Below are 57,671 nucleotides of genomic sequence, written 5' to 3'. Positions count from 1 at the left end.
AAAGCTGATAATCTTAAAGGTATTAGAACGCGATCGCATTAGTTAGGCTATATATCAGCAGGCAATCCTAATAGTGCAGACAGAGGAATATTTGACGCAATCAAATTATTTCAATCAACTATTGCTGGTCGCAGTACTATTAATGGTTAAAAAATTTATAGTTTCTGTCCTGCATAAATCGAGCGCACTTCGCCATTACGTCGAATGACTGCTTCGCCATTACTGACATCTACTAGTGTCCAACCGCTGGAGCCGATACTTTCACCCATATTGATACGGCGAGTCACACCATCAATTTTAAACAAAGCGGCAGATTTGTTGCCCAACTCTAGCAATCCCTCTAAGGTATTACTTGGAGCTACTGCGATCGCAGTTGCCGGATATACTTGTTCCTGGGTAATAGTTGGTTCTGACTCTGGTGCGAGTGCAGCACGCAATGGAACTACTGGTAATGCAGGCAGAGGTTTGGGTGTTTGCCGCACGGTAATGGGTGCAGTTTTTGCTGCCATCGGTTTGAGTTCGGCTCGTACAGCCGCAGCTAACATATTGACAGTTACAGGCTTGGCAGCTTGTTGCACTGTATTCAGGGCAGTTTTGACAACATTAGGTTGAGATACCCGTAACGCACTGGCAACTTGTGGTAAAAGTGTGGGAGTCCCCGGAATGGCTGGAAGAGCGTAGCGCATTGGTGAGGGCGCTTGATAAACGGGGACGTAGATGCGCTCAACAACGCTTCCAGAACGGTTGGGGGCTGGTGGTGTATTATTAGCTAAAAGTGGAAGTGCTGGTAGATTACCAGTTCTTTGCTCACGACCAAGGGCTATTTGGTTAGTATTTGCCTGACTGGAGAATCCTGGATTGAAAGATTTTTGATTGCTCTTTGCTCCTTGCTTATCTATAACAGCCAACGCTTGGAGCATATAGTCAACTAATTCTGCCTCTATTTCCGTTTTTACGGGCAACCGTGACTGCGATTGCGGCAATAGAAGCGCTGACTCAGGCAATTTGTTATTTAAAAGATATACGACTCCAGACTGCACCAAGTAGATCGTGCTAGCGATCGCCACGCCTAAAGTTGTTCCTACAATCAGCAGTTTGCCCAAAACCGAACTAGTTTTTTGACGCTTTCTACTAACTGATTTAACAGTAGAGGTGTCAAATACAACGGTACTCAATTGCTTGTGGTTATTTTGAGCAACTGACTGTACTCCTTGGTTCAGGGTGTTTGGTAAGATAATCTGTGGTATCGTAACTGTTTGCAGAGGCACGTATTCTGGAGGCGATTGGCGTTGACCTTGGGCGGAAACTCCAGCAACAGAGTGGCTCGACTTGTTCTGACTACTGTGTTTAACAGTTTGAGAAGGTAGATTACCACTAGCATCCAGAATGTAGTCGATATCGGCAAAGAGTTCATCCATTAGGCCATCAGCATAGTTTTCTATCGACCAAGGCTCGTTGGTGATTAAGTCTTCTGATGGTTCTGGTACTATGAGACGGGTGCTGGCTTCTTGTAACATAGACGTTCTGGGTTGTTGCTTGGACGAGGAAACGCCACCCCTACTGGCTTGAAAGTGCTGAGTGCTGAGTGCTGAGTGCTGAGTAAAAATACCAGTTCCCAGTTTACAGTCCCCAGTCCCTCTTTCATACTTGGTGGTGAAACTTATTTCATTGAGACTGCCTGGAAATTAGGATTATCAGAGGAGGCAGCAGGTAGAGGCAGTTCTTACTAAAAGAAATAAGTATGAATAAAAACTTTAGCCTTGAGTGATTACCCTGATTCAAAAGAAGAATTGTATTGAGACGTGCAGGCAAGATACAAAGAGTGGAGCCGCTTTGCCTCCGGTCTTGCTCCAATCCTATGCAGTTGTGCTGCGTGGGTTACTCCTGCCTCCTGCCTCCTGAATAATGAAACATCCAATCCCCTATCTTATTGAGATAAGTTGATTGAGTGTTGGTATTAAACTCAACTTCCATCTGGGGATTGTTGATGATGCCAGTACTAATAGTTATGTCATCTATCATACCAATCTCTCTCCCTACTACTATACTCAGTCTTTATCAAGCTTGTGTTAAGCTAACGCTGGAAAGTCTGACTGGCTCTTGGTTCTACGCAATTCTAGATATAATAATAAGGCGTTAATATCGGCTGGGTTTACACCACCTATACGTGCAGCTTGACCAAGGGTGAGTGGTTTTATATGAGTCAGCTTTTCCCGTGCCTCTTTAGAAAGAGTATCAATTGTTGTGTAGTCTAAATCCCCAGGTAACTGGCGGTGAGCTTGGCGGGCAATTTGGTCAATTTGATTTTGTTGCCTAGCGAGATAGCCAGAATACTTGATGTCAATTTCTGCACCTTCTTTCTCGGCCCGGTTGAGGTTGGGGTTTCCCAGTCCGAACCTGTCGAGGTCAACGTAATGTAATCCTGGACGCCGCAACAAGTCGTTGAGGGTAATCGAACCTTTAATTGCTTGTTGGGTATCAGATGCGATCGCTATTCCAATTTCATCATGTTCTTTAACTCGTGTGGCTTGCAATCTTTGTTTTTCTGTGGTGATATTACCCTGTTTTTGAGTAAACATATCCCAGCGGCGATCGTCAATTAAACCAATCTCCCTTCCCAAGGGTGTCAGGCGTTGGTCGGCATTGTCAGAACGCAATAGCAATCGGTACTCTGACCTGCTGGTGAGCATCCGGTAAGGTTCTCGTAGGTCTTTTGTACACAGGTCATCAACTAGCGTCCCAATGTAACTTTGCTCGCGGGGAAAGACAATCATTTCTTGAGAGCGAACAAATCGAGCAGCGTTAATTCCTGCCACCAGCCCTTGAGCAGCAGCTTCTTCATAACCTGTGGTGCCGTTAATCTGCCCAGCACAAAACAGTCCGGCAATCTTTTTGGTCATCAGTGTGGGGTAACACTGAGTTGCTGGTAAGTAGTCATATTCCACTGCATAAGCGGGACGCAGCATCACACATTTTTCCAAACCGGGGAGAGTCCGCAACATTTGCAGTTGCAAATTTTCTGGCAACCCTGTAGAAAATCCTTGGATATACAGTTCGGGTATATCTCTTCCTTCCGGTTCAATAAAGATTTGGTGGCTTTCTTTATCGGCAAAGCGGACAATCTTATCTTCAATACTGGGACAATAACGCGGCCCTTTCGCTTCCACCCAACCGCCATAAACTGGCGACAGGTGCAAATTTTCCTGAATTAGGCGATGGGTTTCGGGAGTTGTGCGGGTGATGTAGCAAGGCATCTGTTCCCGTTCTACCCACACATCTGGGTCAAAGCTAAACCAGCGCACATCTTCATCTCCTGGCTGGATGAGCATTCTACTGTAATCTACCGATCGCTTATCTACCCGTGCTGGAGTTCCAGTTTTAAGTCTGCCGGTTTCAAATCCCAAGCGATTTAGGGTTTGTGTCAATCCTTCAGCCGCAAATTCCCCAGCCCGCCCGGCTGGCATTGATTTGTTACCAACCCAAATTTTGCCTCCCAGGAAGGTGCCAGTTGTCAAGATGACTGCTTTACATTGGAACCCTACACCAAAATAAGTTTCAACACCAATGACTTCATCATTAGCGCCCAACACCAAATCTGTTGCCATACTTTCGCGGATTGTCAAGTTTTCTTGGTTCTCAACAATATTTTTCATCACCGCTGCATATTCGCGCTTATCAGTCTGGGCGCGTAATGCCCAAACAGCAGGCCCCCGTGAAGAGTTGAGGATACGTTTTTGCAAGTAGGTGCGGTCTGCTACTTTACCAATTTCCCCGCCGAGTGCGTCTACCTCATGGGTCAATTGGGATTTCGCCGGACCACCCACTGCTGGGTTACAAGGTTGCCAAGCGATTTTATCCAAATTGAGCGTCAATAACAGGGTACGACAACCGAGGCGTGCAGAGGCAAGAGCTGCTTCGCAACCGGAGTGACCTGCACCGACGACTATGACATCAAAAGCGTCTTGGAATTCAACGGAATTGTGCATGGTCATACTTACAGGATCGGCAAGCTTAGAGTTCTTTATCAATTTTAGCTGTTCCAGTGGTTTCATGGATGTAACTTTCTGATAAAAAAGTTATCAAACTTACTAGTACTTAATTCAAGCCAAGGTTCTATTTTTTTAAATTTATTAGTAATTGAAAAATATTATTTTTCAATTTGTGACAAAATTCCGGTTTGTCAATTGCAGCTATTGTTCATATCGTTATTCCACACAAATGAATTTATAGCTGGGATGTAGTAGATGTTTTCTTTAACTTGGATGAAACTATAGATCAACGCTGATAAATAATCTGTAGTTTTAATTTATCAATAATAGAAATTTTCCAAAAATTTATTAATTTTATAATTACCAAGCAATTAGTTAAAAATGAAACTCACCCTCAGAAATCAAAAAAACATTACTAGGTTTATTAGAAAGACAAGTTTCATCACTATAGTGATATTGATGATTTTCGTATTAGTAGCTAGCAATGAGATTACCCACCACAAAGTTGCTATAACTGCTCAACCATTACAAGAATGCTTGATTAATAATTCATTACCTTGTATAGATACCTCTAAAAATACAACATCAGAACCATTTATTCCCGATCCCAAATTAAATCCTCAACAGCGCTTTTTATCTGCGATCGCTAGAAAATTATCTACAATTCCCCAGCCTGGTACTTATGAATATACTTTGCTACGAAGCTATGGTGCAGTATTCGTAAATCCAGATATTGGGATTAAATTGCCACAAAAAAATATCTTTGTTAATGAACAAGAAACCAAAGAGTTTCAAGCTACTTTAACAATGGGTCATATTAATGGTACTAACGACTGTTATTTACAAAAATCGGCGGCTGATGCTTTAAATAAAGCGCGAGTCCAGCAACAAATTCCGCTAAAATCTGGTTATGGTTCTGGTGATTGTACTCGCACTTTCAACACGAATTTAAGATTTTGGCACAAGTATGCTAACAATCGAGTTTTAGCAAATGTTCAACAAGGTAAAGAAACAAAAATTCTCGGTTTAGTTGCACCCCCCGGAACTTCACAACATCTCTGGGGATTAGCCATTGATTTACGCGTAGGTAGTAAAGAGCAGAGAAAAGCTCTTAATCAAAATGGTTGGTTTCAAACTGTAGAAAACGATGTCCCACATTGGACTTATGTTGGTTTATCTGAAGAGAACTTACCTCTGTTTGGTTTTAAAAAACAAGCTATTCGAGGCATTACTTATTGGATTACGCCGCTTTAATTGTTAAATAGAATAAAAGCTTGGAAAGAATAGCCTAAAAAATCGAACTTAAATTTAATTTTTGAGAACGTACTGAAACTTAAAATCCGTTTTTTTAAGGTTTTATCTGAAGTGTTATTCAGAAATAAGACAGGATTAATATATGTATAATCAGAAATTTAATTATGCCAAAATAAGCTGTTAAGCACGAGAAACCTTCAGCAACTTTTGGAAATTAGTAAGTAAGTGTATTTATACTATAACTTTAATTAATAAAAACTAATAATAATTTCTAAGTAAAATATCTCCTGAATAAATTTAAAAATAAAAATCCAGTTAGTCTCTACAAAAACTATAGGTAGTTTAGCCAATAAAACTTTTTTTTAGCCATCTTTATTTTTTCGCTTCTTCAACTCTTGCAAAAGTACTTTTTACAAGAGTTGAAGAAAGAGGATTTTATTAACGACTGTTATTCATTAACAATCGTAAAGCCTTCATAATCAATAGCTCCACTTGCAGCACTTGGTAAATTAACGTTACCAACTAAGGTGGCGGTTGCAAAGCCAGCCCCATTAGTACCCGTGGCACTGCCTAAACCTAGACCTGATGCAGCAAGTTCATCTTGGTAGCCTGTGATTTGATAGACGGCACCAGTTTCCAGGAAAGCGAACAATCCTTGAGATCCGCTGTTAGTAAACGCCAATCCAGAATCTGCGTTAACATTCAGAGCTTGCCCTGATGAATTTCTCACAGTAATCGGCGCAGATAGCTCACCAGTGAGCAAATCAACTTTGTAAAGCTGCGCTCCATCTCCATCAGCAGTGCTGAAATCACTAGCAAGAGCGCGAGTTCTACCAGGATTGAGATTGTCGATAGCTAATCCATCGGCAAATTTTCCAGGGTTGGTAGCTTGAGTTCCTTGTCTTTGTGCAGCAGTAGTTGCTGGCCCAAAGCCGTCTACAAGGCTAATAGTTCCAGGATTAGCTGTAGTAACTTTATAAAGAGAGCTACCTCCATTACTGCTATTATTTCCTGAAATGTTGTACAGAACAATTGGTTGACCAGCTACTGAATAGTCACGTCCAAAGTCAGCACCTGAGTCAAACCCAAAACGACGTAGGTCAGATGGTGTAGGTGTAGGTGAGGCACTAGCTGGAGCAAAAGGCTGATCTACATTATTTATCCGAATAACAGAACCAGCTGTTGTAGAACCAGAGGCACGTGCTTCGTTAATTGCACTTGCCCTTCCGGTAGTGGGGTTAGTTCCCAAACCTTCTAGGTCTGCGTTCGGAATATTCCCAGCATTGATTTCGCCTACTTTTTGGGGAGTAGCATTGAAGGAGCTTATGGGAAAGCGGTAAACTGCGAATTGTTCTCCACCTTGGTTAGGGTTGATATCCGCATCTCCAATCGTATAGCCGTAAAGAGCCATGAGAATTTTATCCTTATTCAAACTGTAAAACTTTTGGGAACACTCCAAATATGCAAATTGCTATCTGACTAAAAGCTTGTACGACACAAACAAAGCTAACTTTGCTAGGGTGAGATTTAAGATTAGTTTGCGTTATCTTACTTTGCTTATATAGCCGAGAAGTTTGCAAAACTGAAATACTACTAAACTTTTGACTGTAAACAGGCTAGGAAAACTTAACTCAAGATTCTTGGAATTACTATTTGCTCAAGTTGTGAAATTAGGATATGTGAGAACTTGATGTCGAATGTAGAAATCTCAAAACTACATTTAGCTACACTTTCACACATTTTTTTGGAAGCCATTATTTCAAAACTTGATTACAATGAATCGAGAGTTAAGTATCTTTCATTTGCCCGCTAAAGGTCAAAAAATCAGTCTGTAATCTGTATTTGGAGTTATCTTAGCAAGAGTATATTTGAATAATGTTAAGAATATTTCTCCTAATCATTAAGGTTGAATAGCATCTTGGTTAAGGTTTAGTTTTTGCTAAGTTTTTTCACTGTATTATATGGTCTTTATATTTTTTCAAAAAAGGAAAATAATTAACTACCTTAATCTAGAACTGCTACCGACCTATGAGGTAGCATAGAATAATTGCTTTAATAGCTATTAAACAATTTTTGTTCGCAGGCGATCGCTTTTAAAAGCCTCATTGTAAAATACCTAAAGCGAAAATAATTAAATAAGAGTTTAAGAGCAAAAAAGTTTCATATTTTAACTTTTCCATTTGACCCAATATTCCATAAAATTAATATTTTTTTGAGAAGGACTAAATCAGAGTTTCGCTCAAGCGTAAATGCACAGCATAAAGCCGGAGACACTTCCGTGACTCCGGGCTTTTTTTTATATATTGCAACCTATATGCAATAAAATCGCTCCTCTAGTTTTAGCAAAATATTAATTAGAAACTGGATTTATTATTACTTCACTTCACTGGGTTCAAATTTAGTTACCTTACCTTTCTTAATGGCAACAATCACATCGTAATGCGAACGATAAGCGAATGTGAAACAACTCTCAAGGAAAGATTAGGCTAGTCTAACAGCAGTAGCTATTTTATCAGGAGCGTTAGCCCCTGGCTTAATTTTCCAGGCACTGGCACTCACAGGGGTGAACAATGTCATCTTGGTGGGACGCTTGGAACCGCTTCTAACTTTGGCTCTATCAGTCTGGTTATTGAGAGAACGAGTAAATATTTGGGAATTTTTTGGTGCGATCGCAGCTTTTGTTGGCGTTATCCTAACTATTATCCTTCAACCTCCAACAGAAACCATGATGAATATAGGAGGTTTCGGTTTAGGCATAGGGGAATTTTTGGCCGTCATAGTCTAGGAATTACGATTTACGAATTCCGCCTTGCAGTAGTAGTATGTCAAAATAAAAATACTCGATACAACAAGGTGAGCGATCGCTCCCAAAGCTAGATTAAAGGATTGACCTGAGCAATGGCAGACCCAACCAATCACAATCAAGCGGGAGAAGTAGCTCCCAGCACTGTTGACAAGCAAGCTCCCAGTGTGGCTGAAGAACACGCTCCTAGTACAGACTCACCCGAAGCCACAGATATTCCTACTGCCAACGCGCCAGATCCTAAAGCCGCAAACCCCGAAGATAATCCAAATGCTGCTAAACCAGCTGCTGCATCACCCAAGGGAGAAAAACCCGCCGCAGCTAAAGCTGCCAAAAAGGAAAAAGCCCCATCTGTTGAAGACAAGCCATTCGTAGAGTTCATTGAGCAAGACTACTTGCCAGCTTTACAAAAAGCGATCGCTCAAAAAGGTGTGCAAGATTTAGAGGTGTCTTTTGCCAAGCAGAAGATGCCAATCACTGGCTTTGAATCCGCTGAAGAATGCTGGCAAATTACCGGCAGTTGGTCAGAAATTGGTAAGCGACAGTTTAACTTGTATTTCCCCGATGAAGATATTCAAGGAAAAAAGGGATTTTCTTGTAATGAAGGCAAAAAACCTAGCACTCTTGAGTCATTCTTAATCGATGAGCGCAAAATTACCCTCGATTTGTTGGTATATGGCTTAGTTCAGCGCTTGGACGGTCAAAAGTGGTTAGGTAGAAATTAGTCATTGGTCATTGGTCATTGGTTTTTGACAAATGACAAAGGACAAATGACTAATAATTAAAGCTCGTGGAAATGGTAGGTAACGGCTCCAGTATTGGGGTCGTTATCAATTTTTACATAACCTGATTTGTACATCTCTTTGAGAGTAGCTTCCACTTCAGCAAAGCTAGCTCCCGTGAACTTTACGCCTTGAGTGACAGTTAAAACACCACCCTTGCTTTCCGCCGCTTCAATCAGTTTCACCATGAGTTGGTTGCCTGTTGGTCGGTGGACTTGAGAAGCAACCACTGCTTGATTCAACGGCACACCAAAGGGAGATACACCCGCTTTTAATCTCAAGTTGTGTTCGTATTCGTCAACTATGTTGGGGATAAAGAACAAATCCACAAACTGCCCTATACCAAACACACCACCAGTCAACAGCCATAACAAACCAGTTCCGATCTTGCCATTATAGAAACGCTGCAATCCTCCTACCCCGATAAATCCGACTGCACACAAGATATAAGAGACAAGAAGTCGGTCTTTATGCTGCTGATTGTTTTCAAGATTCATCTTGTTTTCAACCTTTTGGATTTACTTTTGTTGTTTAAGATGGTTTTTTCGGACTGTTTTTTATACTAAGTGCTAATAGCTAGATTCACATCTTGCACCAGTTGCTTTCTAACAATTTTTGTAATAGACACTGCTGTTCTGATTTGAAGTTGTGGGCATTGTCTAATCTATAATTATTGAGAAAGATGCAAAAAATAACTAAAGTACTTAGATTTTCCAGTAATTATGCTACTCATGGATTGTTAGTTTTAAGCTGCCCAACGTATTAATAGAACCCCATGAATTTATTGTAGTAACAACCACAGAAAATTACTGAGATACTAATGCTTTGAGAATCAAGAGGTGAGTGCTACTCCACTTGAACGAGATCATGCTGCTTGCTGAACTATATTTATTTGACTACCAATCCGCGATTTTTGATTCCGCAAATATTGAATGATTGTTGCAACTCTTAATGTTTTGCTTAGAAATTTCTCACCCGCACCTTGGTAGACTGAACTTTATACAATTGGATTATTGTGGGCTGTTACGGTTTGCCAGAGCATTTCTGGTAAGACAGCCCGGTCGTCTCCCAAAGGGAGAGGATAGCGCCAACGGGGTTTCCACGCCAGTTGCTTCAAGTCGGCACAGCCGCCCAACGCACTGGCTCCCCATAAGGAACTGCCGCTACCGTAGCGGTAAAGACGTAGGAACGTCACCCGAAAGGTCTACTTAAGATAATAAAGACGAAAGAGAAATCAAGACATGGTAGATTCCCTCAAAAAACCAGGCTTTGAAGAAATCCGGCCAGGGATTAAAGTCCCGGCAAAAGAAACCCTGTTAACACCTCGGTTTTATACTACCGATTTTGATGAAATGGCCCGGATGGATATCTCCGTCAATGAAGACGAGTTACAAGCCATTCTCGAAGAGTTCCGCACTGACTACAACCGCCACCACTTTGTTCGGGATGCCGAGTTTGAACAATCCTGGGATCATATTGACGGGGAAACTCGCAAGTTGTTCGTTGAATTTCTAGAACGTTCCTGTACGGCAGAGTTTTCCGGCTTTTTGCTGTATAAAGAACTTGGTCGTCGCTTGAAAGGCAAAAACCCCGTCTTAGCTGAGTGTTTTAACCTGATGTCACGGGATGAAGCGCGTCACGCTGGCTTTTTGAACAAAGCTTTGTCGGACTTTAATCTGTCCCTAGATTTAGGGTTTTTGACTAAGAGTCGCAGCTATACCTTCTTTAAACCGAAATTCATCTTCTACGCTACTTATCTTTCTGAGAAGATCGGTTATTGGCGCTACATCACCATTTATCGCCATTTAGAAGCACATCCTGAAGACCGGGTTTATCCAATCTTCCGGTTCTTTGAAAACTGGTGTCAGGATGAAAACCGTCACGGCGATTTCTTTGATGCGGTCATGAAATCCCAGCCGCAAATGTTGAATGATTGGAAAGCACGGCTGTGGAGTCGGTTCTTCCTGTTGTCGGTATTTGCGACCATGTATCTCAATGACATCCAACGCAAGGACTTTTATGCCACCCTGGGATTGGATGCGCGAGAATACGATATCCATGTAATTAAGAAGACCAACGAAAACGCAGGTCGGGTATTCCCACTGATGCTGGATGTCGAGAATCCAGAGTTTTATGAACGGTTGGATGTTTGTATAAGCAATAATGAGAAGTTGGGTGCGATCGCTAACTCCAGCACTCCCAAATTCCTGCAATTCTTCCAAAAACTGCCGCTTTACATCTCCAACGGCTGGCAGTTATTGCGGCTGTACCTGATGAAACCAATTGATACTGTTTCTGCTCAAGGGGCAGTTCGTTAATTTATAAAAGGTTTGTGAAAACTTTGGTGGTTCTGCTGGTTGCAGAGCCACTTTTTTTGTCCTTTTTCAAAGCCAATGATTAGTGCGATCGCTAATTTACTGGTAGGCAAAAATCGGAGATAGTTGGTTAAAGGTAGTTTTGTAGTAAATACCTTGAGTTAAGCTGATTTTTCCATTCTGATTAAGTCTGGAGTCAATGTTTGATGCTTGGCTGCTTCTGCCTCGTAACATCTGAGAATCAGTGATGTCAGTTTATCTAAATCACTGACAGAGGAAATAATTACTTTTGATGCGGCATCCCCCAGAGAAGCCGATACTTCCTGCACTTCAAAGTTTGAAGCTAGCGACTTTACTTCATCTACACTTAGTCGAGTAATAAAACTTTTTTTCTGCGAAGACAGATATAGTCTCAGAAACCACCAAGTACTTTTGCCAAGATTAATGCCAAAATAAGACGTAGTATCTCTGTATTTGAGTTCAAAACTGTAGCTCTTTGAAGTTTGCGTAATCGCTTTAATTTTTTCAAAAGCTGCTATTTCTTCAGCAGTTGTTAATATTCTGGAGTCTTGAGGGTTTTGGGGTTGTTCCTCTTCTTCAATTTCTGATTCTACTTCAACTTTGACAGGTTGAGACATTTCTCTGCTAAGTGAGCTTGTCATTAAGTCTAGTAAACTTCCCTGAATTGACTTTTTAATAATTGGGCTGAATTTCTTAACAACTTTATTATTAATATTACCTGAGAATTCATACTTGGAGTCAGAAGCACGAAGTTCAGATACTAAAAAATGAATAAATTTTTCAGAAGGAGAGCGCAGAAGATTTCCTACAAGCTGAGTCATGCCTTTTACATATACCATTTCCTCTGCATGGTGAGTAATAGCTGCCACATCAAAAGTGTCACGGTGGAATACTTTAAGGTTCTCAATATCTTTAGCATCATATTCAAGGATGTTAAAAATGAAAAATGGCTCCTTGTCCATGATATTTTGGTGACGTAAGTCAGTAAAAAAACGGTATTCAATACCATTAGTGACGACAGCTACTTTTGCTGTCAAAAGTACATTAAAATATTTTCTTAATTGCCCATCGTGTGCATCAGCTTTTTGTCCACGAGCTTTTGCCTCTACGAGCATGACTATATTATTGTTAATAGCTAAAGCGTAATCTACTTTTTCAAACTGCCCTGCTTTTCTAGTAGCAAAATCCGCTACGTATTCGGGAATTACTTCACTAGGGTCATAGACATCGTACCCAACAGCACTCAAGAAAGGAACAATTAGTGCCATCTTAGCAGCTTCTTCACCAACAACTTGGTCAGCTCGCTTACGCACTTGTTCAGACACCTTAGCAATATCTTCAGCGAATCCCATCTTGTTTGCTCCTGGTAGATTAGTAAGTATTGATAGGTCTTTTTTGTAAAATAAGGGTGATTGTAAGGTGACGTAGTACATTTGAATTGAAAGTGTTAGTGCGATCGCCTTTCTTATCACTCCTATAAAAGTATTCCCAAATAAGTACCAGCCTGTAACACTCATGACTTGTTCACAGGTGCAATGGCATCGGTAATGAATAAAAATAAATCAGAATGATTTTTTATGAAGCTTCAGCCTCTGCGAGACGCGCAATGGGCAGACCAAAGTATTGCTGAGTCAATGAATTTTACTTTTTACTCAGCAATATTTTGCTGAGAAAGGTTTTCGTGAGTTTTTACGGATATAACAGAAGCCGACATTAGGATACACTGGCTTTTGAATACACCGGAAGTTCATCAGCGACTTAGTTTGTCGCTTCTGGTGACTTCCTTCCTAGTATCCTATTGCTTTTGGCTGTATGAAACTTACTCCAATCTACGGTAAGTCTCTCTGAAGAAGGTTTTTAGCATCTAAAACGACTGCCACTGTTTTGAGGCTATAGCCTTAGAATATTTACAAGCTTTACTTACGAATTAGCTCTCTCTAGATAAAAGTACCATTTTTGCTGTGTAAGCTGACATTCTACCTGTTTCATCTAGATTTGTGTAGCTTATTAACAAATCAACGGATTCATTAATATTAAGCCTGCTTTACTATTTAGTTTCTTAGCCCGACCTATTAGACAGCTAGAGTGTTCATTTCACTTTGTTCAATAGCTTTTAGCCCTTATCGCTCCCATGCTGACCCATCACCGCAAGCCCGTGTGCTTATCACTTATTTCCACTGACCTACCGATCTGGTCTGTTGTCGAAACTGCCGCGACATTGTATCAAAAAGATACCAATCGATTCCATTTATTGATGACCGCACCGCCTTTAATTAGCTGCGAAGTAGAGAGTGTCATAAGTCCAGAAGACACACTTCCCCAAAGTAAGAGCAAAGCTTATGCCCCTAACAGTCCTAGAATTTTATGGCTGGAGATTTCCCCTTATCGAGTCATCATGACTATGCAAGGTAACGCTCAAGTGAGTTACCGCCACTTTTGGGAACAGGGCGTTTATGGCATTAGTCGCTATTGGTTGCCAACTGAGTCATTGCAACCTAACGATCCGATTCGTTTACGAAATTTTACTCGTAGCTTAACTCTCAGCGGACATCCTTTGCCAGAAAATTTGCGGCTGGAATATGAATTGTGGGCGGAAAAAGTCCAATTAGGATGCTACATACTGAATTTGGAAATTAAACATTGATAGGTGTGGGGAGTGAAGAAGATAACAGGGTACAGCTTACAGGGTATAGATTATTCCCTATCACCTATCACCTGTCACCTGTCACCTCTCCCCTAATCTCGATGCCTAATCTTTCTTAACCAAAATAACTGGGTTGGTTTCCTGGTTTCCATTTAATATTGCAACCAACACTCGGCTTTTGCTCACTTGTAACAGGTTTACCCGCTAGCACTGCTTCAATAGCTGCGCGTAAATCTGCACCTGTTACAGGTTTACCGTTACTGGGGCGGCTATCATCTAATTGTCCCCGGTACACAAGTTGGCGTTGGTCATCAAATATAAAAAAATCTGGTGTGCAAGCTGCTGTATAAGCCTTCGCCGTTTCTTGGCTCTCGTCGTAGCATAAGGTGAAATTAAACCCTTGTTCTGTAACAAATGCTTGTAACGACTCTGGTGCATCATCTGGGTAATTTTTTGCATCGTTAGCACTAATAGCAACGATCGCTAAATCACTTGTAAAATAATCTCTTCCTAACTGCACTAATTCGTTTTGGACGTGTTTTACAAACGGGCAATGCCGACAAATAAACATTACCAACAGTGCTTTTTTATCTGCAAAGGTAGAAAGTGAAGTTGCTTTTCCAGATACTACTTCCGGTAGATTAAAATCTGGCGCTTTAGTGCCTAGCGGCAACATAGTTGAAGCAGTTAAAGCCATAGTTCACCCAATATTTTGACGCTGATAATTAACGGTTTTTGTTATCAGTATATTTTCACTCTAGCACTAAGTTTTCCATAAAATAAGAGACGGTAAATTTACCGTCTCTGATGATTTTTTGAGAGTTATGTTAAATAAATTAGTTTTTACAGACTTGCCAAAACACCAACAATACCGTGTCCTGTGAATACTTCTAATGCTATCAGAGAGACAAAACCAATCATTGCTAAACGACCGTTGAGCATTTCTGCATAAGGAGTAAAACCAGTGCGATCGCCTTGCTCATCTATATATACTTTTGGCTCGATCGCAAAGTTGTTCAGTTTGCCTTGGTCGTCAATTATAGCAGTGCTTGTACGCATGGGTTTTTCCCTGTCTTCTGTTTATGTTAATAACTGTAACAAAGTTATTAACATTTGTAAAGTATCTTCATCTAATTGAGTAGAAGTCCAAGGCAGAGAAGAGATATGATGATGAATCGAGTTCAAAGCCATGTCTAAGTACTCTGTCTAAGCAATCCCAGTCACCAATCCATTCCCCAACAGCTAATGCATCGATTTCGAGTAGAGGTTATTGCCAAAACACCAAACCCGCAGCAGGTGATTTATGCCGCGATGCACCAGGACTATACCGATGGGTTCGTGTTTGATGAGCGCGACTCCTGGCCCTCGGAATCACAAAGCGGCGAAGTTATTGTTAAGCGGCTTTTAGCGGGTGAGAGGGGACACTATGGGCCTTTAGAGCATCCCCAGATTGTTTTTAATTGTGGCTACTTTCCCCACAGTGTGATGCAGCAGGCGCGGACTCATCGCGTTTCTGTATCATTTGATGTACAATCTTTTAGGTATACAGGCAACCAATTTATTGACGTAGTAGAAGGTAAGAAAGACATAGAAGATGTTTTTTATCTACGTCCCGTTGGTTATTACACTGATAGGCAAGGTAAAAAGTATCACTATTCACTAGAGCAACGAGCAGCAGATTTGGAGTGGTGTTTAGAAGCAGCTAAACGATATAAAGCTGATTTTGAAGCGGGAATGTCTGAAGAACACGCTAGAGGTAAAGTGCCTTTTGACTATCGCCAGCATTTTGTAGTTAGTTTCAATTTAAGGTCTTTCTTACATTTTTGTGACCTGAGAAATAAGAAAGATGCTCAACTGGAAATTCAAAAGTTGTGTGAAATGATGTGGCCTCATTTTGAAGATTGGGCACCTGCGATCGCACAATGGTATGAAAAGCAGCGTCTAGGTAAAGCCAGGTTAGCACCTTAGATAATGGCTGAAAGTTGACATAATTTGCGGTAGGATAAGGCGAAGCGATTATCCTCGGAGTTATTGGGTTTGATTTCGGGCGATCGCATCTATTTTTTTTGATGAACAAAGCTGTCGATATTAGCACTAAAAAATTAATCAGCCTTGCACCAAATAATTAGGCAAAATGGGTAACAGGAATTCCCGACATTGTTACAGGCGAAATCTTAAATACAGAATTCCAATGGATTAGCCGACAAAGCGATGTTGTAATTCAGGCTGAAAGTCCCCAATACGGAAAATTTCTCATCCTCAATGAGTTAGTAATTACGCCACACATCAGAAATGCCGCGTCGGATGCGTGCTTATGCGGCTCTTGCGGAAGAGAAATATAAACTACAAACCTACCCTGTACTGATTAACATTCTCAAAATCACTAACAGTGAAATACCTACAAGCTTTGCATCAAATTTTATCGGTTTAAGAGCAATTCAAGATTACCGCGTAATCAATCTCTGGGAAGTTGATGTAAATATTGCTTTTGAGACGCCGTTACCGTCGCTGCTTCCCTTTGTACCAATTCTAAAAGGCGGAGAAAACGAGTCTACAATTAGGGAAGCATTGCGAATGCTACGTGCTGATGAGCAATTAAATCAACTTGAGACAGTTCTGGCATTTTTTGCAACCTTTGTATTAGAAAGTACTTTAGTTCAGGAAATCATGAGGTGGGATATGACAGTCTTAAGAGAGTCACCTTGGTATCAAGAAATTTTACGTGAGGGGCAAGCACGAGGAGAAGCAGAAGGAGAAGCACGAGGAGAAGCAAGAGGAGAAGCAAGAGGAGAAGTACGTGGAATAATCTCTAGTATCGAAACAAGTTTAGAGGCGAAATTTGGCAGCAATGGTTTGGAGTTGATGTCGCAAATTTCGCAAATTTCTGACTTAGGGCAATTGAAAGAGATTTTACGCAAGATTGTTGTAGCAAATACAATTCAAGAGTTACGGAATGTTTTGTAGGATAAAGCAAGCGATCGCACCAACTCCTGCCTGAGAGCTAGAATATGATGAAAGTTTAGACTATAAAATTTTCGAGTTATTACACTTAAAATTTTAATGAATGTCTGCAAGAGATATTTTCCATAATTTAGTTAGATTGGCTTTGCAAAAAGATGGCTGGACAATTACACACGATCCACTGTCTATTGATTTAGCAGATGGACAATTGCAAATTGATCTGGGTGCAGAACGGTTAATCGCTGCCCAAAAACAAGACGAAAGAATTGCTGTAGAAATCAAGAGTTTTGTTGCTCCTTCTGCAATTTACGAATTTCATACAGCTTTAGGACAATGTTTAAATTATCGAGTTGCACTAAAACTAAAAGAACCAGAGCGAGTTCTCTATTTAGCAGTTCCGCTAGCAACTTATGAAGATTTTTTCTCACGGCAATTGCCACAACTGAGTATTCATGAATATCAATTGAAACTGCTAGTATTTGACCCGGAAAATGAGGTAATTGTACAATGGATAAACTAGCAAAGTATAGACAAATCATCCAGCAAGTTTTGACAATTCATGCTCAGATTAAACCTGCCTATGGTGAAATCGAACGACAAACTATTTTTGATGTGCAACAAAATCATTATCAAGTTGTGAATACGGGGTGGGAAAATCGTCGTCGAGTTTATGGCTGTTTAATTCATCTAGATATTCGAGATGGTAAGATTTGGATTCAGTATGATGGGACTGAGATTGGCGTGGCTAATGAATTAATAGAGTATGGTATTCCTAAGCAAGATATAGTGCTGGCTTATCAGCCTCCTTATATGCGAAAGCTGACAGAATTTGCAGTGGGATAAAGCAAGCGATCGCACTTTGATTTTTGGGTATGATTTAGAGCGATCGCACAATAGTTAGCAAAGCAGGATCTAAGTAAGGCAAGATTAGTTTCTTGTCATTTAGACTTTAGCTAGAGTTACAATCTCTAGCTGATCCTGATATTTCCCCTGTCTTGCTTCATAACTAATAGCGCAGGGTTCGCCTTCTAAAAATAGCAATTGCACCACTCCTTCATGAGCGTAAATGCGACAGTCTGCGCTAGAAGAATTGGAAAATTCTAAAGTTAAATGACCTCGCCATGCAGCCTCAGCAGGCGTTAGGTTTGCTATTATGCCACAACGTGCATACGTAGATTTTCCAATACAAATTACAGTAATATTCTCAGGAACCTCTAGTTTTTCTAGAGCAACCCCAAGTCCATAGGAATGAGCAGGTAAAATAAAATAACTGCCATTAGCATCGGTATGCAGTGCTGTTGGCTCCAGATTTTGAGGATTAAAGTTTTTGGGATCGACCACAGTTCCGGGAATGTGACGAAAAATGCGGAACTCGGCCGAAGAAAGGCGTATATCGTAGCCATAAGAAGATAAACCGTAGCTAATTACATGTTTAACTGCTACCGATCCATCTTTTTGCACTTTTCGGATTAAACTTGGCTCAAAGGGTGAAATTAAACCCTGTTGAGCCATTTCAGTAATCCAGATATCGTTTTTAATCACAACTTCACAGCTAATTCAAACGGAATTACTAGGATATCCTGAATTGAGTCTTTTGTTTAAGGTCGATAACTCCGACGGATTTCTGTAATTTGATCTGCTACATCTAAGAGGGATTTTGGCATCTCTGGCCCTGTGAGAATAATATCGACGTGGGGAGGGCGTTTTGCCAAAAACGCTAAAACTTCTGTTTCAGGAATTAAACCAAAGTTAATCGCTAAACTTAACTCATCTAACACCACGAGAGAATACTTACTCGCACACACAACTTGTTGTGTATACTGCCACAGCTTTTGTAAGGCTTGATTTTCTGTATCGTCTAAATGTGGTGTATCGATACAACGAGGCAAATCACACCGAATCCAATCTAAATTTTGTCCTAATTGTATAGGTCGATCTTGTCCTTGGCGGATACCTCCTTTGAGAAACTGTACTATTAATACTGGGGTTCCTTGTCCAGCTATTCTCAGTGATTGAGCCATCACGCTCGTAAAAAAGTTACGATGTGAGCTAGTGAAAACTTGTACTAGACCTTCAACTGGATATGGTAGAGTTAGGGTTGAATTGATACTTTGAGTTTCTAGCTGGGCAACCATAAAGTTAAGTTCAAAAAAATACAATAAGTAAAGGGTTATTACTGGCAGTAAAACTGACAAATTTGCCTGTATAATCAATCTGTTTTTCACAGGTATGGTGGATTTGGCAAATTGCATTCTTAGTCAACACTAGGTTTGTATTGAAGTCAAGAGTTCTGCTTGATTTACAGCAGATTTCAGGTAAATGAAGTACATAGACAAAACCCGAAAGCCTGTAGAGACTTTGCATATAACGTCTCTAGATGTAGTTTATAAAACCGCTAACTGCTGTAAGTTTTCGTCTTTCCTCTGTAATGAGTTGTAAAAATGAAAACATAAAATCTCTAGTTCCAATTATTTAAAAAAGCTAGGCACAACGCCTAAAAATCGCTAAATATTAAATTTGTCGGTTGTTTGGGCAAAACAGACTTAGCTAGTAGTGAATTTGACAGGATGAGGAGTAAATCGTTGTGAGATTGGTGATTCTGGGAGGTTCAGGATCGGGGAAAAGCACTCAAGCACAGAGGCTTTGCAGATACTTTGATATTCCTCTGATTTCCACAGGTGAGATTTTACGAGAAGCAATATCTGGCAATCAGCCCCTGCCGGAATTTCGATGGTTGGAAGCCGATCCCCGGACTTCTCTTTCGGTTTACGCTAGCTTGAGTGAACTAGGCTACCACGCACGACCCTACATGCAAAAAGGGGAGTTAGTTCCAGACGAAATGATCATTGAATTGATCCGAATTCGCCTCAGACAACCAGATATTAACTGCGATTGGGTGTTAGAAGGCTATCCCCGTACTGCCTTCCAAGCTGAAGAATTAGATTTTTTATTGGATGATTTAGGGCAAAAGTTAGATTGGGCAATTTATCTCCAAGTCCCGGAAGCAGTTATGGTTAGTCGATCCTTGGGGCGATCGCTACCAGATGACCAACCAGAAATCGTACAGCGCCGTGTAGAATTATTCTACGATCGCACTATTCCCATCCTAGAATATTACGACCGTCGTCGCTGCTTGTTGACCATCAACGGCGACCAATCACCAGAAATGGTACAGCAAAATATTTTGACTCTGCTTTCAGTTCCTTGAAGAGTGCTGAGTGCTGAGTGAGGAGTGCTGAGTGAGGAGTTAGGAAGAATTCTTTCCAATGCCCAATGCCCAATAACACTAAAGTAATCTTAAGGCAGTATTGTAAAACTTGAGGCAATTCCAATGGCTTGGCAGCGTCCTGACGGTCGGATTTCTTACGAACTACGTCCGATTAGCTTTCACCCCAGTTTCACCCGCTTTGCCCCCGGTTCTGTTCTTGCAAGATGCGGTGATACGCAAGTACTTTGTACTGTTAGTGTTAATAAGGGAGTTCCAAAGTTTCTTGAAGGATCTGGTAAAGGCTGGCTAACCGCTGAGTATCGAATGTTACCATCAGCTACTCAAAAACGCCAAGAAAGGGAATTATTGAAATTATCTGGACGGACGCAAGAAATTCAACGTCTAATTGGACGTAGCTTACGTGCAGCAGTGGATTTTGAGGCACTGGGAGAACGCACGCTGACTGTGGATGCTGATGTGTTGCAAGCAGATGCCGGAACTCGAACAACAGCCATTACAGGCTCGTTTGTGGCGTTGGCTCATGCAGTCTCTAAATTATTGCAAGAGGGCGTATTGGAGCGATCGCCTTTGTGTGGACAGGTAGCAGCAGTTTCCGTAGGATTACTGGAGGGAGAGCCATTTTTGGATTTAGACTATATTGAAGATGTGGCTGCAACGGTAGATTTTAATGTGGTGATGAATCACCATCTGGGAATCATTGAAGTCCAGGGAACAGCCGAAGAAGGCAGCTTTAGCCGCACTCAGCTAGATCAACTGCTAGATGTCGCCCAAAAAGGAATTCAGGAATTGTTAATTGCCCAACGTGAAGCGATCCCTAACTGGGAAACGTTGTTTGTGATTAATTAGTTTTATTAATTTTTAATAAGAATTAATAAATGTATCCTTTATGGCGTTAATCAACAAAGTATCAAGTAACTGGATGTAAATAAAAATAATCATGACAGTAGTTAGTACGACTGACTACTGAAAACTTACCCTTGAAGGTGATAAGGATATCTATGTTTTTCCAGTCTACTTAATCCACTATGTTAAATGTTTCAAAAGTTAAAAAGGGGGATTGTAATAAGTTCGGTATTGTATTGCCAGAAGCCAGCAATATGATGATGAAGCCATGAATAAAACCGTTGAAGTTCTACCGGATCAACCGACGCTGGTTGCACGAGCGCTAGAATTAATTCTGTCCAAGTTAGAAACTGCGATTGAGCAGCGTGGGCGGTTTACCATCGCCTTGTCTGGTGGCAGTACACCTAAACCGTTATACGAAGCAATTGCTACTCAAAAACTACCTTGGGATAAAATTCATATATTCTGGGGAGATGAGCGTTACGTACCACCAGATCACCCCGATAGCAATGAACTGATGACGCGTCGTGCGTGGCTAGATCGCGTTGACATCCCAGCGGCTAACATTCACCCCGTACCAACTTTAGAAGCCAATCCAGAACTGGCTGCTGCCAAGTATGAACAACATCTCAAAGAATTTTTCCATTCTTCTGGGATCGAGTTTCCCCCCTTGGATGTAGTATTACTAGGAATGGGTGATGATGCACATACCGCATCTTTGTTTCCCCATACAGAGGCTCTTAAAGTACGCGATCGCCTTATAACTGTGGGTAACAAAGACGGAAACCCCAGGATAAGTTTCACATATCCCTTCATCAACTCTGCTCGTAGCGTGATTTTTCTGGTTGCTGGTGCTAATAAACGACCAGCTTTAGCTCAAGTCTTTGCACCTGTAGCTGATGACTTCACTTACCCATCCCGCTTAATTAAGCCCCAAGGAGAACTTTGGTGGCTGCTGGATGCGGCAGCAGGTTTGGAACTTCAACATTGAAGAATGGGGAATTGGGAGTGCTGAGTGCTGAGTGCTGAGTGCTGAGTGCTGAGTTAGGAGTTAGGAGTTAGGAGTTAGGAGTTAGGAGTTACTATTATTTCCCCTGCCCCTCTGCTCCCCTGCCCCTCTGCTCCTCTGCTCCCCTACCCCTCTGCTTCCCCTGCTCTCCTTTCCCGCATAAGAGTGTCCAATTCATTGTTCCATTAGCAGTAATTGCTAGAATCTAAAGCTAGGGCCGCCCTCTGCTTGCCAGTCCTAACTATATTTATGATGATCTTGAACAAAGGCTAAATATCGATGATCGTCTGCCCTAATTGCAATCATCCCAACCCTGACGGCGCTGTTCAGTGTGAAGCTTGTTATACACCGTTACCTGCGACTACTAATTGTCCCAGTTGTGGGGCAACTGTGCAGGCAGATGCTGCATTCTGTGGTCAGTGTGGCTATAACCTTCACTCCGCAGGAGTTCCACACGTTCATCCCGCAGTAGCTACAACAGTCACTCCCAATATTCCCGTGGAAGTACCAGCGTTAGTTCCACCCGATCCACTATTAGAACTTTTACAACCAGATGCCTTGGGAATGAGCGGTTCTACCAACTCCCGTCCTCCCGAATCATCTTTACCACCAACAGAGGTGGAAGTTCCGCCAGAACCAGCGCCACAGTTACCTGTTACAGTCAGTAGTCCCCCAGAGGCAGCGTCAACCGTTGTAGCTCAACCCGTAGTCTCTGGACAAAGTAGTATTCCGACTCCACCACCTGTGGAGCCAGCACCAGCCTCTGAAGCCGAAGTATCCCCGCCAGCAGCACCAGCACCAACTGCAACTGCTGCCAGAACGCAATTGCAGCAGGTTACAGCGCGGTTACTCCACGTTCAAAGCGATCGCTTAATTGAATTGCCGCAAAATTTCTCTGTGATTCATATCGGCAAGCCCAATGACCGGATTCCTCCAGATATAGATGTTTCAGGATTTCCCAATTCCGAAATTGTCTCGCGGATTCATGCAGATATTCGCGTCGAGGGGGATGCCCATTATGTAGAGGATGTGGGAAGTTCTAATGGCACTTACATCAATAATTTGCCACTTTTACCAGGGAACCGTCATCGCTTGCGACCAGGCGATCGCATCAGCTTGGGTAAAGGAGACTTGATGACATTCCTCTTTCAACTTGCTTAACTGATTCTTGCTAAATTGTAACATCAGTCTAAGTATTTTCTGCCCATCCTCCGGCATCCATTTTGGAGGAGAAACAAATGAACTGCATCAGATAAGCGACGGGTAACTATGTTGTTATTGATAGCACTATAGTTGACAGCCGTCGCTTCGATGTGCAAATTATTACATTGTCCAGCAATTCCATTACCTTAATAATTACACTAGGATGGATGGAAATACACTGCCAATGAGTGATCTATGAGGGAACCAAGTAAAAATTTTGAAACCTTGCTCGCTAAAGAAGCCCCGCCAGTTGTTGAACGTATGGGGCTAACCTGGCTAGTTGCAGCAGCGATCGCAACTGCTTTATTGTGGCAAGTACCAGGAGGGGATTATATCTTATACCCATTTACAATTCTGGCAACTTGGTTTCATGAAATGGGTCATGGCTTAATGGCACTGCTATTAGGGGGACAGTTTCAGAGGTTGCAGATTTTTAGCAATGGTTCCGGTGTCGCAACTTATGGCATCCGGTCGTCATTGGGGCCAATTGGCCCAGCAATAATCGCCGCAGCTGGGCCAATGGGGCCACCTCTTGCCGGTGCAGCTTTGATTCTAGCTTCCCGCAGTTTTACAGCAGCAACCCTCTGTTTAAAAATTTTAGGAAGTTTTTTGCTGTTGTCCACATTAATTTGGGTGCGTTCCTGGTTTGGATTGGTGGCAATTCCTTTACTAGGTTTAATAATCTTGGGTATTGCTCTGAGAGCACCTCGCTGGGCGCAAGGGTTTGTCATTCAATTTTTGGGTGTACAAGCTTGTGTAAGTACGTATCATCAACTTGATTATCTATTTAGTAGTTCTGCTGGTTCCCTGGGAATTTCTGATACAGCGCAAATGCAGCGATATTTGCTTTTACCTTACTGGTTTTGGGGCGGGTTAATGGCGATCGCATCTCTGGTGATTTTAATCCAAAGTCTCCGCGTTGCTTATCGTTCTGAGTAATCAGTAAGAGTGAGTAAGAGGCAGCATCAAAGCGATTTCAGAACTAAAGTAAAAATTTATCAGTATAATAGCCTGGATATTGTTAAAAAATTCGCCGCTAATAACTTTTACCTTCGCGGTTCGATACCCTAAACATGTCCACCCAACCCATAATTCAAAGCATATACACCGATGGTGCTTGCACCGGCAATCCTGGCCCTGGCGGTTGGGGTGTTGTCGTTTACTTCAGCGACGGCTCAATCCACGAAATGGGCGATGCATCCCCTCATACCACTAATAATAAAATGGAGATGCAAGCTGCGATCGCCGCCCTTCAATTTCTGCAAACATCTCAACAAGCCCAACCCATCACCCTTCATACCGATAGCGAATACTTGATTAACTGCGTTACCAAATGGGTGAAAGGCTGGAAAAATAAAGGCTGGAAAAAGTCAGATGGTAAACCCGTTCAAAACCAAGACCTTTTAGAAATCTTAGATGAACTCAATACCCAACAAGTAAAATGGCAATACGTTCGGGGACATTCTGGTAACATAGGTAACGAACGTTGTGATGCGATCGCTCGCACTTATGCTAGTGGCAAAACCCCTGCTCTACAACAATTATCTTCCACAGAATTTTATAAATCTTTACCTTCCACAAATGAAATAAATGTAGCAAAAGTAGCTGATTATGAAAAAAACTCTAGAATAACTAACCAAAATCCGCAAAAAATCAGTACTTCTGCACCAGAAATAACCGTTATGGAACCATCAACCGGGCCAACTGCGGCCGTAACCGATGAAAAACCGCCAGAAATGAGGGTTTCGCAACTCCGCAGCTTGGTCGAAACTCTGCGTATAGCTGACGAAATTTCTGAAAAAGGCTACTTAATCACCAGTTCTGAGTTAGCAGACTTGATGGATGTCCACGCCAGCGCTGTCACCAGTCGTGGAGATCAATGGCGCTGGCGAAACTGGATAGTGTCACGGGTACGCCGTGAAGGAAATCAAATTCTTTGGGAATTGGAACGCGGGGATCAAGTAGGAGGGGAAGAGGAGTAGGGAGTGCTGAGTGCTGAGTGCTGAGTGCTGAGTGCTGAGTGCTGAGTGCTGTTAGTGATAGCGGGGCGTTTAGCCCGTGCTGAGTTTTGAATTTTTAACTCCTCACTCTAAACTCTTCACTGCTCACTCCCTACTCTCTACTCAGCACTCACAACTCACAACTCAGTACTATACTTGCGTCCTCGCCACTCGCGCGGGGTACGGAATGCAGATAAAAAGATTCGCAGCACAGCTAAGGGATCAGCCAAAGGGGAAAGCCAGAATAACCAGCTGCCTTTAGCGTTTGTGCGATCGTAAGAAGGTGCGATCGCTATTAGCATCGCAAAGCGAATCACCAACAGGAATAAATTCAGCCCCAGCAGCAAGAGTGGGGGAGTGGACGAATATGAGAGTGTGGGAGTAATCAACAAAAAAGTCAGGACGATTAAAAAGGGTAGACCTTGAACAGATGTGAGTAGCCATAAATCTCCCCACAACTGAGAGCGAGAAGTTGCATCTTTAAGATCGAGACTCCGCCCCCATTCTTTCCACGTCTCCATCGCCCCTTCATACATACGTACCTTTAATACCTTGGCACCATCTAAAAAGCCGACTTTATAACCTTGGATAGCAATATTGCGTGCCAAGGTGACATCATCACAAAAAGAATTACTCGCACTGCTATAACCACCCACAGCAGCTAAAACGGAGCGACGACACAAAAAACATTGGCCATTTGCCATTACCCGTTCTGGTTGCTCTGTATTGATCCCCGCCGGGTCAAATCGATAAAGCAAAGTCATCAACAAAGCAGGTTGTAGCCAGCACTCCCCAGGATATTTGAGGATGAATTGGGGTGAAAGAGAAACCAAATCATAGCCTTGTGCTTCGGCTGTCTTCACTAAACCAGCAACTAAACCAGGATGCGGTTGGATATCAGCATCCAGCCCCAAGAACCATTGACTTGCCTCGGAGCTATATAGAAAACCGTTATGCAAGGCCCAAGGACGCCCCACCCAACCAGAGGGTAAGGGATCATCTGTCATCACGCGAAAGCGCGGATCTTTCTGTTGTGAGGCTTTTACTAAGTCGGGGGTGCCATCACTGGATTTACTGTCTACAACCATAATTTCCCGAACTTCATAGCTTTGCTGACTTAAACCAGCCAACAGAGGGCTAATGCGAAGTGCTTCGTTCAGTGTAGGAACAACTATGCTAACCTTACCCAAAAGTTCAGGTGTTGGCTGTTGTGGTTCTATTGGAGGATGGCGTCTTGGCCCTTTTAACAGGCGTGAAAACAGAATCGCTGTTGCTGGTACTTGGATAAGTAGCAACAAAAGAGAGATAGCGTTTTCTGCTATCAAAGCGTTGTCATTAGTCATTAGTCATTGGGTATGGGGCATTGGGCATTGGGTATGGGATTGGATATAGAAGCAGAGGGGAAAGACTTACTGCAACTTCTCCTCTGCTCCTCTGCTCCCCTGCTCCCTCTGCCTCCCCACTCCCGACTCCCTAATTTCTAGGCTTATTTCAAGGCAACCTCAACCTTTGCTACTGATACTTCTTTGGTTGCTGGCTCAACAGTAACTTGAGCCGGTGTGGTTGAACTCCTTGACCACAGCACCACAGCCGGAACCACACCTAGCAATAAGCCGAGTAATACAGGGATAGAGAATCCAGCTGCCAAGCTGAGTCCGGCGGCGAATGCAAAGTTAGTTAAATAAACGACTAATGGCAGATTGAGTTGCGATCGCTCTAATTTAATTGAGGCATTTCTCCACAATAATCCTGCCACACTCATAAACAGAGCGCTAGTACCAAACCAACCTACATAGTTTTGGTAAGGTGTTCCAAAGAAAGCTCCTGGTTGTTCCCAATACCAGAAGGGCAGAGAAGTTTGACTCATAGCCGGTTCAAGGGCAAAGTCCCAGCAAGTGAAGAGTAAAGCACCAACGGCGATCGCAGCAATATGGCGACCCCAACTGGGTTTTTGAGCCACTTGCAAACCAGTTCTCGCAATTAAATAAGACGACAGCCCAACATAAAACCAAGATAAAGGAATTGTGAAAGGCACTAGCCCTCCAATCTTATAACCCAAGCCACTCAAGTAGCTATAATCACCAAATGGAAACCCTGTACTAGTTCCCAGTAGTTCACTTCCCAAAGAGATAAACATTGCTGGTAGCATAAATGCTAGCCAAGTTCCTAATCCCAACGTCCGGTAGGCATAAATAGAGACAGCTACTGTCCCTAAGATGATATCAACTACACCACCGCCAGCCATACTTAACTGTACGGCAGTTTCTCCTACCTGCGATAAGTTGAAAATTATTCCGGCATTAGGTACTACCAGTAGCATCCCTACGAGTCCAAAGGCTTTTGACGCGATATGACCAATGAGGCATACGCGTTCAGCAATAATAAGTTGTTTCATGATAATTCCTTAACAAGATGTGACACGCGGCTACTCGGCTGCTAACAGTTTACAAATCTTTAACTACTTTGTACCGCAATTCTCGACAAACTTGTTTGGCTTTCTTGTAAACAGCATAAAAGTCTATTGATTGAAGTTATAAAATATGATGCTAAACTTACTAGTTTAAGCCATATATTCAAAATATACATAATTTTATCTCTAAAAACTTCTGGTTTTTTGTCTCACTGATACCCGTATCGGAAAAACTCCTTTGATACTGGGATATCCTTAAGGAAGGATAATTATCATAAACTGAGCAAGTCCTCAAGCAAAATAAAGTCTTGAGTTACTACACTTAATTTATGCGATAAGACCTTAACCCTGTACTAGAAATATAAACCCATGTCAATTTTGAAAAGAGTTCCTTGGGTGTCCCTGGCGCTAGTACTGCTGAGTTACAGTACTTTGGGCTGGGTAATATCAGAAACACGTGCTCCTATATTTGTGTGGGTGGCAACTGTAATTGCTATCTTGTTTTTAATCATAACGTTGACCGCTCCTTGGCCGAAGATGACATATTATTACAGTCTTTTTCTGCAATCAAATACCAGGTCTTTCGGCGTTGCCGTCTTAGCAGCTTTCTTATTCTTTATTATGATTGCCTGGTTTCGGGTATTTCTTGATACTTTACTCATCATTTCAGCGACTATATTAGTCAGGATAGATTTTCAAAGAGCGGGTCTTAGGGAAGGGTTAGCTTTTTCGACTGCCTCTATCTTTTCATTGGGAGGTTTAGCTTTGGGTGCGCTAATCTACAAGTTCATATATTCTCAAATTCCGCTGACGTGATGAAGTATACCCGAAAAAGGAAGCGATGCCTGAGTTGGGTTGGTTCAATACTTACTTGGGTTCAAAATGCAGGCTGTTCAAACAGAAGTAGAGATAGGAAAAAATCCATAATAAAAATAGATACCCAACTAGTAACAACTGCTTTTGTTGCCGATTCTCCTACTTCCTTTGCTCCCCCTCTCGTAGTTAAACCCCAACTACAGCCAATGACAGCAACCAGCACTCCAAAAATAAACCCTTTGAGCAAAATAATAAACAAATCTGACGGTTCTAAAAAATTTCTAACTGATTCTAAAAATGTTTCGGGAATAATTTGGTAGAACTTTGATGCGGCAAAAACTCCGCCAATGATGCCTGTAACTAAAGCCAAAATCGTCATCAAAGGCACCATCAAACAACAAGCAATTACTCTAGGAAGTACTAGATAATCAATTGGATCGGTTTTGAGCATATAAAGTGCATCAATTTGCTCGGTAACTCTCATTGCACCTATTTCTGCTGCAAAAGCAGAACCTACTTGTCCCGCCATAATACTAGCGGTCAAAATTGGAGCTAATTCTCTACAAAAAGCTAAGGCAAAAGCACCTCCTACTGCATCAACAGCCCCAAATCGCACTAATTCTCTCGCTGTTTGAATAGTAAAAATCATTCCTGCAAAACCGCTGACAAGGAGAACTGGAGAGATAGAACCTGGTCCAGCGGTAACAAGATGTTGCAAAATCTTGCGATAGTAGGTTTTCCCTTGGAGTAAATGTAGCCACACTTGACCAAAGAGCAGTATTGCTGCAAAACAGCGTGTAATCCCAGATTGCTCAAATTTTGTTTTTGGTTGCAATTTTATCGTCCTTACGACTGACTTTTTTTGCACATTTGTTGTTATGTCAATTTTCCAAAATCAGACTACAGATACAAATGGTGGGAACCCAGCCAGATGTAATCTGACTTTCTCAATTAACGTGAGTTCGATGAACCTCTCCCTCCCAGCCTCCCTCTGGGAAACGGAAAGGGAGGAGCAACGAAAAATTCAGCTTTTTGCTCCCCTCTCCGACACGGAGAGGGGTTGGGGGAGAGGTCAAATAAGACTTGTCGAACTCACGTTCAATTAACTCATGCATTGTATGCTATGGGGTTGCAATCTCTCGTCCGTCAAACTAGGAAAAGTAATTGAATCAACTCAAAGGGTTGAAAAATCTAATAATATTTCCAAATAATGTTAAACAATTTTTTATGAGCAGGATTAAATACATAATATTTTTGTTGCTATTAATACTACCTTTCTCCGTGGTACATCCGGCTTTTGCATCTGTATGCCGCAATTACGCTGTTTACGACGGTCTACGCCACCAGATTTGCATTCTCAGTATCAGCCGAAGTGCCAAAAATTATTGGGAATACAAAGCAATTGTTAGCGTAGATGGCATAAAAAGACCTACAGAGGTTTACAATTGTCGCGAACGAGTCAAGCTTCAACAAACTGGGACTGTTTTGCCTTTTGAGCAAAAAGGCCCTGGTGAGATGATATGCAGCTTTTTTAATTCTTCTCGGCGATAAACACGCGCCAGATAATGAAGACGGTAAAACCTAGATAGGTGAATACTGTTAGCCATTCTTGCCAGCTACCAAATGCATTGTTCATCAGCCAAAAGCCGGAAAATTAATATTTATCAATCCTACACGCTGATGCTACCAGTAGTAGATTGCTGTATTTTAGGAGATCAAAGAAGACTAGTCAAAAATTCTTAGCTAATTTTCCGGAATGGGTAACAATGGCGTGGTAGTAAATATCAGAACATCGATATTATACTGAACCTCTATAACTAACCTTCGGGGAATATATCCCCATTGTTTTCCCTCAAAAACCCGGTCATAAAGACCGGGTTTTTGGTGTTTATACCAAGTTCCAGGCGAGCAAGTCAGGGACAGAGGGCTGGCTACGCCAACGCAGCACTTCTTTAAACTGGTTGCGTATCAAATAAAACTATTGCCCAGAAACTTTTAAGAGATTTTATTGGTCTGATTCTCCAAATTCTGTAAAAATTAACCAATGTCATCTTCTGCTCAAGGTATTCCCGGATTACCCGATTTGACGCATCCAGTTGAGCTTGTTCAATTTGGAACCCAAGCGCTCAAAGCTTCACTGTTATTAGTATTTTTGGTGGTAGCTTTGGGAGTTGCGATCGCACTTATCAGTTTTTCTCTGCGTCGCAGCCAGCCGGAACAATTTATATTCATTGGCGAATGGGCTGTTCGTTATTCCCAACTGTTGCGGGGATTACAGCATTTAACTCTAGTATTAGTTCTGTTAGTTCCGGGATTTTTTCTCTGTTCGACTTTGAGCAATCGATATCACCATTGGGAACAAACAAAGGTGGCTCAAGTAGCTGAAAGTGTCGCAGGTGAAAAGCTCGAACAATCTGCCCCGCAAGTCCGCTACACTATCCAGGAACCATACTCTTATACCACGCAAGCCAATGGCAAAATAGTCAAAGTCAATGATACGCGAGAGATTAACCGCTTTTTAACGCTGGGTGGTTCGCAAATTCAAGTCAAGCTAGACCAAAGCGTAGATGTTCCAGGCCGCAGTTCAATTTATCGCGTGGAATACACTGCTGATTATAAAGTAGTTAACCAACTCAAGGATATTAATAATTTCTTTTTTGAAGCATCGCCGCCTAACGGCTACACACTGCTTGCTGGCTACAAAGTAGAGCGTAACGGTAATAGGCTACAACAAACTAATCCGGGAGACTATGGCTTTCCCTTCCAGTTGCAACCGGGAGAAGAAACCACCTTTCGAGTCACCTATCAGGCTCAAGGCGGGCCTCGCTGGGTTTACAGCGCCGCAGGACAGTTGCTTTCTAATTTTCGCCTCACAGCAATTGCCAACTTTGCACCGGCTGATTTTGCTAGTGGTGTTGTACCGAATGAGATTAAAGTTAACGGACGCAGTACTCAGTTTACTTGGATATTTGACGATAATGTTTCAGTCAAAAATCCCTTTGGAGTCTTTACCAACACCGAACCCATTCGTCATACTGGCATCATTCCCCGGCTTTTATTACTAGCCCCGGCAATATTTTTGTGGTGGATATTATTGTTATATTTGTCACTGCCAATGAGTTTTAGAAATATTGCGATCGCTGGTAGTATTTTCTTTGCTTGTCTGTTGACTTTGACCTATCTAACTCGCATTATCAATGCTCAGTTGGCTTGGACTTTAATTTCCATCATTTTACTAATTTTAACATGGGGATTGGGAGCTAGCCGCAGTGCTTCCCTGGCTGCGATCGTCGCCACTATTGCTGGAGCAGTGCTACCTATTTTTGGATTATTAGTACCGTTTAGCGGACTAACCCTTAGTTTAGCGGGTTTGCTTTCAGCGGTTTGGCTAGCAGTTCGTCACTGGTATGGCAATACTTTTTGGTTAAAGGGGAAAGGGGAAAGGGAAAAGGTTTGAATTTACCTTTACCCCAAACCTAGTAACCTTTCTCCCAGACCAAAAAAGATATTGTTGGGTTTATCCGAAAAGTATTAACTGGTATGGCTGGTACAGTTTGCACCCAGAAGATCAAAGATTACAGACTCAGAAAAATGCTAAAGATTAGATGATTCCGCTATGATTAGCAAAGTTTTAGCGTGGGGCATTTATGGATAACGATTTACTCGCTTTCTTTGCGGCTGCTGGGTTACTCATTCTTTATCTTATCTTCTCAGCCTTAACTGAAATGGGGACTAAATTACCTTGGAAGAAATAAGCTGATGGGCTAAAAAGTTTACACTTCTAAACCTGATTGGGGTTGGAAAAAAAGTAACCATCATTTAGGCTTGGTTAATATATTTATTGTTCGAGATAGTGCCAAATGCGCGATCCACAAAATAACCACATTAAAATTGAGCCGGCAACCCTCGTTTTGATTGTATCTGTCTTAATACTTTTGCCTCTGCTGGTTGTTGGTTTTTTCTCGCAGTGAAGTTAGCCCGATGCTCTTTTTCTCAGGTGCGTTAAGCTACTGTTAACGCACCATATATCAAAACTACTTAGGCAAAACCTGCCGCAGTGCTGCTAAAAGTTGGTCAACGCTTTCCTTTCGACTATTAAAGCCCATCAATCCCACGCGCCAAACAAGACCCGCGAGTTCGCCAAGACCACCGCCAATTTCAATATTATGTTCATTGAGTAACTGTCGAGCGATCGCTTTACCATCTACGCCGGGTGGAATGCGGACAGTGGTAAGCGTTGGCAGTCTATACTCTTGCTCAACGTGCATACTCAGTCCTAAATTCTCTAAACCTTCCCAGAGATATTCTACGTTCTTTTGATGCCGCTGCCAGGAATTTGCTAATCCCTCTTCTGCAAGCAAACGTAGTGCTTCCCGCAATGCATAGTATAAATTAATAGGTGCTGTGTGGTGATAGGTGCGTTCAGCACCCCAATACTTGCCCAGCAACAACATATCTAAATACCAGTTTGCAACTTTCGTTTGCCGCTGTTGCAATTTCTCAACTGCACGCGCACTCATGGTAAAAGGAGAAGCACCAGGTGGGCAACCTAACCCTTTTTGGCTACAGCTATAAGCTAGGTCAACTCCCCAAGCATCCAAAAACAAGGGGACGCCGCCCAAACTTGTCACCGTATCCACTAATAACAAAGTGCCAAATTCACTACACAAATCAGCGACCCCTTCCAACGGTTGACGTGCGCCCGTGGAAGTTTCGGCATGAACTAGAGCTAAGATAGCTGGACGATGAGTTTGTAAGGCAGTTTGGAGTTCATCCAAGTTGAAGACTTGTCCCCAAGGTTTGGTAATGGTTCGCACATCAGCGCCATAACGTCCAGCCATATCCACAAGGCGATTACCAAAGTAACCAGCTACACCAATTAAAACTACATCACCGGGTTCTACAGCATTGGCGATGGTTGCTTCCATTGCAGCTGTTCCCGTACCGCTGACTGCAATGGTAAGTGAGTTTTCTGTTTGCCATACGTAGCGTAGCAACGACTGAATTTCATCCATGAGTGCGAGAAAAGTTGGGTCAAGATGCCCAACGGGTGAAGTATTCATCGCTTGGAGAACTGTGGGATGGGCATTAGATGGCCCTGGCCCCAACAGCAGACGGGATGGGATTTCTAACGGCGTGAGTTGCAAGCGCCCGGAGTCGTTAATTGAAATTGTTTGCGTCATAAATCTCTCTTCATTTAGACGATACTTACCGGATCATATAGGAATCCGATTTCATTCCTGAACTTACTTGTATAGGGAGGGAACAGGAAATCTGGAAATAGGGCATTAGACTTCTTGGCATTTGTCGGGAAAAGGGTAAAGGGAAAGGGGGAAAGGTTTGTTCTTTTCCCTTTTCCCACAAGAGTGCAAAAAGAACTTTTGCAAGAGGTCTATTGCAGAATAGTGGTATGAATTGAGACAAGCAGGGGAAACTGGGGGAAAATTTTGGACGTTGCTAAATCATCCCGCAAATATGCAACGTCGGGATATAGATGTGTACTGAGTTTTTTTATCAAAAGTTTCAGCTACTTTCTATGCCCAAAATTTCTAAATCTTCATTAATTAAACTAGTGGATTTACCGAGGGAAAGGATTTATTTTATTCCTACATTGAAAGTGAAAGCAACTACAAGAAATGATCTGCAAAAAGTTTCATTTTTGCTAAATATCAGGGATTTACTCTTAGACAATTATGATAAAGCATAGTAGCAATAAAAACCTTACTATACACAAAATATCTCACAGCATTAATATTAAACCAACTTTAGACTTGTATCCTACTCGCCTAGTTTTTATTGACCCACAGGTCGATGACTACCAAAGTTTGGTAATGGGTGTATTACCAGAGACCTCAGTTGTAGTCTTAGATGCCAACCAAGATGGCATCGAGCAAATTAGTCAAGTGCTGGAGTCTCATCAGGGAGTCAATAGTCTGCACATTGTTTCCCACGGGGCACCTGGGTGCATCTATTTGGGCAACAGTCAACTCAACAACGAAACGCTCAATCGTTACGCAACCCAACTTATGGGTTGGGCAAATGCTTTGGCTGAAGATGCACAACTACTGCTGTATGGTTGCAAAGTCGCTCAAACCGAGCCAGGTGTATTGTTTATACGCTGTCTGAGCGAATTGACAGGTGCAGTAGTAGCGGCCTCTAATGATTTGACAGGGAGTGCTGCATTAGGTGGTGATTGGGAACTGGAGGTTTCTACAGCGCCTATTGTTCCTCGTTTAGCGTTTGGGCAAGAAGTAATAACAACCTACGCTTCAATTCTACCTGTAGTTCTTGATGCCAGCTTTGATAGTGATGGCAAAGTCACTACTGATATTGGTACTAATACCACCGACACTGCTAGAAGCATTGTCATACAAGACGATGGCAAGATTCTGGTAGCGGGAGTGAGTAATAATAACTTTGCTGTAGTACGTTACAACAGCAATGGTAGTCTCGACAGCACCTTTGGTACTGCTGGCAAGGTCGCTACTAACTTGGGCAGTACTGACATAGCCTACAGCATTGCCCTGCAAGACGATGGCAAGATTCTGTTAGCGGGAGTGAGTAGTAGTAACTTTGCTGTAGTACGTTACAACAACAATGGTAGTCTCGACACCAGCTTTGGTACTGCTGGCAAGGTTATTACTAACTTGGGCAGTAGTGACATAGCCTACAGCATGGCTCTGCAAGACGATGGCAAGATTCTGTTAGCGGGAGTGAGTAATAGTAACTTTGCTGTTTTACGTTACAACAGCAATGGTAGTCTCGACACCAGCTTTGGTACTGCTGGCAAGGTCATTACTAACTTGGGCAGTACTGACATAGCCTACAGCGTTAGTGTGCAAGACGATGGCAAGATTCTGTTAGTAGGAGTGAGTAATAATAATTTTGCTGTGGTACGTTACGACAGCAATGGTAGTCTCGACACCAGCTTTGGTACTGCTGGCAAGGTCATTACTAACTTGGGCAGTACTGACATAGCCTACAGCGTTAGTGTGCAAGACGATGGCAAGATTCTGTTAGTAGGAGTGAGTAATAATAATTTTGCTGTGGTACGTTACGACAGCAATGGTAGTCTCGACACCAGCTTTGGTACTGCTGGCAAGGTCATTACTAACTTGGGCGGTACTGACATAGCCTACAGCGTTAGCGTGCAAGCTAATGGCAAAATTATTGTGGCGGGTTCGAGTAAAAATAACTTTGCTTTAGTACGTTACAACAGCAATGGTAGTCTCGACACCAGCTTTGGTACTGCTGGCATTATCACTACTGATATCGGCATAAATACTACTGATAATGCTTATGCTCTTACCCAACACGATGGTACGGTAATAGTCGCGGGAGTAAGCGCCAATAACTTTGCGGTGGCACGCTACAGGGTTAACCAAAATCCAGTACTAGTGAAGGAAATCGCAGACAAAGAGACTCCAGAAGACATAAATTTCAACTTCATAATCTCAGATAGCTTCCAAGATCAAGATCCTGAAGACATTCTTACCTACACTGCCACTCTCGAAAACGGTGACTCTCTACCCAGTTGGTTAAGCTTCAATGCAGCTACTCAAACATTCAGTGGCACTCCCTTAAATGAGAATGTGGGTAGCTTGAACATTAAAGTTACTGCTACAGATACTTATCTGGCTAAAGTCAGTGATATTTTTGTACTCACCGTTAAGAACGTCAACGATCCACCAGAGGTATTTCAGGCGATCGCTCCTCAACAAGCAACAGAAGATACAGTTTTCACCTTCATTATCCCAGACAACACCTTTAAGGATGTCGATGCTGGCGACACTCTCACTTACACTGCGACTCTCGACAACGGTGACTCTCTACCTAGTTGGTTAACCTTCAATGCTGCGACCAAAACCTTCAGTGGCACTCCCTTAAATGAGAATGTGGGTAGTCTCAACATTAAAGTTACTGCCACAGATACTGCTTCTGCTCAAGTCAGCGATATTTTTGTACTCACCGTTAAGAACGTCAACGATCCGCCAGAGGTATTTCAGGCGATCGCAGACAAAGAAGCAACAGAAGACACAGGTTTCACCTTCACTATCCCAGACAACACCTTTAAGGATGTCGATGCTAGCGACATTCTCACCTACACTGCGACTCTCGACAACGGTGACTCTTTACCTAGTTGGTTGAGTTTTAATGCAACTACTCAAACATTCAGTGGCACTCCCTTAAATGAGAATGTGGGTAGCCTGAACATTAAAGTTACTGCTACGGATACTGCTTTTGCTAAAGTCAGTGATATTTTTGTACTAACCGTTCAGAACGTCAACGATCCGCCAGAGGTGGTGAATGAAATCGCTAACCAGCAAGCAATAGAAGACACGGTTTTCAATTTCACTATCCCAGACAACACCTTTAAGGATGTCGATGCTAGCGACATTCTCACTTACACTGCGACTCTCGACAACGGTGACTCTTTACCTAGTTGGTTGAGTTTTAATGCAACTACTCAAACATTCAGTGGCACTCCCTTAAATGAGAATGTGGGTAGCCTGAACATTAAAGTTACTGCTACGGATACTGCTTTTGCTAAAGTCAGTGATATTTTTGTACTCACCGTTCAGAACGTCAACGATCCGCCAGAGGTATTTCAGGCGATCGCAGATAAACAAGCAACAGAAGACACACTTTTCAACTTCATTATCCCAGACAACACCTTTAAGGATGTCGATGCTGGCGATACTCTCACGTACACTGCCACTCTCGAAAATGGTGACTCTCTACCGAGTTGGTTAAGCTTCAATGCTGCTACCAAAACATTCAGTGGCACTCCCTTAAATGAGAATGTGGGTAGCCTCAACATTAAAGTTACTGCTACAGATACTTATCTGGCTAAAATCAGTGATATTTTTGTACTCACTGTTAATAACACCAACGATCCGCCAGAGGTATTTCAGGCGATCGCAGACAAAGAAGCAACAGAAGACACAGGTTTCACCTTCACTATCCCAGACAACACCTTTAAGGATGTCGATGCTGGCGACATTCTCACTTACACTGCGACTCTCGACAACGGTGACTCTCTACCTAGTTGGTTAATCTTCAATGCTGCGACCAAAACATTCAGTGGCACTCCCTTAAATGAGAATGTGGGTAGTCTCAACATTAAAGTTACTGCCACAGATACTGCTTCTGCTCAAGTCAGCGATATTTTTGTACTCACCGTTAAGAACGTCAACGATCCGCCAGAGGTGAGGAATGAAATTGCAGATCCAGAAACAACAGAAGACACGCTTTTCAATTTTACTTTCTCAGAAGACACCTTCATTGATATCGATACTGGCGATAGTCTCACCTACACTGCAACCTTGGAAAACGGCAACACTCTGCCGACTTGGTTAAGCTTCAATGCTAATACTAAAACCTTCAGTGGTACTCCTTTAAATGCAGACGTTAGTATTCTGAATATTAAAGTTACTGCCACAGATACGGCTCTTGCTCAAGTCAGTGATGTGTTTGTACTCACTGTTAAAAACGCCAATGATGCGCCAGAGGTGATGAACGAAATTGCAAACCAAGAAGCAATAGAAGACACGGTTTTCAATTTCACTTTCTCAGAAGACACCTTCATTGATGTTGATGCTGGTGATAGCCTAACTTACACTGCCACTCTCGAAAACGGCGATCTTCTACCTAGTTGGTTAAGCTTCAATGCTGCTACCAAAACCTTTAATGGCACTCCCTTAAATGCGGATGTGAGTAACCTCAACATTAAAGTTACTGCTAGAGATATTTTTGGCGTTGAAGTCAGTGATGATTTTGCACTCACTGTTAAGAACGTTAACGATGCACCAGAGTTAGTTGAGGCGATCGCTAATCGAAAGGTAGTCATAAATACGCAGTTTAATTTCACTATCCCAGAAAATACTTTCATTGATATCGATGCTGGCGATAGCCTCACCTACACTGCAACTCTCGAAAACGGCGATCCACTGCCCAGTTGGCTAACTTTTAATTCTGCTACCCAGAATTTTAGTGGTACTCCAACGATGGAGGATTTGGGTAATCAGAATATCAAAGTCACTGTCAAGGATCTTTCTGGGGATGAAGTCAGTGATGTGTTTGTATTAACAGTTGCTAAGTTCAATAGCACACCAATTGTAGATCGGGCGATCGCTGACCAAAAAGCCACAGCAAAAACTACCTTCAACTTCACCATTCCTGAAAACACTTTTAGTGATGTGGATCTGGAAGATACCCTGACCTATACTGCTACCTTAGACAATGGTGAGCCATTACCTAGTTGGTTAACCTTCAATGCTAACGAGCTTACCTTCAGCGGCACACCTACGAATGATCATGTGGGTAGCTTAAACATTAAAGTCACCGCCACAGATCCGGCTCTTGCTGAAATTAGCGATGTATTTGCACTTACAATTGCTAAAGCTAATAATCCACCAATTGTAGATCGGGTGATCGCTGACCAAAAAGTTACGGCAGAAACTACCTTTAACTTCACTATCCCTGAAAACACCTTTAGCGATGTAGATATTGAAGATACCCTAACCTACACTGCTACCTTAGACAATGGCGATCCACTACCCAGTTGGTTAAGCTTCAATCCTAATAAGCGTACTTTCAGCGGGGTTCCTACGAATAATAACTTGGGTAGCTTGAACATCAAAGTTACCGCCAAGGATTCGGTTGGGGCTGAAGTAAGTGATGTATTTGCACTCACCGTTGCTCAAGGCATTACTGCTGAGACTGAATCAATTAGCCTACTTACAAGAATTACAGGTGATATCTTTACGATCAAAAATCAAGTTAACGGTGAAAAAGCCAAACTCTCAGTCAAGATTAAAAGCAACACCTCTGAAGAAGTCAATGAACTGGGTGTATTTGTCGTTGACGATGCAGAAGGTAGGATTAATGGCGTAGCCCCTGATGCTGCAAATTACACCGAACTAGCTCTCCAACGGGCAACGGTGCTTCTTTCATCTCTTGCCAAACTACCGAATGGTTTTAATCCCACTGACCTAAGCAGGTTACTGGAGTTTAACTCTGAAACCAACCTAAGATTTTATTTAATCCGTAGCAGCACTACTCAGGCGCTGCTATCTGGACAAACCCCTTTTTCTCAGGTGCTTTTTTCCTCAGATACAAGTGTGGACGATACAGGGTTCTCTCTCAACTTCCAGAATTTGGTTGTCAAGATTGCAGCAACAGAGCAAGATCCACCTCTAGGTACTGGTCTTCAAGGAAAATATGAACCCGAACTAATTGATTTACGGGATGTGAAACAATTGGTGCAAGCCGAATTTGTGGTTCATAGAGAAGCAGCTTTTAACAACTTTGTCGGCTTTTATCAGATAACTGATGAGAATGGTGGCATCGATACCAATGGCGATGGTACAGCAGATGTGCTTGTTGGACAGACGGGTTATACTCAAGCTGCTATTAGTAACCGTGTTGCTGGTATTGATTTGAGTGTGGCTAACCAAGGTACAGCAACTTTCACAGGTAATTTCCAACCTGGTACTATTTTCGTCCCATTTATCATCGTTAATGCCGGGGCTGATGCAATTCTTGATAGCAATACCAATAACGATCCGGCGGTTTACTTCTCCTTCTTGGGCGCTAACACTGACCAAGCAGATCATATTCGCCTATTGGGCAATAACGCTTTTGGCTTTGAGGATTTGGCTAATGGCGGCGATCGAGATTACAACGATTTGATTGTCCGAGTTAATTTGAGTATCGCCTAGTCTGAAGTAACTTGGTATAGGTGTAATATAGCCTGTAAGCTTTATTGAGCAATGAATACAGGCTTTTTTTTGCAAAAAGTCATATCATGTTCGCATAATTAGTTATGATTTCCACAGTCATTGCACCCCACACGCCAGTCGCTCATGGGGGAAACCCCCAAGACCGCGCTGGCTCCCCTTAATCCCCTCCCCGCTTGCGGGGAGGGGAGACGAAGCGTAGCTTTGGCGGGGTTGGGTTCTTCGGATTTAATAAGTAATCAAGCGAACATGATATCAAATATGAGTCATGAAGAGCGATCGCATTAACGATGTTTTAGTGGATCTGTCATTTGCCAAAAGATGCGATTACAGCAAAGTCTTACAGTGATTCAAACAAATGTGTGAGAGTATATTTATTCACTCACTTGGAGACATAATTATGGTTTTTGCTGGCAAACGACCAAATAATTTAGGTATTAGCAACGGTAAATTAGCATCCTGCCCTAATTCCCCTAACTGCGTTTCTAGTCAGAGTACAGATGCATCTCATCAAATTGCACCACTGACTTTTACTTCTACTCCAGAAGAAGCGATTACTAATCTTAAACAGATTATTGAGTCTTTACCAAGAACCAAAATCATTACTGAAAGTCAAGATTATTTATATGCAGAATTTAAAAGTGCTTTACTGGGATTTGTGGATGATGTAGAATTCTATCTAGACCGGGCTGCAAATCTTATCCATGTGCGTTCAGCTTCACGTCTAGGTCAAAGCGATTTGGGTGTTAATCGTAAACGAATAGAGACGATTAGAGCTAAGTTCAAATAATTTTTAATTGAACTAAAGATTGGAGATTAAAGACTGGAAAGATAAGTAAGTATTTGGGCAAAATTAATTACACAATTTCATTACAAGTGAGACATTCGCAGAGTATTGGATTGATTCACTGAGTGTGTAATGGTTGTAAATATTTTGTCCATCTACATTATGTGGATTCAGACCCCAGCCAAATCTGGAATGACAATTTTGCTATATGGTGTGGTATTTCACCGAAAATTACGTAGCTTGCTTCTCGCTTTTAGCGAGTATTACGAATTAGTTAAACTCTGCGATCGCAATATTTGTGAAACTTAATTTATTTAAAAACTTTGACTCCCGACCCCGACTAATTGTTGCTATCGGAATCGCTGTATTAGTTTCAGTAATCCTGCCGCATTCTCTGCACTTACCTAATCGCATTCTCTGCGCTTGGAACTCTGGTATTGACTTTTTCTTAGTTATAACCTGGTGGAAAATGATTAAGGCTAACCCACAAAAAATTCGCCGTTATGCTGAGAGTGAATATGAAGGACATTTGGCTATATTCATGTTGGTGATTGCTGCGGCTTGTGCCAGTGTTTTAGCCATTGGGTTTTTATTAACTGATAAAAAAGAATTGTCAACAATTCTACTGGCCCTACATGTCATACTTTCAATTATGACTATTGTTGGTTCCTGGTTACTAGTACATACGATGTTTGCAGTGCAATATGCACACAGCTATTACAAATATATTAATCGTAATCATAGTCAAGAAATCACCGGAGGTTTAGATTTTCCTCATAATGACTATCCAGACTACTGGGAGTTTTTATATTATTCATTTGTAGTCGGCATGACTAGTCAAGTTTCAGATGTGCAAACAACATCACCCGATATGAGGCGCTTGACTCTGTTACATGGCATATTATCCTTCTTTTTCAATACCACAATTTTAGCTATGAGTATTAATATTATTGCATCGCTGATTTAAAAATTGTTGACTCAGCCAAAAGTATGATTATTTAGTTCTCTACTTAGAGAAAGAGGAAATTAGATTACCAGTTCTTTAGGATGAATTTAAGTTGAGATAATTGGAGTGAGTTCATGCCTTATAACAAAATAGATGAATTATCTGAAGAAATCAAAGGACAACTGCCTGAACACGCACAACAAATTTTCCTTGCGGCATTTAATGCTGCTGAAAGTGATGCTTTGAGTCAAGAGGGTGCGCTTGAGATTGCTTGGAATAGTGTAAAAAATGAATACGAACCAGGCAGTGATGGCAAATGGCAGAGAAAGCCCGAAGATACTGCAATACATAATAAAGCTGTTGTATCTGGCGGAAACTAAGTAAATTTCACCTGTAGATAAATATCTGATTTTAAGGGTCTTATAAGGGTATAAGGGGAATTTCATTCTTAGAAAGCAGAAATGAAATTTCCCTTTTTTTCACAATTTATGTCAGAAGATAGATATTTTTCATAACTTATATTAGTTGCTATCAAAAATATTATATATAGACCAATACGGTTCAGTTAAGGCTAAATATCTATTCGGCTCATAAAATTGTCATAGTTCTGCACGTTGACAATTATCGTGCTATCCACTGCTATGAAAAATGTGATTTTGTGAAAGTAAAACTATTGCCTGCAAATGAACTGCATGAAGGAGAATACTCACATTGTTGGCTCATGGCAATAGAACCAAAGAAATCATGAGAAAATGCATTCTACCTGTTATGCCTTCTTACCTGCTACTGGTTCAGTTATATTTTCCATATCGACCAGATTCCACTTTAAACCTTTGCTCCTATATATACGCTTCTGCAAATTTGGATAATCACCGATATCATGGTCTAGCCTTTGACCAACTACTATACATTTGAATATAGAATTGCCCGTGTTTTTCAGGTTGTGCGGCTTACCACCAGCGCGATATCCAATAAAATCTCCTGCTTTAACTGGATAAACGCTTTCTCCAATTGTTGCCTCAGCTTCTCCCTCAAGAACGTATACGCACTCTTCTTCGTGATAGTGCATATGAAGCTCCGTTGATTCACGTCCAGGCTCTACTTCAATGATGTGGAAACCGATATTTTTTAAACCTGTCAAATCCCCTAAAGACTTATTTAGTCTGCGAGCATTGGAGTTGAGAAAATGTGTTTTTTTTAGTCCTTCATAAGACTCAATCTCTTCTTTGGTGACTAAATACTTTTCCATTTCTTGATACCAAGGTGCTAAGAAAATTTGATGGTGAATAAGGGAGGGGCCTAAAGATGAATTAAGACGGAAGTTAAAACAGGTTCAAGGGTTCCATCTTAGCAGGAGCGATGCCCCTCGACAGTCTCAGGGTAAGACCTACGGCGGTAAACTACGCTTCTATTTGTGGATGGGATTATATTATCATCACCTCGTTATTAAGTGTAACTTCACAGAAAATTTGTATCAGTTAAGGTCTGACTGGATACCGAGAGTAGTACATCAGCTTAGATCATATAGTACGTTACTAAGTTAACTCGCGTGTTCCCAGTCACTAAGTAACTCATGTTGTTGTACTATTTTATGGCATTTACGAAATGGTACTTTAGGAGTACCAATACTCCTACCAGGAAAAGACTGTTTTTTAGTCTTGGTAGGTCTATTTTCTAAGGTTGTTGAACTGAACTGTTGGGTTTTCATTGGTAAATAAATCTCTGGTTAAAATCTGAGCACTAATTTATAACATCAATTTGCAAACGGCAAATTTCTGAAGAAAAATAAAAAATACATATTTAATTTGTAAAAGAAAAAAGAGAAATTTAAGAGTTTATTTACTCTGAAGATGAAGTGTTGCCAATGAGACTAACGATCGCTGCGGCTAAATCTACAGGATCGACGGGTTTAGGTAGATGCTTTTGAAATCCTGCTGCCATTGCTTGGTTGTAGTTAATTTCTCCTGCATAAGCAGTCAAAGCGATCGCCGGAATTTGTCCGCCTTGCTCTGGCAGTAATTTTCTCACTTCGCCCAGCAACATATAGCCATCCATGAAGGGCATTCCAATATCGCTTAAGAGGATATCTGGCTTTAATTGCACCAATGTTTGCAGCGCTTCATCTGCTGATTCAACTGCCGTAACTGTCGCGCCATATTGTTCCAGCGCAAAGCTAAAAAATTCTCGCACATCGGCTTGATCGTCCACAAGCAGGATTTGCACTCCAGCAAGTAATGTCTCCTCAGTACTGAGTTCTGCTTGAGAAGCCTCACTACTGCTAACTCGCAACTCAGAATTTTTCAGCAAAGGTAGTTTGACTGTGAAGGTAGCTCCTTGTCCTTCTCCCAGACTCTCTGCCTGAACTGTGCCACCATGAAGTTCTACTAGATGGCGCACAATTGCCAGTCCCAATCCCAACCCACCAAAAACTCTGGTTGTCTTAGCATCTGCTTGTCGGAAGTAATCAAAGACGTAGGGCAAAAATTCTGGGTTAATTCCTTTACCTGTATCAATTACCTGGATTTGGGCATCTAAACCAACTTGTTCTAGACGCACTTCTACAAGTCCATCTGTGGGTGTGAATTTAACAGCATTGGAGAGGAGATTCCACATCACTTGTTGCAAGCGATCGCCATCGCCGAGAACTTTGCCGATATCATTACTTAAGATGATTTGAAGTTGAATCGATTTGGCTTCTGCTGCTAAACGCACCGTTTCTAGGGCAGCTGCGATCGCTATTTTCAAATCCACTGCATGGAGATTTAACCTAACCTTACCTTGCAAAATCCGCGAAACATCAAGTAAATCTCCAATCAATTGGGTTTGTAACTTGGCATTCCGCTCGATAGTTTCCAATGCTCGGATTTTAGTAGCTTCGTCGAACTTGCGAGTTCTAAGTAGCTTTGCCCACCCTAAAATCGGATTCAAGGGAGTTCGGAGTTCGTGGGAAAGCACAGCAAGAAATTCATCTTTAATCCGGTTGGCTGTCTCGGCTTGTGCCCTGGCTGTCTTTTCGGCTTCGTAAAGTTGAGCGCGGGCGATGGCTTGCGCACACTGTTGTCCCAGTGTCAACATAAATCCCCGGTCTTCTTCGTTAAATTTTTGAAGAGGAGTAAAGCTTAATCCCAAAGCCCCAATTACTTTACCTTCTACTATCAAGGGAATGGAAGCCCAGGCATTATTCGCGATAACAGTCACAACATCTGCTAATTCGGGATATCTAGCAATCATGGCTGCTAAATTTTCTAAAAAAATCGGCTGCCCAGTTCTGACTGTTTCTGCTATTTGGTTAGATGCTGTGATCGGAAAACTTGTCGAAGTATTTATGAGCGTTTGCGGATAGCCAATTGCTTGCACAACTTTTAGGGTAGTATTTCCTTCAGTAAGTAAGACAACAGAACCACCAGTAGCTTCCAAGGCGGCAATGCCTTGGTTTACCACTACATCAGCCACCTGTTGGGGAGTTAAGGCTTCCGAGAAGGCAGCAGTTATTTTTTGTAAAAGTACTGTACGATTGACAGACCGTTGAGTTTCCTGGTAGAGTCTGGCGTTGTCAATGGCTATCGCCGCCCGCCGAGCAATATCTTCTGCTAAAGCCAAGTCTGTTTGTTGATAGTACCGACCAGATTCGGCGGTAAAAAAAGAGATGGCTCCAAATAATTGCCCGCGGGAACGAACTGGAATCACCATCAGAGAACGAATACCCAGACTTTGCAGCAATTGCAGATGTTCGTTGTCTTCAGACATCTGTAGAAGATGTGAGTTAGATAATTCGGGATAAAAGACGGAGATTCCTAGCCTTAGCTGCCGTACAAGCTGTTTGGCTTTGGTTTTGGGTCGATAACGCAGCCGGATTTCGTCTAAGATATTTAGTTTTGTGGGATCGGCAATTGCGATCGCAATTTGTTTACTTGACCAATCTTCTTGGAAGACATCTACAATGCACAAATCGGCTAAAGTTGGAACTGCTAGATTTGCCACATTTTCCAAGGTGGTTTCATAATCTAATGAGGCAGCTAGTAAGGTGCTGGCTTCGACTAAAAAGTTTTGTGTGGCTTCAATTCGTCTGCGATGACTAATATCTTCAATAATCCCTAATGCATACATTGGTTGTCCCTTCGCATTCCAAACTGCTGATGAAGTTAGGTTTACCCAAACTATGGAACCATCTTTGCGGATGTAGCGCTTTTCTAGGGAATAACCACTAATTTCTTTTGCTAAAACTCGCCGAGCATTTTCCCAATCAACTTCTAAGTCGTCAGGGTGGGTAATTTCTTGAAAGTTCATTTTAATTAACTCTTCATGGCTATACCCAGTAATTTCGCATAGGGCAGGATTAATTTGCAGAAATCTTCCATCCAACCCCACTAGAGTAATACCAACAGCGGCCTGATTGAACATTGCCCGAAACCTTTCTTCGCTTTCTCGTAAAGCAACTTCTGTTTGCTTTGCTGCTGTCACATCTGCCAAAATAATGCCAATTCCTACCGTTTCACCCATTGTGTTCCGAACTGGGTAATAGTTGCCCAGCCAGTAACCGTAACGTTCGGGTTGCTCCCTTGTCTCACCCCTGATTTCCATATTCAGCAGGGGTTCTCCAGTATCTAACACGCGCTGTAACTGTGGCTCTAAGTCAGCCGCCATTGCTGGCAACACTTCTCTAAATTTGCGTCCTAGATGTTCTTCTATAGCTAAACCGTTAATGTCAGCGAAAACTTGATTAATGCGGATATATCGCAGTTCTCGATCCAAAAAGCATACAGCAACCGGAGCCGCTCCGAGCAGTGCATCTAAAAGAGATAGAGATTCGGCATAATCGACTAAAGCCTGGTGGATGTCGCGATCAAGTTGGGCATTTTCCACTGCTAAGGCCGCACGATGGGTAATATCTGTTGCTAAAGTTAGGTCAGTGCGATCGTAGCGACGGTTTGATTCTGCGGTGACAAAGCTGATAGCACCAAGTACTCGCCCTTTTGCGATTAACGGCACAATCATCACAGACTTCATCCCCAATTGCCGAACAAGTTCTAAGTGTTCCTGATTTTGAGTACTTGCCACTAATAGGGAATCAGATACCTCTGAGATTAATTCGCTTTGCCCGGTTTGCAGTACTTTTGTAATTGCACTTGCACCTTTGTAATCTGTTGCATACTCCTGAAGTTTACGCGCCAACTCCGCTTTCGATGGGTCTGTATGGACAATAGGTAGGCGGCGAATGGAACCATCTTCATTTAAGATATCGACGCTACACCAATCAGCAAGCTGGGGAACTGAGATTTTAGCGATCTCTTCTAAGATTTGTTCATAATCTAGCGAAGTAGAGAGTAAACTACTAATTTGGGCGATATAGCGGAGTCTTTCCTCAGCCTGCTTACGCTCTGTAATATCGAGAACAAAAAAAGCTCCTCGATCTACAGTCCCTTCAAAATGGCTACCACCTATCAAAATCGGGAAGCGTGAGCCGTCTTTACGGATATATTCCTTTTGATATGGCGTGCAAAAAGACCTGTCTTGAAATTGAGTTATTGCTTCCTTATCGAGTTGCACGTACTCTGTAGGAGTTAGGTCTTGCCAACGAAATCTGCCGGCAAGTAATTCTTCACGGGTATAACCCACCATATTCAGCAAGGCATCGTTAGCATCTGTAATCCCCCCGTCTTTACTCCAGAAGCCAATACCAATCATATTGGAATCAACCACACTACGAAACTTAGCTTCGCTTTCCCGTAATGCTTGTTCAGTTTGTTTCAGTTGAGTAATATCAATTGAACTAATGCCCACTCCCAACAACTGCCCATCCGGCAAACAAACCGGATAATAGCTGACAAGACTATAACGATATACCCCAGGCGGATAGGTTTCACCGCTCACTTCTTGGTTGAGTAAGGGCTGCCTAGTTTTCATAACTTGCTCAAAAATAGGCTCAATTTGCGCTGCCCATTCTGGTAATACTTCCCTAAAGGTGCGACCAATATGTTGAGTTTGCGGTACACCGTTAATAGCAGCTAGCGCTTCATTAGCATAAACGTAGCGAAGTTCAGTATCAAGAAAAGCCAGCGCCACTGGTGAACTAGTAAGCCAGGCATAGACTAACGCCAAAGATTCGTCTTTTTGCCCAATAGCTTGCTGAAGTTCCTGGTGCAACCTGGCTTTTTCTAATTCTGTCTGCTTGCAGTCAGTAATATTTACACCTGCACAGGTGATACCTGAAATGCTATTGTCTGCATCCCTTAGTGGTTCAATTAGCAAATCGTAGTAACGGTCTTCTCCACCAATTGTTAGATAAATTTCTTCACGGGTTGCAACACCAGTCTCTATTACTTTTAGCTTAATTGCCTGCAATTGCTCTGCTACTGAGGCTGGGAATAATTCATCATCAGACTTACCTAACATTTCCTCAGCAGTTTTTAGACCTTGAGGATTATGAATCCATTGATATCGCAAATCACGATCCTGCTGAAAAACCAAGATATCTGAACTACTTAACGCTAATTGAAATCTTTCTTCACTAACTCTCAGCTGTTGCAGATTTCCATCAGCTCGTATTTTCGCAGTTTTTAATGCCTCACATAAGATACTAAAAAGCAATCCTTGTAATGCAAACAACCCAATTCGCACAGAATTAGATAAGTCAAAACTCAGCTCATAAGCTGGGGGGAGAAAGAAGTAATTGCCCAGTAACGCCGACAAAAAAGTTGCTAACAATCCTGATTTCAAACCACCATACCAAGCACTCAACATTACAGCGCTAAAAAACAGCAGGAAAGGAGTTCCACTCATGTTTAACCAGGGGTCTAGCATCAACATTAGCACTAGTGCAAGTGCGACAAGTAATACAACGATGCCATAACGCAGTAACTGAGAATAATGAATATGGGGCATGAAAAGCTCTTGGAAAAACCAATACTCATTGCAGAGGCTGTATATACCCTAAGCTAGTTTGTAAATTTTAGTAACTTATCTCCAGATAGATTTTTGCTGAGTTATGAAAACCTCTTTTGCTAGAGGTTTATTTGTTAACTATCTGATATACCAAGGAAATTTTTAGCTCGCTCCATCGAGATAAATGGCACTGTTGTGCTAATCTAAAATACTAGATACAAATACACAACTAATTTATAATAAAAATTATAGAATAATATCTGGTTCAGGATAGAGATAAATAGAAAATATTGGTTGTCGGTGATTAACTGCCATACTACTATTTATTTGGTTGCCATGAAGATTTAAATTTTCATGAATAAGTAAATTATTGATATCGCTAGTATATCTACTTAATTACTAAATATAATAACGACGCGATCGCCTACTCATAGTTTGACTTTGCCAAGAGCTTTTTCTGCTTTTTTAATTAGTGCATCTGTTACCGTCCTCACCAGAAGATAAATACATAGTTTGACTTGCTATAAGTACTTCTGCTGTCTCATGTCTTAGAGGTTTAGAGAAGACATAACCTTGGCCAAATTCGCATCCAAGTTCTTGTAACCATTGAAGTTGTTGTGGTGTTTCAATACCTTCTGCAATAACGGCTAATCCGAGTTGATTGCTCAAAGCAATAATAGTACTAACAACCTGATAATTACGGTTCCCTTCCTGCATCTGACTTACAAAGGAGCGATCGATCTTCAAATTATCAGCAGGTAAACGATGGAGATAATTAAGCGATGAATAACCGCTACCAAAGTCATCAATGCTGATTTGAATTTTTCTATCTTTTAATTGGGTTAATAAATCAATTGTTTGACTGATATTGTCAATTAACATACTCTCGGTAATTTCTAAGGCTATGGAATCGCCTTCTAAACCTGTTTGAGCAAGTGTTTGATCGATGTCATCAATTAAGCTAGCTTGGCGAATATCTTGAGCAGAGAGATTAATACTCATCTTGAGCGGGAAGTGACTAGCAAACTTGGTTTTCCAGTTCGCCAGTTGTTGACAAGCTTTGTAGAACATCCAGCGATCGATTTGCACAATTAGCCCTGTTTCTTCGGCAACAGGAATAAATTCCCCCGGCAAAATCAACCCGCGAGTTGGGTGTTGCCAGCGTACTAATGCCTCAAATCCAATCAGCCGAACTCCTTGCAACTGCAATTCTCTACTAACGTGTTGGCCTAGTCCGCCGGAGGCATCGCCAAGTATGTCAACAATCGGCTGATAGTATATAACAAACTCTTCTCGTTCGAGAGCTTTACGGATATCCGTTTCTAGAGTTAGCCGATTTACGGCTTGAGTGTGCATTTCTATATCAAAAATTTTGTACGAACTTCTATCTTGGGATTTAGCTCTATACATGGCAATATCGGCATCTCGGAGTAAATCGGAGGCGTGAGAATAGTTCTTTGTTCCTAAGACAATACCGATGCTCGTACTGATAACCACTTCCGAATCATTAAGTATCAATGGTATTTGAAAATCTTTTATAATCCGCTCAGTAATTTGAATAGCTTTTTCAATACTAGAAATATCTTCCAGGAGAATTACGAATTCATCACCACCGATTCGAGCGACTAAATCAACCTCTCGTAAATGAGTTTTTAGCTTCTGAGCAATGCTTTTAAGTAGTTGATCTCCAGCTAAATGTCCTAAGCTATCATTGATCACTTTGAACCGATCTAGATCGAGAAATAAGACGGCGTAACGATAGGTTTCTATTCGTTTGGCTCGGTTAATCGATAATTCTAGCCGTTCTACTAAAAGCGTCCGATTCGGTAAATCTGTCAACGGATCGTGTAAGGCATTGTGAATAATCATTTCTTGTGCTTGTTTGCGATCGCTTACATCTAATAAAACACCATGCCAGACAATATCTTTGTTTTCTCGACACTCCGAACGCGCACTTGCTTGTACCCATTTGAGTTTCCCAGAGGGTGTAACTAATCGCCATTCATAAGAGAATGGTTTTAAAGTTTGAGCGCTTTGTTTGGCAGCCGTATAACATCCGGCACGGTCATCAATATGGATTTGTGCAAAGCACAGAGAGGCATCTGATAAAATTTGATCTGGTGTTAATTCTAGAAGATCCAGACAGCCTAAACTGATGTATTCAAAGACAATAGAACCATCAAAATGATGTACAAAGCTATAAATTATTCCCGGTATATTAGATGCTAATGTTTGTAACAGATTTTGGGCTTGTTGACGCTCTGCCCGCACCTGAGTATCCCGAAGTTCTCGACGCACCGCCACTGGCAATCGACTTAAATTGTCTTTCATCACATAATCATGAGCACCTGCTTTCATCATTTCCACAGCAGATACTTCGCCGATTGTGCCAGAAACGAGAATGAAAGGAATATCTTTTTGACTCTGCTTTGCTACTTCCAAAGCCATAGGAGCATTGAATCCAGGCAATCGGTAATCTGAAATTATCACATCCCAGGTACGGCTATTGAGGGCTATGTGTAGCTCTTCGGCTGTTTCGACACGTTGCCAGGCGGGATCGAAACCACCGCGACGCAGTTCACGGATAACTAACATGGCATCGATTTCTGAATCTTCAACCATTAGGACGTTCAAGGGTTCACTCATGCCTCATACCTCATACCTCATAATCTCCTTGGCAAAATTTGAGTTAATCCGCCACATTTTCATCCCAAACAATACCGATTAGCTGCTAAGAAATATGACTAACAGATGCACCAACGATTTGCAAGCTGGTGAATAAATCGGCGTTCAAGTGGCTGGCTAATCTCGCCCTTGTCTGCGCTCAAAAGAGAAATGAGAAATATAGCGCTTTTCGTTTGTATGCAATACACTCTTACCTCTCTCCAAACCTCTCTCCTAAGAGGAGAAAGGCTTTGAATTTTACTCCCCAACGCTAGCAGGGAAGGGGCTGGGGGTTAGGTCTGTATCGGAATCAACTAAGAAAGGCTATAGTTTCTTTCAGGATACCTGCTTAGTTAACTCGACTATGGAACCAGTGAGGACACCCATCCCACAATAAAAATTGGAATGTTTTTTTATTTGGAAGTGCCTAAAGAGGTTTTTCAGGAACTTTACCCATTGTCAGCCAATCTTTGTGCCAGTCCCCCATACTCAATATTGCGATTTAAGATGATTGGGTATTCTATAATTTGCGATCGCCACTATACGGATGATTGAAGTTGAACATCTGAGTAAAATATACGGCTCTACCCCAGCGATTACTGATGTCACCTTTAGCGTCGAGCCTGGGGAGATTTTAGGGCTGTTGGGACCCAATGGCGCTGGAAAAACTACAACCATGCGGATTCTGGCTGGTTATTTACCGGCAACCAATGGAAATGCCCGGATTGCTGGTTATGATGTCCATGAAAATTCCCTGGCTGTGCGCCAACGCATTGGTTATTTACCCGAAACACCGCCGTTATATCCAGACATGACGGTGGAAGGATTTTTGCATTTTGTCGCCCAAATTAAGGGAGTATCAGCAGGCGATCGCCCCAATAAGGTGACAGCCGCCATTGAACGCTGCAACTTAGAAGATAAGCGGCGAGTAATTATTCGCAAACTCTCCAAAGGATACCGCCAAAGGGTAGGAATTGCTCAAGCGATCGTTCACGATCCCCCAGCGATCATTTTGGATGAACCCACCGTTGGACTCGATCCACGACAAATAATTGAGGTGCGGAATTTAATTAAAAGCCTCGCTGGTACTCACACAATTATTCTTTCCACGCACATTCTGCCAGAAGTAAGCATGACTTGTAGCCGCGTCGCCATCATCAACCGCGGTAAAGTTGTGGCAACAAATACACCAGAAAACCTGATGACTCAGTTGACAGGTGGCTCAGGGTATGAATTGGAAATAGAAGGAGAAGCCGCCCTAGCGAAACAGGTATTGCAAAAAGTTGCAGGTGTGAGTTTGATAGAATCAATTCCCACAGCCGGAATGCACGGACATCAATCCCAGGAAAATCGCGCTTATCTGCGGGTGATATCGCAACCGGGAAAAGAACCAGGAAAGGATATTGCCACAACATTAGTGCGTGCAGGGTTCGGTTTACATGAACTGAAGCGAGTTAACGCTACCTTAGAAGACGTGTTCTTGCAACTGACCACAGAAGAAAAGAATTTCGATCCTGATGTAGACTTAGCAGCAGACAAAGAAGGAGCAGCGTAAATGGGTGTAGTACTGAGTAATATTATTGCCATTTATCGCCGAGAGTTACAGAGTTATTTTGTATCACCTTTGGCTTATGCGATCGCAGGTATATTTTGGTTCATGGCGGGGTTATTCTTCGTGATGATTTTGCTAGGGCCAAATGGCATTTTGGTAGGAGTCGCGGCAATAGATGCACAAGGGCAACAACTAGGAGTGCCATTACCGCCGATAGATGTCCCCTATGAATTTATCCGGGGATTTTTGGATAGTATGGGGTGGCTATTGTTGTTTACCCTGCCAATTCTCTCAATGGGACTCTATGCCGAAGAACGTAAACGGGGCACTTTAGAACTGTTAGCCACCTCACCAATCACCAATTGGGCGGTAGCTTTGGGTAAGTTATTAGGCGTGCTAACATTTTTTACCACGATGGTTTTACCCATGCTAGTGTTTGAAGCGATCGCCATTAGTGGATCAAATCCACCAATGGCGTTCTCAATTCCCTTGTTGGGTCATTTTGGATTAATCTTGCTAGCAGCGGCAATTTTATCTTTAGGAATGTTTATTTCCTCATTAACAGACAGCACAATTTTATCTGCTGTTCTTACCTTTGCAGTAATTTTATTGTTGTTATTCATTGATTTAATCGCCAAAATTATCCCTGGCCCGGTGGGCGAAGCTTTAGGTTATCTGTCGTTGCTGAAACATTACAACACTTTCATTCAAGGTATTTTTGATACCAGCGGCTTAATTTTATTCGCCAGTTACATTTTTTTGGGCATCTTTCTCACAGCTCAATCAATTGATGCACTGCGTTTTCAAAGGCAATAGTACCGCATGGCGGAAGTCAAAATTCAAAATTCAAAAGTCAAAAAGCTTATAGGGCAGAGTCTTTGACCATTTGCAATGGGTGGTTGATTTACGCTGTACTGTAGTAGTTATATAAGTTATGAGTAAAAAGCAAGGAGTAAGGAGTTCAAACTTATAACTCATAATTCCTAACTCCTAACTCCTCACTTTAGTCTAATAATATGAAAATACTTGCAAAAAAGAAACTGTGGAAATATCTGTTTTGGTTAGGCCCTTTCCTAATTGCTGTCGGCTTAACAGTTGGATTAGTCTCTGAACAGTGGGGATTAATTCCATTAGTATTTCTAACTACGGGAATTGTGATTAGTGGATTGGGGATAATATGGCAAAGCTACCAGAGTAACTGGTGGAACCGCCGTTCTACCCAAGCAGGAACTAATGCCCTTGTGGCAACTCTGGCAGTATTAGCGATTTTAGGATTGATTAACTTTTTGGGGACTCGCTACCACTTGCGGGCAGACTTAACAGAGGCTCAATTATTTACCCTTGCACCCCAGTCACGTGAATTAGTAAGGGTTTTACCACAGCCAGTTAAAGTCTGGGTGTTTGATGTTAACCAAAATCCCCAAGACCGAGAACTGCTAGAAAATTATCAGCGCCAAAGCTCAAAATTTAAATATGAGTACATCAACCCCGAAGCTAGACCAGGACTTGCACAAAAGTTTGGCGTCAAAGATTACGGGGAAGTTTACCTAGAATCTGGCGATAAACGGCAATTAGTGCAAACAGTAAATCAAAATGAGCGATTGTCAGAAATCAGATTAACTAGTCGCCTGCAACAACTAACAAATTCAACCACAGCCAAAGTTTACTTACTCCAAGGTCATGGCGAACGCCAACTTTCGCCTGGTAAAGATGCAATATCACAAGCAGTTCAGGGATTAGGCGATAAAAACTTTACAACATCACCGTTGAATTTAGGAGAAACTTCCAAAGTTCCTCAAGATGCGGCTGTAGTGATAGTGGCTGGCCCCAAGCGAGGATTGTTTGAGGGTGAAGTCAAAGCTTTGCAAGAATATCTTAATCGCGGCGGTAATTTACTGCTGATGATTGATCCGAATACCGATCCCAAACTTAACAGCTTGCTACAAGAGTGGGGTGTTCGTCTGGATAATCGTTTAGCAGTCGATGTCTCTGGCGAAAGCGTCGTGGGACTTGGCCCTGCTGCGCCTTTAGTCACAGAATATGGACAGCATCCGATTACCAAAGATTTCGATAACAGCAATTCTTTTTATCCAATTGCCCGACCACTGGAAATTACCTCTGTGCCTGGTGTTCAGGCTACTCCATTGCTACGAACCAAACCCTACCCCAGCAGTTGGGCAGAAAGCGATCTCCAAAGCGAAAAATTAGAGTTTAATGCAGATAAAGACCTGAAAGGGCCTCTAACCTTGGGCGTTGCCTTAACAAGAAAACCAACACCCAAATCTACTTCCACTCCCCAACCTGCACCCACACCTTCACCTCTACCATCACCAACCACTCAAAGCAAGACTAGCCCAACTCCTTCCCCTTCTCCCAAGACTCCGCAAGCGTTACCCCTACCATCACCAACCACTCAAAGCAAGACTTCCCCCACTCCCCCTGCCTCCCCTGCTCCCGCTCCCCCTACTCCCTCATCTCAAACAGCTGCCGAGTCACGGTTAGTAGTTTTAGGAAATTCTAATTTCGCTACTGATGGCTTGTTTCAACAGCAACTAAATGGAGATGTATTCCTCAACTCAGTTACTTGGCTGAGTCAACAGGATCAGCAACCCCTTTCTATTCGCCCCAAAGAACCGAAAAACCGTCGAATAATCCTGACTACTACCCAAAGCAATCTTTTAATATTGTTGTCTTTGTTGGTTTTACCTTTAATTGGTTTTGCGATCGCAGTTATTATTTGGTGGAAACGACGGTAAAAAGTGAGTTAGGAGTTAGGAGTTAAGAGTTTCGAGTTATAAATATTAACTCCTCACCAATGACAAATGACAAATGACAAATGACTAAAAAATGAAATTGCCGAGAACTACTTTAATTTTGATACTGCTAACGCTAGGTTTAGGCAGTTTTGTTTACTTCTATGAAATTCGGGGTGCGACTGTGCGAGAAGAAACCAAAGAGCAAAAGCAGCAAATTTTCTCTTTTGCCGAAGATGATGTGCAGTCTTTAACAGTCACGACAAAAAAACTCACCCTGAATCTGGAACGTAACCCTGAATCTTCTAGTAAACCTAAGTGGCTAATCAAATCTCCGCTATCGGGCCCAGCAAATGACGCTATTGTTTCTTATTTAACAGATTTGTTAGTCAAGGGTAATAGCGATCGCACTCTATCAACTCCCGCAAAAGAGCTTGGAGAATTTGCCTTAGATCCACCCCAAGCAACTATTAATATCACCCTAAAAAACCGACAAAGCCATCAGTTGCTTTTGGGTAAATCTAACTTTAACGGTCGTTTCTTGTATGCTCAAGCTGACCCTGCTACGAAACCTGATGGAAATATAAATGTGCTGTTAGTATCTACAGATTTTGCCAATGCCGTCAATCGGGAACTATCAGAGTGGAAACAACCTGTAGATAATAGTCAGAAGCTACCTGGACTTAGCACCCCTTTACCAACTCCGACAAATAGTAAATAAGCAATTACGGTTTCTGTGGTATGTTTCGGTAACGCACAATGGGTTAGCACATCTGTGCTACTCTACTTCAAATCTCACTAGTTTTTCTAAGTTACTATGACAAATCCGACAGCAACATTGCTGATTTCCTGCCCCGATCGAAGAGGACTGGTGGCTAAATTTGCCAATTTCATCTATTCTAACGGTGGTAATATTATTCATGCAGATCAGCATACAGATTTTGCTGCTGGGTTATTCCTCACACGCATTGAATGGCAGCTAGATGGGTTCAATTTACCGCGAGAATTTATTGCCCCTGCATTTAATGCGATCGCACAACCTTTAGGCGCTAAGTGGGAATTACGTTTTTCTGATACAGTCCCACGCATTGCTATTTGGGTTAGTCGGCAAGACCATTGTCTATTTGATTTAATTTGGCGACAACGCGCCAAAGAATTTATTGCTGAAATTCCTTTAATTATTAGTAATCATTCTAATTTAAAACTAGTAGCAGAACAATTTAATATTGACTTTCAGCATATTCCCATAAATAAAGATAATAAGTCAGAACCAGAAGCCCAACAACTAGAATTACTCCGCCAATACAAAATAGATTTAGTTGTATTGGCGAAATATATGCAAATTGTTAGCGCAGATTTTATTAGTCAATTTCCACAAATTATTAATATACATCATTCCTTTTTACCAGCTTTTATCGGAGCAAACCCTTATCACCGAGCTTTTGAACGTGGGGTCAAAATTATTGGTGCAACTGCTCATTATGCCACTGCTGATTTAGATGCAGGCCCAATTATTGAACAAGATGTAGTGCGAGTTAGTCACCGTGATGAAGTTGATGATTTGGTGAGAAAAGGCAAAGATTTAGAGAGAGTTGTATTAGCAAGAGCGGTGCGATCGCACTTACAAAATCGTGTCTTAGTATATGGAAATAGAACAGTAGTCTTTGAATGATTTTGTATCCAAACGAATGTAATTCGTAGCTATACAAACAAAGTTCGCGTAGGCGCAATAGGTTCGGATTAAGCTCCCCCTGCCTGGGGCGACCCCCTTTTTAAGCAGAGCCAGCGCGGTAACAAGGGGAAGAATCTGATTTTCGTATTCGCTCTAAAAATTGGATAGTGTTATACCAATTCACGAAAATCCTGATACAGATTTCTTGTAGGGGCATGGCATTGCCCACCTGTGTCAACTTAAGCGAAAAGCTGACGGGAGCAATCGCCCTCATCCCCTAACCCCTTCTCCCCAAAATGGGAGAAGGGGAATTTAATCCTTTACCTCCCCTCTCCCAACCTCTACGGTGTACACACAAGTCTGAAGTTGTTCAAGAATCTGGGTTTTACTCCACC

46 protein-coding genes and 2 pseudogenes are annotated in these 57,671 nt (G+C 42.0%); 28 read left to right on the top strand and 20 right to left on the bottom strand.

Annotation, left to right across the window (positions count from 1 at the left end):
- Nucleotides 1-155 precede the first annotated feature (155 nt).
- The 4 genes from RMY27_RS23400 to mnmG form a co-directional block, all read right to left on the bottom strand.
- Nucleotides 156-1,517 carry a hypothetical protein gene (locus tag RMY27_RS23400; protein ID WP_322667257.1) on the bottom strand — a complete coding sequence of 454 codons (1,362 nt, stop codon included), beginning with the start codon at nt 1,515-1,517 and terminating at the stop codon, nt 156-158.
- Entirely contained in the window at nt 1,487-1,645 is a 159-nt protein-coding gene (locus RMY27_RS23395; RefSeq protein ID WP_322667255.1) for a hypothetical protein, read from the bottom strand. Before RMY27_RS23395 ends, RMY27_RS23400 begins: the two co-directional genes overlap by 31 nt.
- 233 nt (nt 1,646-1,878) lie before the next feature.
- Entirely contained in the window at nt 1,879-2,022 is a 144-nt protein-coding gene (locus RMY27_RS23390; protein ID WP_322667253.1) for a hypothetical protein, read from the bottom strand.
- Nucleotides 2,023-2,069: 47 nt separating this feature from the next.
- The gene (gene mnmG / locus RMY27_RS23385) at nt 2,070-3,992 is read right to left on the bottom strand and encodes a tRNA uridine-5-carboxymethylaminomethyl(34) synthesis enzyme MnmG (protein ID WP_322667276.1); all 1,923 of its coding nucleotides are present in this window, start codon (nt 3,990-3,992) and stop codon (nt 2,070-2,072) included.
- Between the two features lie 408 nt (nt 3,993-4,400).
- On the opposite strand from mnmG, the gene RMY27_RS23380 reads away from it, so the two are divergent.
- The gene (locus tag RMY27_RS23380; RefSeq protein ID WP_416212362.1) at nt 4,401-5,243 is read left to right on the top strand and encodes a D-alanyl-D-alanine carboxypeptidase family protein; all 843 of its coding nucleotides are present in this window, start codon (nt 4,401-4,403) and stop codon (nt 5,241-5,243) included.
- Nucleotides 5,244-5,691: 448 nt separating this feature from the next.
- Here RMY27_RS23380 and RMY27_RS23375 read toward each other — a convergent pair whose 3' ends face one another.
- A complete protein-coding gene (locus RMY27_RS23375; RefSeq protein ID WP_322667249.1) occupies nt 5,692-6,654 on the bottom strand; it encodes a hypothetical protein in 963 nt (320 codons plus the stop codon).
- A 1,041-nt stretch (nt 6,655-7,695) separates the two neighbouring features.
- Here RMY27_RS23375 and RMY27_RS23370 point away from each other — a divergent pair.
- Nucleotides 7,696-8,022 (top strand): annotated as a pseudogene (locus RMY27_RS23370) (DMT family transporter); the annotation flags it as partial.
- Nucleotides 8,023-8,141: 119 nt separating this feature from the next.
- The gene (locus tag RMY27_RS23365) at nt 8,142-8,771 is read left to right on the top strand and encodes a DUF2996 domain-containing protein (RefSeq protein WP_322667247.1); all 630 of its coding nucleotides are present in this window, start codon (nt 8,142-8,144) and stop codon (nt 8,769-8,771) included.
- Between the two features lie 56 nt (nt 8,772-8,827).
- Here RMY27_RS23365 and RMY27_RS23360 read toward each other — a convergent pair whose 3' ends face one another.
- Entirely contained in the window at nt 8,828-9,325 is a 498-nt protein-coding gene (locus RMY27_RS23360) for a TM2 domain-containing protein (RefSeq protein WP_322667246.1), read from the bottom strand.
- Between the two features lie 500 nt (nt 9,326-9,825).
- Complete coding sequence (locus RMY27_RS23355) at nt 9,826-10,023, bottom strand: hypothetical protein (protein ID WP_322667244.1); 198 nt, start codon at nt 10,021-10,023, stop codon at nt 9,826-9,828.
- 46 nt (nt 10,024-10,069) lie between these two features.
- Between RMY27_RS23355 and acsF the strand changes: the two genes are divergently transcribed.
- On the top strand, nt 10,070-11,146 hold the full coding sequence (gene acsF / locus RMY27_RS23350) for a magnesium-protoporphyrin IX monomethyl ester (oxidative) cyclase (RefSeq protein ID WP_322667242.1): 1,077 nt from the start codon (nt 10,070-10,072) through the stop codon (nt 11,144-11,146).
- 158 nt (nt 11,147-11,304) lie between these two features.
- On the opposite strand, the gene RMY27_RS23345 is transcribed toward acsF, so the two are convergent.
- Entirely contained in the window at nt 11,305-12,681 is a 1,377-nt protein-coding gene (locus RMY27_RS23345) for a type I restriction endonuclease (protein WP_322667240.1), read from the bottom strand.
- A 614-nt stretch (nt 12,682-13,295) separates the two neighbouring features.
- Here RMY27_RS23345 and RMY27_RS23340 point away from each other — a divergent pair.
- A complete protein-coding gene (locus RMY27_RS23340) occupies nt 13,296-13,808 on the top strand; it encodes a hypothetical protein (RefSeq protein WP_322667238.1) in 513 nt (170 codons plus the stop codon).
- A 115-nt stretch (nt 13,809-13,923) separates the two neighbouring features.
- On the opposite strand, the gene RMY27_RS23335 is transcribed toward RMY27_RS23340, so the two are convergent.
- Both RMY27_RS23335 and RMY27_RS23330 read right to left on the bottom strand, forming a co-directional pair.
- Nucleotides 13,924-14,505 (bottom strand): thioredoxin family protein, encoded by a 582-nt coding sequence (locus tag RMY27_RS23335; RefSeq protein ID WP_322667236.1) that lies wholly within the window; start codon nt 14,503-14,505, stop codon nt 13,924-13,926.
- Nucleotides 14,506-14,651: 146 nt separating this feature from the next.
- Nucleotides 14,652-14,867, bottom strand: a complete 216-nt coding sequence (locus tag RMY27_RS23330; RefSeq protein WP_094348273.1) for a chlorophyll a/b-binding protein — start codon at nt 14,865-14,867, stop codon at nt 14,652-14,654.
- Nucleotides 14,868-15,053: 186 nt separating this feature from the next.
- On the opposite strand from RMY27_RS23330, the gene thyX reads away from it, so the two are divergent.
- The 4 genes and pseudogenes from thyX (at nt 15,054) to RMY27_RS23310 (ending at nt 17,612) form a co-directional block, all read left to right on the top strand.
- A complete protein-coding gene (gene thyX, locus RMY27_RS23325) occupies nt 15,054-15,776 on the top strand; it encodes an FAD-dependent thymidylate synthase (protein ID WP_322667234.1) in 723 nt (240 codons plus the stop codon).
- Between the two features lie 101 nt (nt 15,777-15,877).
- Nucleotides 15,878-16,772, top strand: a pseudogene (locus tag RMY27_RS23320) (Rpn family recombination-promoting nuclease/putative transposase).
- Nucleotides 16,773-16,872: 100 nt separating this feature from the next.
- On the top strand, nt 16,873-17,289 hold the full coding sequence (locus tag RMY27_RS23315) for a XisH family protein (RefSeq protein WP_322667232.1): 417 nt from the start codon (nt 16,873-16,875) through the stop codon (nt 17,287-17,289).
- Nucleotides 17,277-17,612 carry a XisI protein gene (locus tag RMY27_RS23310; protein ID WP_289798521.1) on the top strand — a complete coding sequence of 112 codons (336 nt, stop codon included), beginning with the start codon at nt 17,277-17,279 and terminating at the stop codon, nt 17,610-17,612. The genes RMY27_RS23315 and RMY27_RS23310 overlap by 13 nt, the downstream gene beginning before the upstream one ends.
- Nucleotides 17,613-17,711: 99 nt before the next feature.
- On the opposite strand, the gene dcd is transcribed toward RMY27_RS23310, so the two are convergent.
- Nucleotides 17,712-18,281, bottom strand: coding sequence for a dCTP deaminase (dcd, locus tag RMY27_RS23305; RefSeq protein ID WP_322667274.1), 570 nt, complete (start codon nt 18,279-18,281; stop codon nt 17,712-17,714).
- Nucleotides 18,282-18,367: 86 nt separating this feature from the next.
- The gene (locus RMY27_RS23300; RefSeq protein ID WP_322667230.1) at nt 18,368-18,904 is read right to left on the bottom strand and encodes a P-loop NTPase family protein; all 537 of its coding nucleotides are present in this window, start codon (nt 18,902-18,904) and stop codon (nt 18,368-18,370) included.
- A 449-nt stretch (nt 18,905-19,353) separates the two neighbouring features.
- On the opposite strand from RMY27_RS23300, the gene RMY27_RS23295 reads away from it, so the two are divergent.
- From RMY27_RS23295 to rnhA, 6 genes are all read left to right on the top strand, one after another.
- The gene (locus RMY27_RS23295; RefSeq protein WP_322636905.1) at nt 19,354-19,977 is read left to right on the top strand and encodes a nucleoside monophosphate kinase; all 624 of its coding nucleotides are present in this window, start codon (nt 19,354-19,356) and stop codon (nt 19,975-19,977) included.
- 123 nt (nt 19,978-20,100) lie between these two features.
- Nucleotides 20,101-20,844: a ribonuclease PH gene (rph, locus tag RMY27_RS23290; protein WP_322667229.1), complete on the top strand. Its 744-nt coding sequence runs from the start codon at nt 20,101-20,103 to the stop codon at nt 20,842-20,844.
- Nucleotides 20,845-21,109: 265 nt separating this feature from the next.
- Nucleotides 21,110-21,832 (top strand): 6-phosphogluconolactonase, encoded by a 723-nt coding sequence (gene pgl / locus RMY27_RS23285; RefSeq protein WP_322667227.1) that lies wholly within the window; start codon nt 21,110-21,112, stop codon nt 21,830-21,832.
- 297 nt (nt 21,833-22,129) lie between these two features.
- Nucleotides 22,130-23,011, top strand: a complete 882-nt coding sequence (locus RMY27_RS23280) for an FHA domain-containing protein (protein ID WP_322667226.1) — start codon at nt 22,130-22,132, stop codon at nt 23,009-23,011.
- A 237-nt stretch (nt 23,012-23,248) separates the two neighbouring features.
- On the top strand, nt 23,249-23,992 hold the full coding sequence (locus RMY27_RS23275; protein WP_322667224.1) for a M50 family metallopeptidase: 744 nt from the start codon (nt 23,249-23,251) through the stop codon (nt 23,990-23,992).
- A gap of 134 nt (nt 23,993-24,126) precedes the next feature.
- A complete protein-coding gene (gene rnhA, locus RMY27_RS23270) occupies nt 24,127-25,035 on the top strand; it encodes a ribonuclease HI (RefSeq protein ID WP_322667222.1) in 909 nt (302 codons plus the stop codon).
- A 155-nt stretch (nt 25,036-25,190) separates the two neighbouring features.
- Here the strand turns inward: rnhA and cruG are convergent, their stop codons facing one another.
- Nucleotides 25,191-26,396: a 2'-O-glycosyltransferase CruG gene (gene cruG, locus RMY27_RS23265; protein WP_322667220.1), complete on the bottom strand. Its 1,206-nt coding sequence runs from the start codon at nt 26,394-26,396 to the stop codon at nt 25,191-25,193.
- Between the two features lie 143 nt (nt 26,397-26,539).
- Nucleotides 26,540-27,448 (bottom strand): gamma-carotene 1'-hydroxylase CruF, encoded by a 909-nt coding sequence (cruF, locus tag RMY27_RS23260; protein ID WP_322667218.1) that lies wholly within the window; start codon nt 27,446-27,448, stop codon nt 26,540-26,542.
- 384 nt (nt 27,449-27,832) lie between these two features.
- Between cruF and RMY27_RS23255 the strand changes: the two genes are divergently transcribed.
- The gene (locus RMY27_RS23255; RefSeq protein WP_322667217.1) at nt 27,833-28,279 is read left to right on the top strand and encodes a hypothetical protein; all 447 of its coding nucleotides are present in this window, start codon (nt 27,833-27,835) and stop codon (nt 28,277-28,279) included.
- Nucleotides 28,280-28,340: 61 nt separating this feature from the next.
- Here the strand turns inward: RMY27_RS23255 and RMY27_RS23250 are convergent, their stop codons facing one another.
- A complete protein-coding gene (locus RMY27_RS23250; RefSeq protein ID WP_292733175.1) occupies nt 28,341-29,114 on the bottom strand; it encodes an MlaE family ABC transporter permease in 774 nt (257 codons plus the stop codon).
- 392 nt (nt 29,115-29,506) lie between these two features.
- Between RMY27_RS23250 and RMY27_RS23245 the strand changes: the two genes are divergently transcribed.
- Nucleotides 29,507-29,830 (top strand): hypothetical protein, encoded by a 324-nt coding sequence (locus tag RMY27_RS23245; RefSeq protein WP_322667215.1) that lies wholly within the window; start codon nt 29,507-29,509, stop codon nt 29,828-29,830.
- A gap of 493 nt (nt 29,831-30,323) precedes the next feature.
- Nucleotides 30,324-31,736, top strand: a complete 1,413-nt coding sequence (locus RMY27_RS23240; protein WP_322667213.1) for a hypothetical protein — start codon at nt 30,324-30,326, stop codon at nt 31,734-31,736.
- A 577-nt stretch (nt 31,737-32,313) separates the two neighbouring features.
- On the opposite strand, the gene RMY27_RS23235 is transcribed toward RMY27_RS23240, so the two are convergent.
- Entirely contained in the window at nt 32,314-33,462 is a 1,149-nt protein-coding gene (locus RMY27_RS23235) for an alanine--glyoxylate aminotransferase family protein (RefSeq protein WP_322667211.1), read from the bottom strand.
- A gap of 510 nt (nt 33,463-33,972) precedes the next feature.
- On the opposite strand from RMY27_RS23235, the gene RMY27_RS23230 reads away from it, so the two are divergent.
- The 5 genes from RMY27_RS23230 to RMY27_RS23210 all read left to right on the top strand — a co-directional run bounded on the left by RMY27_RS23230 (nt 33,973) and on the right by RMY27_RS23210 (nt 42,133).
- Complete coding sequence (locus RMY27_RS23230) at nt 33,973-40,002, top strand: putative Ig domain-containing protein (protein WP_322667209.1); 6,030 nt, start codon at nt 33,973-33,975, stop codon at nt 40,000-40,002.
- Nucleotides 40,003-40,420: 418 nt separating this feature from the next.
- Nucleotides 40,421-40,810 (top strand): DUF1499 domain-containing protein, encoded by a 390-nt coding sequence (locus tag RMY27_RS23225; protein ID WP_322667207.1) that lies wholly within the window; start codon nt 40,421-40,423, stop codon nt 40,808-40,810.
- 129 nt (nt 40,811-40,939) lie between these two features.
- Nucleotides 40,940-41,116 (top strand): hypothetical protein, encoded by a 177-nt coding sequence (locus tag RMY27_RS23220; protein ID WP_322667205.1) that lies wholly within the window; start codon nt 40,940-40,942, stop codon nt 41,114-41,116.
- Entirely contained in the window at nt 41,106-41,774 is a 669-nt protein-coding gene (locus RMY27_RS23215; protein WP_322667203.1) for a DUF1345 domain-containing protein, read from the top strand. The genes RMY27_RS23220 and RMY27_RS23215 overlap by 11 nt, the downstream gene beginning before the upstream one ends.
- 113 nt (nt 41,775-41,887) lie before the next feature.
- Nucleotides 41,888-42,133 (top strand): ChaB family protein, encoded by a 246-nt coding sequence (locus tag RMY27_RS23210; RefSeq protein ID WP_322667202.1) that lies wholly within the window; start codon nt 41,888-41,890, stop codon nt 42,131-42,133.
- A 386-nt stretch (nt 42,134-42,519) separates the two neighbouring features.
- Here the strand turns inward: RMY27_RS23210 and RMY27_RS23205 are convergent, their stop codons facing one another.
- The 4 genes from RMY27_RS23205 to RMY27_RS23190 all read right to left on the bottom strand — a co-directional run bounded on the left by RMY27_RS23205 (nt 42,520) and on the right by RMY27_RS23190 (nt 51,281).
- Entirely contained in the window at nt 42,520-43,002 is a 483-nt protein-coding gene (locus tag RMY27_RS23205) for a cupin domain-containing protein (RefSeq protein WP_322667200.1), read from the bottom strand.
- A 291-nt stretch (nt 43,003-43,293) separates the two neighbouring features.
- The gene (locus tag RMY27_RS23200) at nt 43,294-43,461 is read right to left on the bottom strand and encodes a hypothetical protein (protein WP_322667198.1); all 168 of its coding nucleotides are present in this window, start codon (nt 43,459-43,461) and stop codon (nt 43,294-43,296) included.
- Nucleotides 43,462-43,592: 131 nt separating this feature from the next.
- Nucleotides 43,593-48,635, bottom strand: coding sequence for a PAS domain S-box protein (locus RMY27_RS23195; protein ID WP_322667196.1), 5,043 nt, complete (start codon nt 48,633-48,635; stop codon nt 43,593-43,595).
- Between the two features lie 465 nt (nt 48,636-49,100).
- The gene (locus RMY27_RS23190) at nt 49,101-51,281 is read right to left on the bottom strand and encodes a putative bifunctional diguanylate cyclase/phosphodiesterase (RefSeq protein ID WP_322667194.1); all 2,181 of its coding nucleotides are present in this window, start codon (nt 51,279-51,281) and stop codon (nt 49,101-49,103) included.
- Between the two features lie 565 nt (nt 51,282-51,846).
- Between RMY27_RS23190 and RMY27_RS23185 the strand changes: the two genes are divergently transcribed.
- From RMY27_RS23185 to purU, 5 genes are all read left to right on the top strand, one after another.
- Entirely contained in the window at nt 51,847-52,854 is a 1,008-nt protein-coding gene (locus tag RMY27_RS23185) for an ABC transporter ATP-binding protein (RefSeq protein WP_322667193.1), read from the top strand.
- Nucleotides 52,855-53,667, top strand: a complete 813-nt coding sequence (locus RMY27_RS23180) for an ABC transporter permease (protein WP_322667191.1) — start codon at nt 52,855-52,857, stop codon at nt 53,665-53,667.
- 200 nt (nt 53,668-53,867) lie between these two features.
- The gene (locus tag RMY27_RS23175; protein WP_322667189.1) at nt 53,868-55,607 is read left to right on the top strand and encodes a GldG family protein; all 1,740 of its coding nucleotides are present in this window, start codon (nt 53,868-53,870) and stop codon (nt 55,605-55,607) included.
- A 91-nt stretch (nt 55,608-55,698) separates the two neighbouring features.
- The gene (locus RMY27_RS23170) at nt 55,699-56,325 is read left to right on the top strand and encodes a DUF4340 domain-containing protein (protein ID WP_322667187.1); all 627 of its coding nucleotides are present in this window, start codon (nt 55,699-55,701) and stop codon (nt 56,323-56,325) included.
- 96 nt (nt 56,326-56,421) lie between these two features.
- Nucleotides 56,422-57,276 carry a formyltetrahydrofolate deformylase gene (purU, locus tag RMY27_RS23165; protein ID WP_322667185.1) on the top strand — a complete coding sequence of 285 codons (855 nt, stop codon included), beginning with the start codon at nt 56,422-56,424 and terminating at the stop codon, nt 57,274-57,276.
- Nucleotides 57,277-57,671: the final 395 nt, after the last annotated feature.

Origin of the sequence: Nostoc sp. DedQUE09 (assembly GCF_034530915.1) — a bacterium.
Classification (GTDB): Bacteria; Cyanobacteriota; Cyanobacteriia; order Cyanobacteriales; family Nostocaceae; genus Nostoc.
Note: the sequence above shows the minus strand (reverse complement) of the source record. Positions and strands in the feature narration are given on the sequence as shown.

What these genes read in the sequence shown, in the direction of transcription:
- RMY27_RS23225 (WP_322667207.1), top strand. Translation starts at nt 40,421, where the DNA reads ATGGTTTTTGCTGGCAAACGACCAAATAATTTAGGTATTAGCAACGGT.
- rph (WP_322667229.1), top strand. Translation starts at nt 20,101, where the DNA reads ATGGCTTGGCAGCGTCCTGACGGTCGGATTTCTTACGAACTACGTCCG.
- RMY27_RS23255 (WP_322667217.1), top strand. Translation starts at nt 27,833, where the DNA reads ATGTCAATTTTGAAAAGAGTTCCTTGGGTGTCCCTGGCGCTAGTACTG.
- RMY27_RS23400 (WP_322667257.1), bottom strand. Translation starts at nt 1,517, where the DNA reads ATGTTACAAGAAGCCAGCACCCGTCTCATAGTACCAGAACCATCAGAA.
- RMY27_RS23220 (WP_322667205.1), top strand. Translation starts at nt 40,940, where the DNA reads ATGGTTGTAAATATTTTGTCCATCTACATTATGTGGATTCAGACCCCA.
- RMY27_RS23205 (WP_322667200.1), bottom strand. Translation starts at nt 43,002, where the DNA reads ATGGAAAAGTATTTAGTCACCAAAGAAGAGATTGAGTCTTATGAAGGA.
- RMY27_RS23275 (WP_322667224.1), top strand. Translation starts at nt 23,249, where the DNA reads ATGAGGGAACCAAGTAAAAATTTTGAAACCTTGCTCGCTAAAGAAGCC.
- RMY27_RS23340 (WP_322667238.1), top strand. Translation starts at nt 13,296, where the DNA reads ATGCTGACCCATCACCGCAAGCCCGTGTGCTTATCACTTATTTCCACT.
- RMY27_RS23170 (WP_322667187.1), top strand. Translation starts at nt 55,699, where the DNA reads ATGAAATTGCCGAGAACTACTTTAATTTTGATACTGCTAACGCTAGGT.
- RMY27_RS23310 (WP_289798521.1), top strand. Translation starts at nt 17,277, where the DNA reads ATGGATAAACTAGCAAAGTATAGACAAATCATCCAGCAAGTTTTGACA.
- RMY27_RS23210 (WP_322667202.1), top strand. Translation starts at nt 41,888, where the DNA reads ATGCCTTATAACAAAATAGATGAATTATCTGAAGAAATCAAAGGACAA.
- RMY27_RS23375 (WP_322667249.1), bottom strand. Translation starts at nt 6,654, where the DNA reads ATGGCTCTTTACGGCTATACGATTGGAGATGCGGATATCAACCCTAAC.
- dcd (WP_322667274.1), bottom strand. Translation starts at nt 18,281, where the DNA reads ATGGCTCAACAGGGTTTAATTTCACCCTTTGAGCCAAGTTTAATCCGA.
- mnmG (WP_322667276.1), bottom strand. Translation starts at nt 3,992, where the DNA reads ATGACCATGCACAATTCCGTTGAATTCCAAGACGCTTTTGATGTCATA.
- RMY27_RS23180 (WP_322667191.1), top strand. Translation starts at nt 52,855, where the DNA reads ATGGGTGTAGTACTGAGTAATATTATTGCCATTTATCGCCGAGAGTTA.
- RMY27_RS23200 (WP_322667198.1), bottom strand. Translation starts at nt 43,461, where the DNA reads ATGAAAACCCAACAGTTCAGTTCAACAACCTTAGAAAATAGACCTACC.
- cruF (WP_322667218.1), bottom strand. Translation starts at nt 27,448, where the DNA reads ATGAAACAACTTATTATTGCTGAACGCGTATGCCTCATTGGTCATATC.
- acsF (WP_322667242.1), top strand. Translation starts at nt 10,070, where the DNA reads ATGGTAGATTCCCTCAAAAAACCAGGCTTTGAAGAAATCCGGCCAGGG.
- RMY27_RS23395 (WP_322667255.1), bottom strand. Translation starts at nt 1,645, where the DNA reads ATGAAAGAGGGACTGGGGACTGTAAACTGGGAACTGGTATTTTTACTC.
- purU (WP_322667185.1), top strand. Translation starts at nt 56,422, where the DNA reads ATGACAAATCCGACAGCAACATTGCTGATTTCCTGCCCCGATCGAAGA.
- RMY27_RS23230 (WP_322667209.1), top strand. Translation starts at nt 33,973, where the DNA reads ATGATAAAGCATAGTAGCAATAAAAACCTTACTATACACAAAATATCT.
- thyX (WP_322667234.1), top strand. Translation starts at nt 15,054, where the DNA reads ATGCATCGATTTCGAGTAGAGGTTATTGCCAAAACACCAAACCCGCAG.
- RMY27_RS23315 (WP_322667232.1), top strand. Translation starts at nt 16,873, where the DNA reads ATGTCTGCAAGAGATATTTTCCATAATTTAGTTAGATTGGCTTTGCAA.
- RMY27_RS23245 (WP_322667215.1), top strand. Translation starts at nt 29,507, where the DNA reads ATGAGCAGGATTAAATACATAATATTTTTGTTGCTATTAATACTACCT.
- RMY27_RS23345 (WP_322667240.1), bottom strand. Translation starts at nt 12,681, where the DNA reads ATGAGTGTTACAGGCTGGTACTTATTTGGGAATACTTTTATAGGAGTG.
- RMY27_RS23390 (WP_322667253.1), bottom strand. Translation starts at nt 2,022, where the DNA reads ATGATAGATGACATAACTATTAGTACTGGCATCATCAACAATCCCCAG.
- RMY27_RS23365 (WP_322667247.1), top strand. Translation starts at nt 8,142, where the DNA reads ATGGCAGACCCAACCAATCACAATCAAGCGGGAGAAGTAGCTCCCAGC.
- RMY27_RS23335 (WP_322667236.1), bottom strand. Translation starts at nt 14,505, where the DNA reads ATGGCTTTAACTGCTTCAACTATGTTGCCGCTAGGCACTAAAGCGCCA.
- RMY27_RS23330 (WP_094348273.1), bottom strand. Translation starts at nt 14,867, where the DNA reads ATGCGTACAAGCACTGCTATAATTGACGACCAAGGCAAACTGAACAAC.
- RMY27_RS23175 (WP_322667189.1), top strand. Translation starts at nt 53,868, where the DNA reads ATGAAAATACTTGCAAAAAAGAAACTGTGGAAATATCTGTTTTGGTTA.
- RMY27_RS23185 (WP_322667193.1), top strand. Translation starts at nt 51,847, where the DNA reads ATGATTGAAGTTGAACATCTGAGTAAAATATACGGCTCTACCCCAGCG.
- RMY27_RS23280 (WP_322667226.1), top strand. Translation starts at nt 22,130, where the DNA reads ATGATCGTCTGCCCTAATTGCAATCATCCCAACCCTGACGGCGCTGTT.
- RMY27_RS23360 (WP_322667246.1), bottom strand. Translation starts at nt 9,325, where the DNA reads ATGAATCTTGAAAACAATCAGCAGCATAAAGACCGACTTCTTGTCTCT.
- cruG (WP_322667220.1), bottom strand. Translation starts at nt 26,396, where the DNA reads ATGACTAATGACAACGCTTTGATAGCAGAAAACGCTATCTCTCTTTTG.
- RMY27_RS23235 (WP_322667211.1), bottom strand. Translation starts at nt 33,462, where the DNA reads ATGACGCAAACAATTTCAATTAACGACTCCGGGCGCTTGCAACTCACG.
- rnhA (WP_322667222.1), top strand. Translation starts at nt 24,127, where the DNA reads ATGTCCACCCAACCCATAATTCAAAGCATATACACCGATGGTGCTTGC.
- pgl (WP_322667227.1), top strand. Translation starts at nt 21,110, where the DNA reads ATGAATAAAACCGTTGAAGTTCTACCGGATCAACCGACGCTGGTTGCA.
- RMY27_RS23195 (WP_322667196.1), bottom strand. Translation starts at nt 48,635, where the DNA reads ATGCCCCATATTCATTATTCTCAGTTACTGCGTTATGGCATCGTTGTA.
- RMY27_RS23190 (WP_322667194.1), bottom strand. Translation starts at nt 51,281, where the DNA reads ATGAGTGAACCCTTGAACGTCCTAATGGTTGAAGATTCAGAAATCGAT.
- RMY27_RS23300 (WP_322667230.1), bottom strand. Translation starts at nt 18,904, where the DNA reads ATGGTTGCCCAGCTAGAAACTCAAAGTATCAATTCAACCCTAACTCTA.
- RMY27_RS23240 (WP_322667213.1), top strand. Translation starts at nt 30,324, where the DNA reads ATGTCATCTTCTGCTCAAGGTATTCCCGGATTACCCGATTTGACGCAT.